The sequence below is a fragment of the Paenibacillus sp. Y951 genome (assembly GCF_056786395.1).
Window position 1 is genome coordinate 1 of the sequence record NZ_JBXCIY010000019.1, and the last position, 56501, is coordinate 56501.

General features: G+C 40.1%; 73 protein-coding genes, 1 rRNA gene and 1 other annotated feature (1 of these 75 running past the window's edge). Of the genes, 5 read left to right on the forward strand and 69 right to left on the reverse strand.

Going from position 1 to position 56501, the window contains the following annotated elements:
• The 3 genes from AC1TPB_RS20380 to AC1TPB_RS20390 all read right to left on the reverse strand — a co-directional run.
• A 16S ribosomal RNA gene (locus AC1TPB_RS20380) occupies positions 1 to 201 on the reverse strand; the annotation flags it as partial.
• Between the two features lie 302 nt (positions 202 to 503).
• Positions 504 to 725, reverse strand: coding sequence for a hypothetical protein (locus AC1TPB_RS20385; RefSeq protein WP_482064425.1), 222 nt, complete (start codon positions 723 to 725; stop codon positions 504 to 506).
• Between the two features lie 118 nt (positions 726 to 843).
• Positions 844 to 1470, reverse strand: a complete 627-nt coding sequence (locus AC1TPB_RS20390) for a stage II sporulation protein M (protein ID WP_482078223.1) — start codon at positions 1468 to 1470, stop codon at positions 844 to 846.
• A 132-nt stretch (positions 1471 to 1602) separates the two neighbouring features.
• On the opposite strand from AC1TPB_RS20390, the gene pdaB reads away from it, so the two are divergent.
• Positions 1603 to 2400: a polysaccharide deacetylase family sporulation protein PdaB gene (pdaB, locus tag AC1TPB_RS20395; protein WP_482078224.1), complete on the forward strand. Its 798-nt coding sequence runs from the start codon at positions 1603 to 1605 to the stop codon at positions 2398 to 2400.
• Positions 2401 to 2426: 26 nt separating this feature from the next.
• On the opposite strand, the gene AC1TPB_RS20400 is transcribed toward pdaB, so the two are convergent.
• Positions 2427 to 3053: a KinB-signaling pathway activation protein gene (locus AC1TPB_RS20400; RefSeq protein ID WP_482064428.1), complete on the reverse strand. Its 627-nt coding sequence runs from the start codon at positions 3051 to 3053 to the stop codon at positions 2427 to 2429.
• 341 nt (positions 3054 to 3394) lie between these two features.
• Between AC1TPB_RS20400 and gerD the strand changes: the two genes are divergently transcribed.
• Positions 3395 to 4063 carry a spore germination lipoprotein GerD gene (gene gerD / locus AC1TPB_RS20405; protein WP_482078225.1) on the forward strand — a complete coding sequence of 223 codons (669 nt, stop codon included), beginning with the start codon at positions 3395 to 3397 and terminating at the stop codon, positions 4061 to 4063.
• A 194-nt stretch (positions 4064 to 4257) separates the two neighbouring features.
• Here the strand turns inward: gerD and AC1TPB_RS20410 are convergent, their stop codons facing one another.
• From AC1TPB_RS20410 to AC1TPB_RS20425, 4 genes are all read right to left on the reverse strand, one after another.
• A complete protein-coding gene (locus AC1TPB_RS20410) occupies positions 4258 to 5346 on the reverse strand; it encodes an Mrp/NBP35 family ATP-binding protein (RefSeq protein WP_482078226.1) in 1089 nt (362 codons plus the stop codon).
• Between the two features lie 104 nt (positions 5347 to 5450).
• Positions 5451 to 6206, reverse strand: a complete 756-nt coding sequence (gene cwlD / locus AC1TPB_RS20415; protein WP_482064431.1) for an N-acetylmuramoyl-L-alanine amidase CwlD — start codon at positions 6204 to 6206, stop codon at positions 5451 to 5453.
• Positions 6207 to 6564: 358 nt separating this feature from the next.
• Entirely contained in the window at positions 6565 to 7725 is a 1161-nt protein-coding gene (gene sat, locus AC1TPB_RS20420) for a sulfate adenylyltransferase (protein ID WP_482078227.1), read from the reverse strand.
• A 232-nt stretch (positions 7726 to 7957) separates the two neighbouring features.
• Entirely contained in the window at positions 7958 to 8653 is a 696-nt protein-coding gene (locus tag AC1TPB_RS20425; protein ID WP_482064433.1) for a phosphoadenylyl-sulfate reductase, read from the reverse strand.
• 192 nt (positions 8654 to 8845) lie between these two features.
• Here AC1TPB_RS20425 and AC1TPB_RS20430 point away from each other — a divergent pair, with 192 nt between their 5' ends.
• Entirely contained in the window at positions 8846 to 9343 is a 498-nt protein-coding gene (locus AC1TPB_RS20430) for an NUDIX hydrolase (protein WP_482078228.1), read from the forward strand.
• Between the two features lie 18 nt (positions 9344 to 9361).
• On the opposite strand, the gene rpsI (AC1TPB_RS20435) is transcribed toward AC1TPB_RS20430, so the two are convergent.
• From rpsI (AC1TPB_RS20435) to AC1TPB_RS20460, 6 genes are all read right to left on the reverse strand, one after another.
• On the reverse strand, positions 9362 to 9436 hold the full coding sequence (rpsI, locus tag AC1TPB_RS20435) for a 30S ribosomal protein S9 (RefSeq protein WP_482078266.1): 75 nt from the start codon (positions 9434 to 9436) through the stop codon (positions 9362 to 9364).
• A gap of 979 nt (positions 9437 to 10415) precedes the next feature.
• Entirely contained in the window at positions 10416 to 11144 is a 729-nt protein-coding gene (locus AC1TPB_RS20440) for a Fic/DOC family protein (protein ID WP_482078229.1), read from the reverse strand.
• 3 nt (positions 11145 to 11147) lie between these two features.
• The gene (locus AC1TPB_RS20445) at positions 11148 to 11342 is read right to left on the reverse strand and encodes an antitoxin VbhA family protein (RefSeq protein WP_482078230.1); all 195 of its coding nucleotides are present in this window, start codon (positions 11340 to 11342) and stop codon (positions 11148 to 11150) included.
• A gap of 249 nt (positions 11343 to 11591) precedes the next feature.
• Positions 11592 to 11879, reverse strand: a complete 288-nt coding sequence (locus AC1TPB_RS20450) for a hypothetical protein (protein WP_482078231.1) — start codon at positions 11877 to 11879, stop codon at positions 11592 to 11594.
• Positions 11880 to 12161: 282 nt separating this feature from the next.
• Positions 12162 to 12656: a hypothetical protein gene (locus tag AC1TPB_RS20455; RefSeq protein ID WP_482078232.1), complete on the reverse strand. Its 495-nt coding sequence runs from the start codon at positions 12654 to 12656 to the stop codon at positions 12162 to 12164.
• Positions 12657 to 12706: 50 nt separating this feature from the next.
• On the reverse strand, positions 12707 to 14662 hold the full coding sequence (locus AC1TPB_RS20460) for a DEAD/DEAH box helicase (RefSeq protein ID WP_482078233.1): 1956 nt from the start codon (positions 14660 to 14662) through the stop codon (positions 12707 to 12709).
• A gap of 304 nt (positions 14663 to 14966) precedes the next feature.
• Here AC1TPB_RS20460 and AC1TPB_RS20465 point away from each other — a divergent pair, with 304 nt between their 5' ends.
• Positions 14967 to 16154 carry a site-specific integrase gene (locus tag AC1TPB_RS20465; protein ID WP_482078234.1) on the forward strand — a complete coding sequence of 396 codons (1188 nt, stop codon included), beginning with the start codon at positions 14967 to 14969 and terminating at the stop codon, positions 16152 to 16154.
• A gap of 102 nt (positions 16155 to 16256) precedes the next feature.
• Here the strand turns inward: AC1TPB_RS20465 and rpsI (AC1TPB_RS20470) are convergent, their stop codons facing one another.
• The 3 genes from rpsI (AC1TPB_RS20470) to truA all read right to left on the reverse strand — a co-directional run bounded on the left by rpsI (AC1TPB_RS20470) (position 16257) and on the right by truA (position 18287).
• Positions 16257 to 16649 carry a 30S ribosomal protein S9 gene (gene rpsI, locus AC1TPB_RS20470; protein WP_482064435.1) on the reverse strand — a complete coding sequence of 131 codons (393 nt, stop codon included), beginning with the start codon at positions 16647 to 16649 and terminating at the stop codon, positions 16257 to 16259.
• A 20-nt stretch (positions 16650 to 16669) separates the two neighbouring features.
• Positions 16670 to 17107 (reverse strand): 50S ribosomal protein L13, encoded by a 438-nt coding sequence (rplM, locus tag AC1TPB_RS20475; protein ID WP_482064436.1) that lies wholly within the window; start codon positions 17105 to 17107, stop codon positions 16670 to 16672.
• A gap of 454 nt (positions 17108 to 17561) precedes the next feature.
• A complete protein-coding gene (gene truA, locus AC1TPB_RS20480; protein ID WP_482078235.1) occupies positions 17562 to 18287 on the reverse strand; it encodes a tRNA pseudouridine(38-40) synthase TruA in 726 nt (241 codons plus the stop codon).
• A 68-nt stretch (positions 18288 to 18355) separates the two neighbouring features.
• On the opposite strand from truA, the gene AC1TPB_RS20485 reads away from it, so the two are divergent.
• Positions 18356 to 18619: a hypothetical protein gene (locus tag AC1TPB_RS20485; protein ID WP_482078236.1), complete on the forward strand. Its 264-nt coding sequence runs from the start codon at positions 18356 to 18358 to the stop codon at positions 18617 to 18619.
• On the opposite strand, the gene rplQ is transcribed toward AC1TPB_RS20485, so the two are convergent.
• From rplQ to AC1TPB_RS20745, 52 genes are all read right to left on the reverse strand, one after another.
• Positions 18585 to 18950, reverse strand: coding sequence for a 50S ribosomal protein L17 (rplQ, locus tag AC1TPB_RS20490; protein WP_258203642.1), 366 nt, complete (start codon positions 18948 to 18950; stop codon positions 18585 to 18587). The genes AC1TPB_RS20485 and rplQ overlap by 35 nt on opposite strands.
• Before the next feature lie 51 nt (positions 18951 to 19001).
• Positions 19002 to 19946 (reverse strand): DNA-directed RNA polymerase subunit alpha, encoded by a 945-nt coding sequence (locus AC1TPB_RS20495; protein WP_258203643.1) that lies wholly within the window; start codon positions 19944 to 19946, stop codon positions 19002 to 19004.
• 127 nt (positions 19947 to 20073) lie between these two features.
• Positions 20074 to 20469, reverse strand: coding sequence for a 30S ribosomal protein S11 (gene rpsK, locus AC1TPB_RS20500; protein WP_482064438.1), 396 nt, complete (start codon positions 20467 to 20469; stop codon positions 20074 to 20076).
• A 19-nt stretch (positions 20470 to 20488) separates the two neighbouring features.
• Positions 20489 to 20857 carry a 30S ribosomal protein S13 gene (rpsM, locus tag AC1TPB_RS20505; protein ID WP_482064439.1) on the reverse strand — a complete coding sequence of 123 codons (369 nt, stop codon included), beginning with the start codon at positions 20855 to 20857 and terminating at the stop codon, positions 20489 to 20491.
• Positions 20858 to 20877: 20 nt separating this feature from the next.
• Positions 20878 to 20991, reverse strand: coding sequence for a 50S ribosomal protein L36 (gene rpmJ, locus AC1TPB_RS20510; RefSeq protein WP_015253313.1), 114 nt, complete (start codon positions 20989 to 20991; stop codon positions 20878 to 20880).
• Between the two features lie 44 nt (positions 20992 to 21035).
• Positions 21036 to 21251 (reverse strand): translation initiation factor IF-1, encoded by a 216-nt coding sequence (gene infA, locus AC1TPB_RS20515; RefSeq protein WP_015847200.1) that lies wholly within the window; start codon positions 21249 to 21251, stop codon positions 21036 to 21038.
• A gap of 1 nt (position 21252) precedes the next feature.
• Positions 21253 to 21531: a hypothetical protein gene (locus AC1TPB_RS20520; protein WP_482064440.1), complete on the reverse strand. Its 279-nt coding sequence runs from the start codon at positions 21529 to 21531 to the stop codon at positions 21253 to 21255.
• Positions 21532 to 21542: 11 nt separating this feature from the next.
• Complete coding sequence (gene map / locus AC1TPB_RS20525; protein WP_482064441.1) at positions 21543 to 22301, reverse strand: type I methionyl aminopeptidase; 759 nt, start codon at positions 22299 to 22301, stop codon at positions 21543 to 21545.
• A complete protein-coding gene (locus AC1TPB_RS20530; protein WP_482064493.1) occupies positions 22301 to 22951 on the reverse strand; it encodes an adenylate kinase in 651 nt (216 codons plus the stop codon). The genes map and AC1TPB_RS20530 overlap by 1 nt, the downstream gene beginning before the upstream one ends.
• Positions 22952 to 23041: 90 nt before the next feature.
• Positions 23042 to 24337, reverse strand: coding sequence for a preprotein translocase subunit SecY (gene secY, locus AC1TPB_RS20535; protein ID WP_482078237.1), 1296 nt, complete (start codon positions 24335 to 24337; stop codon positions 23042 to 23044).
• Positions 24338 to 24778, reverse strand: coding sequence for a 50S ribosomal protein L15 (gene rplO, locus AC1TPB_RS20540; protein ID WP_482064443.1), 441 nt, complete (start codon positions 24776 to 24778; stop codon positions 24338 to 24340).
• A gap of 59 nt (positions 24779 to 24837) precedes the next feature.
• Entirely contained in the window at positions 24838 to 25017 is a 180-nt protein-coding gene (gene rpmD / locus AC1TPB_RS20545; RefSeq protein ID WP_482064444.1) for a 50S ribosomal protein L30, read from the reverse strand.
• A gap of 13 nt (positions 25018 to 25030) precedes the next feature.
• A complete protein-coding gene (rpsE, locus tag AC1TPB_RS20550) occupies positions 25031 to 25528 on the reverse strand; it encodes a 30S ribosomal protein S5 (RefSeq protein WP_482064445.1) in 498 nt (165 codons plus the stop codon).
• Positions 25529 to 25552: 24 nt separating this feature from the next.
• Positions 25553 to 25921 (reverse strand): 50S ribosomal protein L18, encoded by a 369-nt coding sequence (rplR, locus tag AC1TPB_RS20555; RefSeq protein WP_482078238.1) that lies wholly within the window; start codon positions 25919 to 25921, stop codon positions 25553 to 25555.
• A gap of 58 nt (positions 25922 to 25979) precedes the next feature.
• Positions 25980 to 26522, reverse strand: coding sequence for a 50S ribosomal protein L6 (gene rplF / locus AC1TPB_RS20560; RefSeq protein WP_482078239.1), 543 nt, complete (start codon positions 26520 to 26522; stop codon positions 25980 to 25982).
• 29 nt (positions 26523 to 26551) lie between these two features.
• Positions 26552 to 26950 (reverse strand): 30S ribosomal protein S8, encoded by a 399-nt coding sequence (gene rpsH, locus AC1TPB_RS20565; RefSeq protein ID WP_258203655.1) that lies wholly within the window; start codon positions 26948 to 26950, stop codon positions 26552 to 26554.
• A 31-nt stretch (positions 26951 to 26981) separates the two neighbouring features.
• Positions 26982 to 27167 (reverse strand): type Z 30S ribosomal protein S14, encoded by a 186-nt coding sequence (locus AC1TPB_RS20570; protein WP_258203656.1) that lies wholly within the window; start codon positions 27165 to 27167, stop codon positions 26982 to 26984.
• A 26-nt stretch (positions 27168 to 27193) separates the two neighbouring features.
• Complete coding sequence (gene rplE, locus AC1TPB_RS20575) at positions 27194 to 27736, reverse strand: 50S ribosomal protein L5 (protein WP_482078240.1); 543 nt, start codon at positions 27734 to 27736, stop codon at positions 27194 to 27196.
• 30 nt (positions 27737 to 27766) lie between these two features.
• Positions 27767 to 28120 carry a 50S ribosomal protein L24 gene (rplX, locus tag AC1TPB_RS20580; protein WP_482064449.1) on the reverse strand — a complete coding sequence of 118 codons (354 nt, stop codon included), beginning with the start codon at positions 28118 to 28120 and terminating at the stop codon, positions 27767 to 27769.
• A gap of 55 nt (positions 28121 to 28175) precedes the next feature.
• A complete protein-coding gene (gene rplN, locus AC1TPB_RS20585; protein ID WP_482078241.1) occupies positions 28176 to 28544 on the reverse strand; it encodes a 50S ribosomal protein L14 in 369 nt (122 codons plus the stop codon).
• Between the two features lie 46 nt (positions 28545 to 28590).
• Positions 28591 to 28854, reverse strand: coding sequence for a 30S ribosomal protein S17 (rpsQ, locus tag AC1TPB_RS20590; protein WP_482064451.1), 264 nt, complete (start codon positions 28852 to 28854; stop codon positions 28591 to 28593).
• A gap of 48 nt (positions 28855 to 28902) precedes the next feature.
• Positions 28903 to 29103, reverse strand: a complete 201-nt coding sequence (rpmC, locus tag AC1TPB_RS20595; RefSeq protein ID WP_482064452.1) for a 50S ribosomal protein L29 — start codon at positions 29101 to 29103, stop codon at positions 28903 to 28905.
• Positions 29093 to 29527, reverse strand: coding sequence for a 50S ribosomal protein L16 (gene rplP, locus AC1TPB_RS20600; protein ID WP_482064453.1), 435 nt, complete (start codon positions 29525 to 29527; stop codon positions 29093 to 29095). The genes rpmC and rplP overlap by 11 nt, the downstream gene beginning before the upstream one ends.
• A 2-nt stretch (positions 29528 to 29529) precedes the next feature.
• A complete protein-coding gene (rpsC, locus tag AC1TPB_RS20605; RefSeq protein WP_482064454.1) occupies positions 29530 to 30192 on the reverse strand; it encodes a 30S ribosomal protein S3 in 663 nt (220 codons plus the stop codon).
• 13 nt (positions 30193 to 30205) lie between these two features.
• A complete protein-coding gene (gene rplV, locus AC1TPB_RS20610; protein WP_482064455.1) occupies positions 30206 to 30541 on the reverse strand; it encodes a 50S ribosomal protein L22 in 336 nt (111 codons plus the stop codon).
• Between the two features lie 43 nt (positions 30542 to 30584).
• The gene (rpsS, locus tag AC1TPB_RS20615; protein ID WP_482078242.1) at positions 30585 to 30866 is read right to left on the reverse strand and encodes a 30S ribosomal protein S19; all 282 of its coding nucleotides are present in this window, start codon (positions 30864 to 30866) and stop codon (positions 30585 to 30587) included.
• A 67-nt stretch (positions 30867 to 30933) separates the two neighbouring features.
• Positions 30934 to 31764, reverse strand: a complete 831-nt coding sequence (rplB, locus tag AC1TPB_RS20620; RefSeq protein ID WP_482064457.1) for a 50S ribosomal protein L2 — start codon at positions 31762 to 31764, stop codon at positions 30934 to 30936.
• A gap of 17 nt (positions 31765 to 31781) precedes the next feature.
• Positions 31782 to 32075 (reverse strand): 50S ribosomal protein L23, encoded by a 294-nt coding sequence (gene rplW, locus AC1TPB_RS20625; protein WP_482064458.1) that lies wholly within the window; start codon positions 32073 to 32075, stop codon positions 31782 to 31784.
• Positions 32075 to 32698: a 50S ribosomal protein L4 gene (gene rplD, locus AC1TPB_RS20630; RefSeq protein WP_482078243.1), complete on the reverse strand. Its 624-nt coding sequence runs from the start codon at positions 32696 to 32698 to the stop codon at positions 32075 to 32077. The genes rplW and rplD overlap by 1 nt, the downstream gene beginning before the upstream one ends.
• A gap of 28 nt (positions 32699 to 32726) precedes the next feature.
• Entirely contained in the window at positions 32727 to 33350 is a 624-nt protein-coding gene (gene rplC / locus AC1TPB_RS20635; protein ID WP_482064460.1) for a 50S ribosomal protein L3, read from the reverse strand.
• Between the two features lie 40 nt (positions 33351 to 33390).
• Positions 33391 to 33699: a 30S ribosomal protein S10 gene (gene rpsJ, locus AC1TPB_RS20640; protein WP_028609655.1), complete on the reverse strand. Its 309-nt coding sequence runs from the start codon at positions 33697 to 33699 to the stop codon at positions 33391 to 33393.
• 396 nt (positions 33700 to 34095) lie between these two features.
• Entirely contained in the window at positions 34096 to 34890 is a 795-nt protein-coding gene (locus AC1TPB_RS20645; RefSeq protein WP_482078244.1) for an ABC transporter ATP-binding protein, read from the reverse strand.
• Positions 34891 to 35805 carry an ABC transporter permease gene (locus tag AC1TPB_RS20650; protein WP_482078245.1) on the reverse strand — a complete coding sequence of 305 codons (915 nt, stop codon included), beginning with the start codon at positions 35803 to 35805 and terminating at the stop codon, positions 34891 to 34893.
• Positions 35806 to 35896: 91 nt separating this feature from the next.
• Positions 35897 to 36892 (reverse strand): ABC transporter substrate-binding protein, encoded by a 996-nt coding sequence (locus AC1TPB_RS20655; protein ID WP_482078246.1) that lies wholly within the window; start codon positions 36890 to 36892, stop codon positions 35897 to 35899.
• Between the two features lie 207 nt (positions 36893 to 37099).
• Complete coding sequence (gene tuf, locus AC1TPB_RS20660; protein ID WP_482078247.1) at positions 37100 to 38290, reverse strand: elongation factor Tu; 1191 nt, start codon at positions 38288 to 38290, stop codon at positions 37100 to 37102.
• A 103-nt stretch (positions 38291 to 38393) separates the two neighbouring features.
• Positions 38394 to 40472: an elongation factor G gene (fusA, locus tag AC1TPB_RS20665; protein WP_482078248.1), complete on the reverse strand. Its 2079-nt coding sequence runs from the start codon at positions 40470 to 40472 to the stop codon at positions 38394 to 38396.
• A 27-nt stretch (positions 40473 to 40499) separates the two neighbouring features.
• Positions 40500 to 40970: a 30S ribosomal protein S7 gene (rpsG, locus tag AC1TPB_RS20670; RefSeq protein ID WP_482064466.1), complete on the reverse strand. Its 471-nt coding sequence runs from the start codon at positions 40968 to 40970 to the stop codon at positions 40500 to 40502.
• A gap of 67 nt (positions 40971 to 41037) precedes the next feature.
• Positions 41038 to 41457 (reverse strand): 30S ribosomal protein S12, encoded by a 420-nt coding sequence (gene rpsL, locus AC1TPB_RS20675; RefSeq protein WP_482078249.1) that lies wholly within the window; start codon positions 41455 to 41457, stop codon positions 41038 to 41040.
• Between the two features lie 282 nt (positions 41458 to 41739).
• Positions 41740 to 45372, reverse strand: a complete 3633-nt coding sequence (gene rpoC, locus AC1TPB_RS20680; protein WP_482078250.1) for a DNA-directed RNA polymerase subunit beta' — start codon at positions 45370 to 45372, stop codon at positions 41740 to 41742.
• 107 nt (positions 45373 to 45479) lie between these two features.
• A complete protein-coding gene (rpoB, locus tag AC1TPB_RS20685) occupies positions 45480 to 49121 on the reverse strand; it encodes a DNA-directed RNA polymerase subunit beta (protein ID WP_482078251.1) in 3642 nt (1213 codons plus the stop codon).
• A gap of 358 nt (positions 49122 to 49479) precedes the next feature.
• Entirely contained in the window at positions 49480 to 50082 is a 603-nt protein-coding gene (locus AC1TPB_RS20690; protein ID WP_482078267.1) for a class I SAM-dependent methyltransferase, read from the reverse strand.
• Between the two features lie 108 nt (positions 50083 to 50190).
• The gene (gene rplL / locus AC1TPB_RS20695; RefSeq protein ID WP_482078252.1) at positions 50191 to 50553 is read right to left on the reverse strand and encodes a 50S ribosomal protein L7/L12; all 363 of its coding nucleotides are present in this window, start codon (positions 50551 to 50553) and stop codon (positions 50191 to 50193) included.
• A gap of 76 nt (positions 50554 to 50629) precedes the next feature.
• The gene (gene rplJ / locus AC1TPB_RS20700; protein WP_482078253.1) at positions 50630 to 51133 is read right to left on the reverse strand and encodes a 50S ribosomal protein L10; all 504 of its coding nucleotides are present in this window, start codon (positions 51131 to 51133) and stop codon (positions 50630 to 50632) included.
• Between the two features lie 56 nt (positions 51134 to 51189).
• Positions 51190 to 51346 (reverse strand) — a sequence feature (ribosomal protein L10 leader region).
• A 23-nt stretch (positions 51347 to 51369) separates the two neighbouring features.
• Positions 51370 to 52062: a 50S ribosomal protein L1 gene (rplA, locus tag AC1TPB_RS20705; RefSeq protein WP_482078254.1), complete on the reverse strand. Its 693-nt coding sequence runs from the start codon at positions 52060 to 52062 to the stop codon at positions 51370 to 51372.
• 119 nt (positions 52063 to 52181) lie between these two features.
• Positions 52182 to 52607, reverse strand: a complete 426-nt coding sequence (gene rplK / locus AC1TPB_RS20710) for a 50S ribosomal protein L11 (RefSeq protein ID WP_482064474.1) — start codon at positions 52605 to 52607, stop codon at positions 52182 to 52184.
• 69 nt (positions 52608 to 52676) lie between these two features.
• The gene (gene nusG / locus AC1TPB_RS20715) at positions 52677 to 53210 is read right to left on the reverse strand and encodes a transcription termination/antitermination protein NusG (RefSeq protein WP_482064475.1); all 534 of its coding nucleotides are present in this window, start codon (positions 53208 to 53210) and stop codon (positions 52677 to 52679) included.
• 23 nt (positions 53211 to 53233) lie between these two features.
• A complete protein-coding gene (gene secE, locus AC1TPB_RS20720; protein WP_258203686.1) occupies positions 53234 to 53443 on the reverse strand; it encodes a preprotein translocase subunit SecE in 210 nt (69 codons plus the stop codon).
• Between the two features lie 18 nt (positions 53444 to 53461).
• Positions 53462 to 53611: a 50S ribosomal protein L33 gene (gene rpmG, locus AC1TPB_RS20725; protein WP_082967189.1), complete on the reverse strand. Its 150-nt coding sequence runs from the start codon at positions 53609 to 53611 to the stop codon at positions 53462 to 53464.
• A 357-nt stretch (positions 53612 to 53968) separates the two neighbouring features.
• A complete protein-coding gene (sigH, locus tag AC1TPB_RS20730; RefSeq protein ID WP_482064476.1) occupies positions 53969 to 54625 on the reverse strand; it encodes an RNA polymerase sporulation sigma factor SigH in 657 nt (218 codons plus the stop codon).
• 173 nt (positions 54626 to 54798) lie between these two features.
• Positions 54799 to 55332: an NYN domain-containing protein gene (locus AC1TPB_RS20735; protein ID WP_482078255.1), complete on the reverse strand. Its 534-nt coding sequence runs from the start codon at positions 55330 to 55332 to the stop codon at positions 54799 to 54801.
• 2 nt (positions 55333 to 55334) lie between these two features.
• Positions 55335 to 56090, reverse strand: coding sequence for a 23S rRNA (guanosine(2251)-2'-O)-methyltransferase RlmB (rlmB, locus tag AC1TPB_RS20740; protein ID WP_482064478.1), 756 nt, complete (start codon positions 56088 to 56090; stop codon positions 55335 to 55337).
• Between the two features lie 243 nt (positions 56091 to 56333).
• Positions 56334 to 56501 carry the final stretch of a Mini-ribonuclease 3 gene (locus AC1TPB_RS20745; protein ID WP_482078256.1) on the reverse strand. It continues 252 nt past the right edge of the window, so the window shows 168 of its 420 coding nt (coding positions 253–420); the start codon falls outside the window, past its right edge; its stop codon occupies positions 56334 to 56336.

Sequence of the window (56501 nt, forward strand, 5' to 3'; positions counted from 1 at the left end):
ATCATGCGATCAAAACGCGTATCCGGTATTAGCATCCGTTTCCGAATGTTATCCCAGGCTTATAGGCAGGTTACCCACGTGTTACTCACCCGTCCGCCGCTGAGTTTGAAAGAAGCAAGCTTCTTGCAAACTCCGCTCGACTTGCATGTATTAGGCACGCCGCCAGCGTTCGTCCTGAGCCAGGATCAAACTCTCCATTAAGGTGTTGTTTGACTTGCTCAATTTGTTTCGCTTGTTATTAACAACTTCACGGGATGAAATTGTTAATGGCAGTTCTTACTCGTTGTTCAGTTTTCAAAGATCAATGTGAAAATATCAAAGCGTTTCTCATTTACTTATGTAAGTTTGATTCGCATTTTGTTTTCTTCGTGTGTCTCGCAATCTCTCGCGGCGACAAGAAATAATATATCATAGGGGCTGACTATAATGCAACCCCTTTTTAAAACTTTTTTTATTTTTCTTTTTAATTTCTTTAGAAACCCTTATATATCAAGGGATTTCAGCTACCTTTGCGAACGGACATTAAGTACGTATTTCGATAATTGCTTAGGCGATGCTATTCTGGCATACATTCTAAAGATAATTTTATATCTGTTTGTAATTGATTTTCTTACTTCACCGTCTAATCTGGAGTCTCCAAGATCAAATAACATCTCATCTAACTCCTTACGCAATACATAATCGAATTCTTTACACTCTCTCTCGTTAAATAACATTCCAAGCATTCTGTTAGCTCCTTCTTCATTCTATACCGAAAAAACATACAAAAAAGACGATGACAATCATCGTCTTACAGTTATGCTCATATTTAACTTTTTTTATTACCTCTATGCCACCATCATTTTATAAAGTTAATAACCACAGCGTTAATGTACTTTCAATAATCGCAGCTACAAATAGAACAATCGTTATATAGACTGCCATTACACCACTTCGCTTCAACGTTTCTTTATAAGTAACTCCGATACTATCTAATTTACTATGATCCGTTATTAGCGCACCCATTGTACTAAATAATAATCGACCAAGTCTTAATCCGTATGCACCCGCTACGATCAGTGCTGGTATTTCCAATATTCCATGTGGCAATAAGCCTTTGAATATAAGATCCCACACACTAACATCCATAGTCCCGTCCAATGAAAGCTGAATAACAAATCCAAGAATCATTCCATTAACAACTAAGAAGAAGATCGGTAACAGTCCAAAGAATGCTCCAAGAAAAATAACCAATATTGATTTAATCGCATTATTGAAGAAAATTACTGCCATAAACGTTAATGTCGGATTACTACTTCCATTCATCTGATCTGCTAATTCACCTATAGCATCCATTTGCATCATAAGAAATTCTCGAAAAGCATCATTGGTCGCACCAATATACATACTTACCCCAAATAATATTGAAGCGACGATGATATGAGGGACTGTGATGCGTAAATCCTGCCATACTTGTTTTAATCGAAACATTTTTCCACCTCTTTATTAAAAACTCAGAATATCTTTCTGGTACGAGCATAGATTGTACTAATTAGGTATTAGCCAAGCCTACTTCCATTAGGTAAGACAGCCACGGCCGAATAGAGAGGAGAATTATCAATTATGAATTCATTTTTTGTATTTACAGCCAGCAAAATAAAAAAGTACTTTTTTTTAACGATCGCCCTTGTATTTGCTGTAGGTGTCATCTACTCCGAACGTGATAACATTACCGTTTTTGCTCCACAGCAGACCTTTGCCATTTACAATGTACCCACTGACAAAAATGTTGTTGCTCTTACATTCGATATTAGCTGGGGGGACAAGCGACTTGAACCTATTTTAGAAGTTCTAAAAGAAAAAGAGGTGAAGTCTGCTACATTCTTTGTTTCTTCCGTATGGAGTCAATCACACCCCGAACTTGTGAAAAAAATTCAAGATGCTGGATATGAAATAGGAAGTCATGGTCATAAGCATGATAATTACTCTACACTAACGGACGACGAAATTCGTAGTCAAATTACAACGGCTCATAGCATTATAGCAGATGTAACGGGCAAAGCACCTAATTTGATCCGCTTACCTAATGGTGATTTCGATAAACGTGTATTAAAAATTGCTAGCGAATTACAATATCAAGTCATTCAATGGGATACAGATTCTATGGACTGGCTAAGCCTTGGTACCGATAAAATTGCTGATCGTGTCATCAGTAGAGCGCATCCTGGTGATATTATATTACTTCATGCTAGCGATTCAGCTACGCAAACCCATCTCGCACTGCCCATTATTGTCGATGAACTCCGCAATAAAGGCTTTGATTTCGTATCGGTGACTGATCTCATTACACAAACAGAATCGCAAGGTGATGCTGTTACAAGCTCATCAGTTTCATCAAGCAAACTTTTAAGCGCGCAATAGATCAACTTGCGATTCATATTAAATGATTATGATACTGCTGAGCCTGGTGGAATAACTACAGGTTCGGCAGTTTCTTTTTTCGTTAATGTCGTCATTAAGTAGTTTTGATAGAAATTACATACAAACAACGGCAGCACCATAAAGATAACAGTCGTTACATTCGTTTCACCTTGCAAAGCTGGATAAGCTTCAATCGATGTTACAACATACATAAGAAACAATGTAGGAATAAATGCCGCTCGCTTCGTCTGCTTTACTTTGAAATACGCTACCACCAGTGCCATAATCATCAACACTAAAGGCATTACCCAGAAGAACCAATCATTCGTTCTATCTTGATACAATACATAACCAAGCAGAAAAGCTCCAAAAAGTGTGGTGTACCCTTGTAATGCGTTCCATAAATATTTCTGACGGAACATACTTAGCGCAATAAAGTTTAGCGTTAAATAAGCGAAAAAGCCCATTTGACTGAAAGCACCAATCATAATTCCCGCAAGAAACATCATCAATAAGTTAAAACCCGTTCCTTTGAGACCAATGATACCGATATCTTGATCTGTAAAAAGCATAATTGCTCCTTGAATCATGCAAACAACCGCTCCAATAGCCATTGTGCTCCAAAATAAGAAAAACCATTTTTTCAGTGTCACTACCGATATTCCTCCTGAACGTTAGTCAATATAACCTTTTCACTGTATTTTACCACGTATCCAGAAAAATGCTAACTAAGTGCATGATAAAAGCGTGAACTTTGTACATGCTATAATTAAAGGTTGGTTTAATAATGGACTTTGATAACGATGTGAAGCTATGTAGCTTAGTCCACATCGAAGATGAAGCGAACTTGGAAAGTACGGTTCGCATGTACCTACCTACTGACGTACATTTGCGCTTCCGCCTTTCTCAAGTAACGCCCCATCTTCTCGGTTCTGAAAGCCCATTTTTAATCCTTTATTGTAATTAATAGACATCTTACAAGGGAGTTTTCACTATGCGACATTTCATAGCCTTACTATCAACGCTGACTATATGCTCGTTTATAACGACAAGCTGCAGCTCTGGCGGTGGCGAATCCCAACAAATGAATTATAAAGATATGAAATCAATGGTCATCGATATTTTGAAAACAGAAGACGCGCAAAAGGCTTTACAAGAATCCGCCTCAGCCCAATCGGGATATACTGCGCAAAGCTCAACAATGCTTAATGTGCAGGATCAAGAAAAAATCAAAACAGCAGTCAAAGATGTCATTAGCTCTCCCGATTACGATAAAGTTATTAAATCATTAATGACTGACACCCGCTTCGCAGGTGAATTTGCTAAAGCTGTTAATGAAATGAACAAGGATCTACATGAGCAATTAGTGAAGGACCCGCAATATCAGGAAGGACTTATTGCCGCATTTGAAAGCGAAGAGATGCAAAAGGTAATTTTGAAAGTACTTAAGGGTAGTGAATACCGCAAGGAACTAATGAGTCTTATGCAAGATTCCCTGCAAAATCCGATCTTCCGCCTTGAGCTATTAGAGCTCATGAAAAAAGCGGTTGCTGAGGAATTATCTGCGGAACCAAAATCAGGAGGAGACTCTTCGGGTGGAGATTCTTCAAGCACCTCCAACTCTTCATCAGGTGATTCGAGCAAGAAGGAATCCAGTTCCTAGTCTGAGTAGATCAATCGTAGCAATCAACTATATATACGATTAAAAATTATTCAAACAAAAAATCGCTACCTTGTACAATGGGCGTCATGCCGAACCATTGCTACAGTAGCGATTTTTTGTTTATTCAATAGAATATAGATCGATTATAAATGCACGTTCAAAAAACGGACTTTCGAAGCCGAGAAGAAAAAATATTACTTAGCCTCACAATGCGTAACCACTTTTCCGGCAAGTTCATCATATAGCTGTCCAATCATCGTCTCTGCCGCATAGACACTTGGAGAGAAGTTAGGATCGAGCGGATGATTATCAGGCACTCCAAGCGGGATTTGCGCAAGCAAATCGCAATGTAGCGTTTCTGCTAGCTTACCTCCTCCACCTCTACCGAATACATACTCCTTCTCGCCTGTTAACGCTGATTCAAAGTAAGACATATTCTCAACAACGCCAATAATTTCATGCTCCGTCTTAATCGCCATTGCACCCGCTCTAGCTGCAACAAATGATGCCGTAGCATGTGGTGTTGTAACAATAATCTCTTTACTATGCGGTATCATCTGATGAACATCTAATGCGATATCTCCTGTACCTGGCGGAAGATCTAGCAGTACATAATCAAGCTCGCCCCACTCAATTTCCGAGAAGAAGTTACGTAGCATTTTCCCAAGCATCGGCCCTCTCCATACGATCGGACTATTATCTTCAACAAAAAATCCCATCGATATTACTTTCACGCCGAAACGTTCAACCGGAATGACCCGCTCATTAATCACTTCTGGACGTTCTTCTATTCCCATCATATCTGGAACGCTAAAGCCATATATATCAGCATCGATGATGCCTACTCTTTTCCCTTGTCTAGCTAATGCCGTTGCTAAATTTACCGTTACAGTAGACTTTCCAACTCCACCTTTTCCTGAAGCAATCGCAATAAATTGAACATTAGGCTGCTCTGTTAATAATGTACTCCCCATATTAGCAGCATGACCTTGAACAGGTTGCGTTGCCCCGTTGCCTGCTTCTACCGTTTTTTCAGGCGCTGATCCCGCTGGTGCAGCTCCCTCACGAAAACGGCAATATACTGCTGCAGCACCGCTTGTTTGTAGTATATCGAACAAAGCAGCTTCAATCGCAGGCTGCTGTTCTTTCACAGCTCCGATTACCGTAACGGAAACTTGATTGTTTTTGACCATAACATCTCTAAAGCTTATAGAATGTGCACCGTATTGTGTAGCGAGTACATTTTCAATGATTTCAATCGCTTGCTCTCGTAATAATGTCATGACTATTCCCACCTTTATAGTTATACGCTAACAGATTACTCTCTATAGCATAGGCGGTTTACAACAAGAAGTGAAGTACTCCGTGCAAACTTTTCTACATTCATTCAATCTTTTTTGCCTTCTGTCTCATACTGCAATATCCCTTTATAAATGGATGCCGCTACCGTGCGTTGGTACTCGGCATCTACCAGTAAGTTAGATTCTCGCGGATTAGAAAGGAAACCCACCTCAACTAATGCCGAAGGTAATTCCTTCATCGCCTTCAAAATATAGATCGTTTCTACAGTAGCCGCGGATCGCTCCGTATTTTCAAGATTATACTTCAATTGTTGTTGAATACTGATCGCTAGTTGCTCACTTTCTTTCGTCCCTGTCTTATGATAGAACGTTTGCGCCCCATACCACTTCGCTGATGGAATACTGTTCATATGTATACTAATTAGCATCTCAGGCTTAGCATCCTGCAGCATCGCTACCCGCTTCATCAAATCTTCCGTTTTACGCCGACTATACGATCTTGTCTCATCCTGCGCTAGATCATAATCCCCCTCTCTAGTCATAACAACGATAGCTCCTGCTTCTTGTAAATAATCACGCAAATATAATGCAATTGATAAATTCAAATCTTTTTCAATCGCTCCTTGCTTACTCACTGCCCCACCATCCGCTCCACCATGACCAGCATCAATGGCAATCGTCATACCTGATAAGGGCATATTCCATGTCGTCCAAGTACTACTTTCAGGAATTACTCTCGTTAGAAAAAAGATTAAAGCTACAACTAACAACGCCCCCATACCTAAGCGAAGCTTCCCTTTAGGCGTAAGCCACACAATTAGCCTTCGACGAAATATAGACATAGAAAAACCACCTCATAGCGATATTCATAGTATTGTACAAGCTACTGCTAAGTATGTACTCTATGTATATGGGACGAGGTGGTCATTTATTCTTGTATAGGTAGTTCAAAAAATGGACTTTGATAACGATGTCTTGCTAACGTAGATTATTCGACGTCGAATATGAAGCGAACTTGGAAAGTACGGTTCGCGTGTACGTAACCATGTACACTTGCGCTTCCGCCTTTCTCAAGTAGCGCTCCATCTTCTCGATTCTGAAAGCCCATTTTTTGAACCTTTATTATAAGCTTCGATCGTTGACCGCTTGTGTACTCGTACCGTACACGTTGCTGGGTCTTGCTTCGTAATAGAAGCGAACTTATGTTGTTACACTCATGCCTTCGATCAAAATTTTAGCAACTTCTGGTCTAGAAAATTCTGGTGGTGGGCATACGCCATCACGTAGCATTGCTCTTACTTTAGTTCCTGATAACGCCAAATGAACTGAACTGTCATGCGGACATGTCTTAGTCGTCGCCATATTGCCGCAACTCTTACAGAAGAAGCTATGTTCAAAGTATAGCGGCGTAATGTCTAGATCCTCTGCTGGAACAGAACGTAGTAACTCTTGCGCTTCATATGTACCGTAGTAATCGCCTACACCTGCATGATCACGACCAACGATAAAATGTGTACAGCCATAGTTTTTACGGACAATCGCATGGAAAATCGCTTCACGAGGCCCTGCATAACGCATCGCTGCCGGGAACACGCCTAAGAATACACGATTTTCCGGATAATAATTTTCAAGCAGTGCTACATAACTCTTCATACGTACATTGGCAGGAACATCATCAGACTTTGTCTCTCCGACAAGTGGATTCAAAAATAACCCGTCAACAATTTCCATTGCTGTTTTTTGAATATATTCATGCGCACGGTGAACTGGATTTCTCGTTTGGAATCCTACAACGGTTTTCCAGCCCTTATCAGCAAATATTTTTCTTGTGTCTGCTGGGTCATAATAATACTCGTCGAACTTCTCAGGTACTGGGCGATTCAATACCGTAATTTCACCGCCGACATACGTGCCACTACGTTCATACAGCTTTTGCACACCAGGATGCTCCAGATCGGCTGTCTTGAACACTTGCACCGCTTCTTGCTGTTGATCAGCTGTATAGATGCTAGCCACATCGATAATACCATAGATCACAGCATCTTCACCTACAAGTGCGGCTTGCTGACCAACAGAAATAGCAGCTGCCTCCTGCTCATTGATCGATAATGTAATTGGAATACTCCATAGCGTACCATTAGCCAAACGCATCGTAGTAACAACCGATTGATAATCCGCTTCATTCATAAAGCCTTTTAGTGGAGAGAAAGCACCTACTCCGATAAGATCCATATCTGAAATTGCCCAAGTGCTAACAGATATTCTCGGTAATTGAGCAGCAGCAGCAAGTAATTGCTCACGTTCTTCTCCTTCAATTACCCGATTAACAAGCTCTCCACCATGTGGTTTAATTTGCGTCATTATTATTTCCTCCTAAAACTTTTTGTAACTTCCTGAACTGCTTCTTAGTAACAAAAAGTGGCATCGAAAGCATTAGCTTAACTTTTCATTAGCTTCCTATATATCTTCTTCGAATGAAAAGTTACTTCAAAAGCATTAACCTAACTTTTCATTAGCTTCTTGAGTAACTTCTCTGTAATGAAAAGTTACTCAAGAAGTAGCAGTCAAAATTGTCGTACTAGTGAAAAAAAACTTATTTATGAAGACCACATTCTGTCTTTTCTTGGCCAGACCATCTACCTGCTCTAGGATCTTCACCAGGCAATACTTGACGAGTGCAATACTCGCAACCAATGCTCGGATAATAATTATCATGCAGTGGATTATAAATTACATTGTTATTACGAATGTATTCCCATACATCTTCATTCGTCCAATCAGCGATCGGATTAAATTTAACTAAACCGAATTTAGTATCATATTCAATTTTCTTTGCATTTGCACGAGTAGGAGCTTGATCACGACGAATTCCAGTAATCCAAGCCTCATACTGTGTTAAAATGCGCGTCAATGGCTCAACTTTACGAATATTGCAGCATCCCGTTGCATCCGTCTTCCAAAGCTCAGCTCCATGTTGTTCCGCTTGCTCCTCAGGAGTTATCTTCGGACTTACTTTAACAAATGGAATACCAGGATAACGTTCCGTCAAACGGTCTTTCGTCTCATAAGTTTCTTTGAAGTGAAAGTCTGTGTCCAAGTAGAAAATATCTGTCTTTGGACTTACCCTTTGTAGCATGTCAACTAGGACAACATCTTCCGCGCCAAAACTACATGCAAATGTAATATTCGGAAACGTTTCTACAGCGTATTTGATGATTTCCTCTGGAGTAGCACTTTCCAATTCAACAGCCTTCAATGCAATTAATTGTTCCTTCTCAATTAAATTCATAGTATTCCCCTCGCTTATGTTGTATTAAATTACAGCACGATATATAAAGTATAGCTTTTTCTATAATTGACTTCAATAACTATTGATAACAAATTTTAACTTTGCGCAATAAAATACTTTTATCAGTAATGAAATGAGCCGCCGAGCGCTGTTATAATGATATAAGTTGATAATAGAGAGGACTATTGAAACATGTTGAAATATACCATTTGTTTTATAAGAAGAGGCAATGAACTTTTATTATTGAATCGTGTGAAAGCCCCCAACATGGGCTTATGGAACGGCGTAGGAGGGAAAATAGAGCCCTCTGAGCAGCCTATAGATGGCATTATAAGAGAGATCTATGAAGAGACTGGATTACGTGTTGAACAGGTGCAAGTAGCAGGAATTGTAAAGTGGATTAGTGCTGAAGGTGAATCTGGAATGTATTTATACTATTGTGAACTACCCATTGACACAGTATATGCAACACCAATCGAAAAAGATGAAGGGATATTAGCCTGGAAATCCATTGATTGGGTACTCGACCAGCGCAATTATGGCGTAGTCGATAATATGAAGCACTTCTTACCACATCTACTAGCGGGAAATTTCGAATGCGAGCATAGATTCACCTATGATCAGAATGACATTGTTCAATATGAATGTCGTGAATTAACGACAAAAAAGCTCTCAAGCAGCAATGCTTGAGAGCTTTTTCCATAAATATTAACGTTTTGAGAACTGAGGCGCACGACGAGCTCCACGAAGACCGTATTTTTTACGTTGTATAAGGCTGGGTATTTACCTATTTGTATAGCTATTCATGAACATTGATAATACAGTGACTATGAATAGTTTTTATATAGAAACTTGTATAAACTTGCCTATATTTATATATTAATTACATTCAGTTTACATTTAGTAACCATAGATTACATTCAATAATTAGTGTTCGTAATCATTACAAGTTATTTAATATTTTGGCTATGTTAATCTTTAATGTTGATTTTCGACCAAAGTAAAATTGCCCTTTAGAGAGCGATTTTTAAAATATCGTTCTATTCAATTCTAATAATTTAATTCAAATAAATAAATCAAGATTTAATAATATATACGTTAATATTACAATATTCAAACAAGTAACACTTATACCTCCGATAAGGTAACCTTTAAATACTTTCTTTTTCTTTTTCAAATAAAGGATAAGTGGTAACAAATATACCCATTGATAAAAACCAACAATTAGATTGTTATAAACGAAAACACCCGAATCAATGATATTAATTAACACTAACCCATATGCAGCAAAATAAAAAACGATAACATAGATAAAGGTTAAGCAAAAACTTGTAATAAACTTTTTGTTTAACATATTTCACAACCTTTCTTGAAATCAAAAAACATTCTCACGGTTGTTTTTCATGATGGATATCAAAAGTGTATTGCAAAGTACGGGTTTTATAGCCTATGTGTACTTGGTAATTCAAAGAATAGAAGATGTACGGCGAAGAGTATTGTTTGTATCTCTATCAGAAAAGAAACAAGAAGCGACCAGCATGTTTTTCTTATTCGACGTTGTGTTCTCCTACTCCTTGCTGTCTAAATAACGGGACGATCAAGCGAGCTAACTCCATAGTATTAACGGAATGTATAGTATTTATACTGGGTTTAATAAAATTGTAACCCCGGGCATCCTATTGCGTTTTTTAAGATCATGCAACGAGTTGCTACAGAATAAGATTTTCACAGAAAAAAAATGAGCCTATTATAAATAGTAGACTCATTTTTCTTCTTCTGTTTTCGTGTAAAATGGTTTTTCTTCATAATTACTTACATCATGTTCCCCTATATATCGATATTTTTCATTTTCCTCTTTTTCTTCTTCGATAGAACTTGTTTCATTCGTTTTCTGACTTAGAGCATCTTCAATAAATTTCTGTATATATTTAGGTTCAGGAGCTTCATTCACAGCAGCCATTACTAAAGCGTCTCGTAAATAACCAGGACGATTCGAAAGTAATTCTTCGTTAAACTGTAGTCCCTGTTTATCGGAAAACAGCTTCACAAAAATAGAAACAGCGCGTGTATTTCCTTCACGATACGGATGAACACGCCAAATATCAGTCATAAATTTTGAAAATTGGACTGGTAATTGAGGATTATCTTGTGTCCAATCAATAGTAGTAGCCCACTTAAATATAGCTTTTAAATCTTTTTCAATACACGTAAAATGACTATAAATAACTGACAATCCACATAGAACTCTTTCATCCTTATAAATATCAATTGTCCGAAATTCCCCTGCCCAACTGTATAGATCCTCGAATAAGAATTTATGGATTACTTTCAGACAGGAATGATCATTAAAGTTTAAGTTATCTGTAATGGAATCAATATCTAAGATTCCTGCAATTAATAATTGCGCTTCAATTTCAATAAGTTTCTGTTCATCTTTGATGTCTGGCTTATTAATTAAAATGGACGATTGGGGATAAACGTAGGGATCCATATGTCAATTAGTAACCCTTGTGTATTCCTGTAGAATTCTTTGTTTAACTTGACGAGAGGTTAACTGACCACTTTCGTATTGTTGTAATAAATCACGAGTAAAAGCAGTTGGCTTACCACCATCAATAGCAGCCATTCCAATAGCAAATCGCATTCGTTTTTGACGTTCTGGCTTTGAAATAAATTTCTTATCTCTCATATTAATGCAATCCCCCTTTATCGCGTTCCTTTATTGTATTATAGCATATAGCCAGTGATGAAGATCGCTCAATATTATATGCTAATTATTCACTATTGGAACGCTATTAATACTCCTAATGTATATACTACTCAATACTTAACTAGAGCGGCTATCTATAAATGAAACCAGTTTCTTCTAATACCCTTCCCACAATTGAATCATTTGAACGGTTATTATGTTGAAAATAAAATATATTAACAATAACTACTATTCACTAAAATAACATGTTAGACGTAAGCCATAAGTATCCTTTAGGTAAGAATCAGTTGCCAGAATTATTTGTTTCATTGAATCTGTAATTTTCATTATCGAGACTCCCGGCTGAACAATTGAAATTTCAAATTCTGTTTCAAAACCAGATTTCACCATCTTTTTCAACATATGCAGTGTTTGTAAGTCTCCCTTCTCAAACCGAGTTTCATCATAATTTCTCTGTCTTAAATTTTCTCGTTCAATCATTCTTTGAACAATTTCTAAGACATTATCATTCCACATAATTGATTTTTCAGCTTGTCCACATACTTCATATAGGTCTGAAACACGAGCACCAGGATTATCTCCGTGTGAGTATTTACAATGATACAGATGAAATGCGATTTTTCGATGTTTTATATCAATTTTGATCGAAACGGCATCTGCAATTTCTCCCGACCCATCATCATCAAAAATAATATCTGAAGTCTGATCTACAATATTATGTATCGTAGCGTATTGAATTGAATCAGTCTTTCTTCCTCTTCCTTGAGATTCAGATTTAATATCTACTCCTAATCCATTCTAGTCGATAGCAATAAAAGAGTCTGGTGGCAATTCTATTCCACTTCTTGGTCTGATTACTGTTTTTAAATTTTCTTGGACTATAATAATAGTTCCATCGGTTTGTATAAACGATATTTCCGGTGAATATTCGTACAAATAATCAGTCATTTTAACAGAATTATTACCGTATTTGACTCTTAGATCCTCACCTTCGATTTGCCGAAAACTATATGAGCTCTCATTAATGATCTGCTCAAAGATATATTTTCTTTCATTTATCCAAAATTCAAATTGGAGGTTTCCATTAACTAAAACAGGATTCTTTAAATCTGTTTGAAAGAACGGAAATACTTTTTGTTCCTTAGAAATATACAACTGTTTTGTATAGGTACTGGAAACTTCAATTGTTTCTGGCAACAATATTTTATAAGGGACACCTTCTGGAAATGTCTTAATAACTTCAAAAGTGAGCGAATTTTCTAATATATTATTCGTATCAATAGTACCATCCAATACCTTCCTCCCTATATTCTGACACCAACCTGTCCAAAAGTTGATCCGTTCTACCCAACGCATCCAGACTTTCCTTTATATGAACAACCAATACTAATGCGCCCCCCATCTTGATATCCATAACCGAATAAATTAGATTTTGTCGAACCAGACACAACTGCCTCACTAATCCCCGACTTAATATCAGTCCCCGCAAACATTCTAAAACTAATCCTTCCGCTAGGTTGTTGCTTCAATCCCAAAGTTCCAATCAACAATCGGTTAATTCCATCTAAGCTTCTATATATTAAATCTCCCTTTATTGCTATTGCTTCGGGAAACATACTTTCCACAAGTTTATTTCCTTTTCCAGCATCAGTTTCGTTTATATGAATGATTCCATTTTCTTTATCAAAAAACAATACAAAAAAGTCATAATCATATTGCACTATATCCTTTTGATCTGACCAGACTACTTTTGTTTCAATTTCCTCAATGAAAATGTAAACAGAATCTACTTCATTTATTAATTGTGTAGTCCTGTCTGTATCCAAGACTTGTTTCCATCCTTCTACAAAAGTTATTTCTGAAGGATACCGAAACATTCGTGTACTTATTTTCATCTTTAGTTGGGATAAATCTATCTCTTTCACATGGCCTTTTTCAAACTTGCCAATGAATTCGCCGAGTTCAACTTCTTTATCGATAGCTTGATGTGAATGTATATTAAGAAGTTGATTCCAATCAGAATCTTGACGATATAACTCTTCAATAGATTCCTTCAAGTCGTCAATTACCACATTTGTAATGAGCTTGGCATTGCCTAAATTATTTCCACTCGTTCGAGCGAATCGTCCAATGAATTGAAGTGTAATCGGAAGCGATTTATATTTATCATGAATTGCCGCAATTTTCAGTGTTGGGATATCAATACCTTCACCAAACATATCAACACATACAACAATTTTTGCTTTACCATCTTTAACTTGATTCAAGTATTTGTTTCTCTGCACAACGGGAATACCAGTGTGAATTATTACGGGATTATACTCTTTATATTGAGAGTATATTTTTTCATATAATTCATCAGCGCGCTTACGGCTTTTCGCTCTCGCCAGAAGTACATGTTCGTATCCTTTTTTCAAATCTTCACCCAAATGCTGAATTGCAATTTTCGCTATCTCTTCATCAGACTTTCGCTCGTCAAATTCCTGTATTGGATAAAAGTCGATTGGCTTGAAATATCCAGCTTTTTGTGCTAGTGCCAAACCATAATTAAAAATAATTTTACCATCAACCTTTTTCCCATCATTTCTAAATGGAGTTGCAGTAAATTGTAGAATCTTCTTTCCTAAAAACTTTTCTCTTACTGTTCCCCACTCGGGAGCTCCGAGATGATGTGCTTCGTCGAAGATTACAACTTCAACTTTTTCGATTAGTTTATCCCAAACAGATGATTGCATTTTTTTAATCATACCGGCGGTTGAAATAATTATATTAGCTTCCTCAAGTGCAGCAATCATAGTAATTTCATCCTCGCCTTCTACTTTTGACTTATAAAGAAAAGTAGTTGAAAAAATAATTTCATCCGAGATCATTTCTAATTTCGGAAGTATACCGAAATGCCTCGCACCTTCAAATATTTGTTCCCTTAAGAGATTAGACGGTACAATGATTAGTGTCGAAGAAATTCTTTCAGAAATAATCGTAGCATACATTGTTTCTGATTTTCCTGTTCCAGTAGGTAAGACAATTGTTGCTGGAGAATTTGATGTCGCCCAATGTGTACGAATTGCAGATAATGCTCCGAATTGAGGTAAACGTAAACCAATCTCATCTTTATTTCGAGATACTCTCTCCTGATAGGACACTTTCCAACTATTAATAATTTCTTCTCGACTGAAGATTTTACCCTCATTGTCCGTACAGCGACTTAACCTATTCTCACGACCAATTATTGAAATTATCTTTTTATACTTTTTCAAACGATCTCTCCTTTCTATTACAAAATACACATCCAATTTCATTGACTATTTTATAACAACGCTAATGAATTTCTTTTATTCGAATCCTTTCAATTTTCATAATTTATCACTTCATCTAGTAAACTCCTGTATATTATGCCTACACATCATTATTATGTAAAAAGATCTAATACAATCAATACTTGCATTCAATTTCACTGGACTTTATACCTAGTATAACATATAAGAAAATTGAATTTTCTAAAATCTTCTACTGTTCTAAATAAAGACTTATAATTGATTTTTTCTAAATAATTATATACAATACATCTCGTCTTACTATCATAAATAAAGGAGTTTACTACTATTGGCTTCATACAAAAGGTATCAATCAAAACTAGGAGTACGCTGGCTAGTTCAAATTAGCTTAGGGAAAGATCACATGGCTGGGAAATATAAAAATACTACTAGAAGGGGATTCAAAACAAAAAAAGAAGCAGAAGCAGCTACCAGAGAAATTCTCATCAGACATTCCAATGGATTATTTTTAAGTCGACATAACATTACCTTTGGAGAAGTGTATAAAGAGTGGATCGTATCAGAAGGAAAAAGATTGAAGCCGTCCACACTGAACAGTAAAACTGCGAAGTTCAAAAAACATATCCTACCGTATTTCTCTACGTTACACATACAAAATATTAATGCAAAACACTGCCAAGATTTTATCGATCAACTTTCTTCACAAATCTATTCCTTCAAAGAATATGGAAATCAGTTGGACTTGTTATTTCGATACGCTATCAAGAAAAAAGTACTAATAGATAACCCCATAAAGTATATTATATATCCGAATAACCTCAACGATCATCTATACAAACAAGAAAACATAGATGTTCAATATTGGGAAAAAGATATGTTAAAGAACTTTTTAATTATATGTGAAGAGAAACTAAACTTTAGGGAATATGCTTTATTTAGAACATTATTATTTACTGGAATCAGAAAAGGGGAATTAGGTGCACTTCATGAAAATGACATTAATATTGATGAAAGGACCCTTACTATTAATAAGACGCTTTTTTGGGAAAACAAAAAATATATTTTGCTCAGCCCGAAAACTAAAAATTCTAGAAGAGTTATTTCTCTTGATGAAAAGACATTTGAAGTTCTTTTAAAATTAATAAAATTGAATAATGGGCTGAGAATTGAACACGGAAATCCTGAAATCGAACAATTTTTATTCCCCAGGATTACAGACTTAAAGCCAATTCGATTAGCATATCCAAATGAATTATTAGAATCTGTATGTAAAAAATTCAAGATAAAAAATATAAGCGTTCATGGGCTAAGACATACTCATGCTTCAATGTTATTTGCGGCCGGAGCTCGAATGAAAGATATCCAGATGAGACTCGGACACGCAAGAATTGCAACAACTATGGATACCTATACTCATCTTACAGAAAGAAGTGATAGCCATATAAATCATCTTCTAATTGAATATCTAGATGCAACGAATCACGAGCCCAAAAGATACGGTAGTGAATGTAATTGAAACAATTACATTCACTACTCATTTAGAGCACTCATTTTTTCATGAAAAAACCCATTTGGAGACATGCTCCAAATGGGCGTAACCCTTGATACAACAGGGATATTAACGTTTTGAGAACTGAGGCGCACGACGAGCTCCACGAAGACCGTATTTTTTACGTTCTTTCATACGAGGGTCACGTGTTAAGAAGCCTGCACGTTTCAAAGATGGACGTAGTTCAGCATCTACTTTAAGTAGAGCACGAGAGATACCATGACGGATTGCTCCCGCTTGACCAGACATACCACCACCATGAGTTAATACTAGTACATCGTATTTTTCCAATGTATCAGTTAAGTTCAATGGTTGTTTAACGATCAGCTTAAGAGTTTCCAAGCCGAAATATTCGTTGATGTCGCGTTTGTTAATAATGATTCGTCCTTCACCCGGCACAAGACGTACGCGTGCAACAGAGTGCTTACGACGACCAGTTCCATAGTATTGCACTTGAGCCATGAAACATGTCCTCCTCTTTATTACCCGCGAAGTTCGTAAACTTCAGGGTTTTGTGCTTGATGTGGATGTTCCGCACCTGCGTATACTTTAAGTTTTAATTTCATTTTGTTACCAAGACGGTTCTTAGGTAACATACCGTGTACTGCTAGTTCCATCATACGTTCTGGTTTTTTAGAAAGCATTTCACCAGCTGATGTTACTTTAAGTCCACCAGTGTAACCAGAGTGACGGTAGTATTTCTTGTCAGCCAATTTATTACCAGTTAAAACGATTTTGTCAGCATTAATAATGATAACGAAATCTCCAGTGTCAAGATGTGGCGTGAACTGAGGCTTATGTTTACCGCGAATTAGCGCTGCTGCTTCGCTGGCTAGACGTCCAAGAGTTTTTCCCTCAGCGTCAATTAGAAGCCATTTACGTTCAACTTCATTAGCCTTAGCCATATAAGTGGTACGCATCGATGTTCCTCCTTGATTCAAATACATTCTTCTTTTTTATAACAACGGAATCGTGTGATTCTTCATTCACTATTGAAAATTCAGTCGTACTTCTCAGTCGGGGCTGTGGGATAGCCACTAAGAAAGCACAAGATATATTATACTACAAGCCCATTGAATAATCAAGTGTTTTTCCTTTGGCAATCGCGATATTATCGCAATTTCCTCACTACATTAGACAGAAAGTATTTCCAGTAAAAGTTAGACTCTAGGTAAATACTATCGTGTAATAGTCATTTAATTAAAGCCAATCTATCTGAAAAGTAAGCGTCTAGTCGACTGATTGTAAGAGATTTTTCAAGAACGAAGAATAATGCGGTCCTTTTGTCAGTGGGGCTGGGTGAACACTAGTTAATATAATCTAGCATATTAGAAGTTACATATAACTAGTTAACGTTATTGTACACGTAACGAGCTAATCTGTATAGCTTACATCTTTGAGCACAAGTCCAATGGATAAAGCCGTTGGTCCTGCGAGACTTCGCTCACAGCCATCTAATATAGCTAGCATATCTTCTGGTTTACGTTTGCCATGGCCGATTTTCAGGAGAGTTCCTACAATAATTCGAACCATATTATACGTAAATCCATTTCCAGTTAGTTCTATATCAATAAATGGTCCATCTACCAATAGCTTTGCTTCATAAATGATACGAACATGATGCGGCTTAACCGATCTTGTTGACGTAAATGAAGTAAAGTCATGTGTACCAACAATATAGGATAATGCCTGTCTCATCCAGTCACTATGAAGTGGCAGAGGGACATGCAATCGATATTGTCGTCCGAATAAGTCGGGAAACTTTCCATTGTCGATGCTATATCGATATGTTTTACGCTTCGCACAATGCCTAGCATGAAAATCAAGCGGCATTTCTTTAGCTTCTAGTATAATAATATCATCTGGAAGCTTCGTGTTCATCGCAATCGCAAATCGATCAATTGGAATTTGTGATTCCGTAAGGAAATGAAAAACTTGTCCGCGAGCATGTACGCCTGCATCAGTTCGACCAGAAGCATGAATATCAATATCTTCCCTCGTTAGAATATTCAGTACTCGCTCAATCTCGCCTTGCACTGTTCTACCTTTGGGTTGATTCTGAAATCCATTATAAGCTGTTCCATCATAACTAACCTTCATACAAATATTTCGCATCTTATGTCTCATCTACTTCCTGAATCTGCTTTCCATTCTTGATCTAACTTAAAATGAAGGTTCAAAAAGCGGGCTTTCAGAACCGAGAAGATGGAGTGCTACTTGAGAAAGGCGGAAGCGCAAGTGTACGTACTTGGTACACGCGAACCGCACTTTCCAAGTTCACTTCATATTCGATGCCGAATATGCTACAGCACATACGCATCGTTATCAAAGTCCACTTTTTGAACTACCTCAACCTCGCAAAAAAAGGTGGCCTCGTAAGGTCCACCCTCTTATCTACTAGCCACGGTCAACTAATTCTAAGTAAACCATAGGTGCAGCGTCACCACGACGAGGTCCTAATTTAAGAATACGTGTGTATCCACCGTTACGCTCTGTATAACGAGGTGCTATTTCAGAGAAAAGCTTTTGAATAGCATCCTTCTCACCGTCAACAGTTTCACGACGAACATAAGCAGCTACTTGACGACGCGCATGAAGGTCGCCCTTCTTCGCTTTCGTAATTAGTTTTTCAGCGATTGAACGAACTTCTTTCGCTTTAGCCTCAGTTGTTTGGATACGCTCATATAGGAACAAGTCAGTTACAAGATCACGGAAAAGAGCTTTACGTGCACTTGCATCACGACCTAATTTTTGATATGCCATTTTGATTTCCCCTCCCTTGCTGTTTTCTTCACTCTAATGGCTAAGGTTCAACTATTCATCCATGCGCAAGCCAAGACCTAGTTCTTCAAGCTTCTCTTGAACTTCTTCTAAAGATTTACGACCAAGGTTACGTACCTTCATCATATCTTCTTCCGATTTCGTAATAAGCTCTTGAACGGTATTGATACCTGCACGTTTCAAACAGTTGTAAGAACGAACAGAAAGATCAAGCTCTTCGATAGTCATCTCCAGCACTTTCTCTTTCTTATCTTCTTCTTTCTCAACCATGATTTCCGCATCTTTAGCTTCATCCGTTAATCCAACGAACAAGTCCAAATGCTCTGTCAATATTTTAGCTCCAAGGCTTACAGCCTCTTCTGGACGAATACTACCGTCTGTCCAAACTTCAAGCGTTAGCTTGTCATAGTTTGTAACTTGACCTACGCGAGTATTCTCTACGCTATAATTAACACGAGTAATGGGCGTGTAGATTGAATCTACAGGAATGACGCCTATCGGTTGATCATCGCTCTTGTTCCGATCCGCTTGCACATAACCACGTCCGCGGTTAGCGAAAATTCTCATATGCAAACGAGCACCGGATGCCAAAGTCGCAATGTGAAGATCAGGGCTCAAAATCTCGACATCGCTATCAGCACGAATATCACCAGCTGTTACGATACCTTCACCGTCAGCATCAATTTCTAATACCTTTTCTTCATCCGAGTGGATTTTTAGCGAGAGTCCTTTCAAATTCAGGATGATTTCAGTTACATCTTCAATCACTCCTGGAACTGTAGAAAACTCATGCAGAACACCGTCGATTTGAACAGATGTTACTGCCGCGCCAGGCAAAGAAGATAATAAAATTCGACGAAGCGAATTTCCCAGCGTAGTGCCGTATCCGCGTTCTAGCGGCTCAACAACGAACTTACCATAAGTACCTCCGTCGCTTACTTCTACGGTTTCGATTTTCGGCTTTTCGATCTCAATCACTAATAGTACCCTCCTTCAAACGTCGCTCCGTTACCTAAGTCGTTATTATGTCAAACCTCGTAGTATGCCAAACCTTCACAACCATTATTCACAGATTGTTTCCATTTGATACCACCAAGTCTACAAATTATACGCGACGACGTTTTGGTGGACGGCATCCGTTATGCGGAACTGGTGTAACGTCCTTGATCAAGTTAACTTCCAAGCCAGCAGCTTGAAGCGAGCGAATAGCCGCTTCACGTCCTGCACCAGGACCTTTAACACTAACCTCAACCGTTCTCATACCATGCTCCATTGCAGCTTTAGCAGCAGATTCAGCAGCCATTTGAGCTGCGAAAGGCGTACTCTTACGAGAACCTTTGAAACCCATACCGCCAGCACTTGCCCAAGAGATCGCATTACCATGTGGATCTGTGATCGTCACAATAGTATTGTTAAATGTGGAACGGATATGTGCAACGCCAGTATCGATATTTTTCCGATCGCGACGCTTAGTACGAACGACTTTTTTTGCTTTAGCCATTATCGTTTATCCTCCCTTCTTATTTCTTCTTGTTAGCTACAGTACGACGAGGACCTTTACGTGTACGAGCATTTGTTTTAGTACGTTGACCGCGAACTGGAAGACCACGACGGTGACGAAGACCACGGTAGCAACCAATTTCAGTTAGACGTTTAATGTTTAGAGAAATTTCACGACGTAAGTCGCCTTCTACTTTAACTACTTTGTCGATTTCATCACGAATACGACCAAGCTCATCTTCTGTCAAATCGCGAACACGAGTGTCCGGACTAACACCAGTAGATGCTAGAACTTTTTTAGAAGTCGTGTTGCCGATACCAAAAATGTACGTTAAAGAGATTACAACGCGTTTATCACGCGGAATATCTACACCAGCTATACGTGCCATTGATTAGTTTCCTCCTCCTTTTATCCTTGTTTTTGTTTGTGTCTCGGATTTTCACAAATGACCATTACATTGCCCTTACGACGAATGACTTTGCATTTCTCGCAAATCGGCTTTACAGAAGGTCTTACCTTCATTGTGATTACCTCCCGAATCTTTCGTCTCATAGACTATTGCTAATCTATTTACGATAGGTGATGCGCCCTCTTGATAAATCATAAGGCGATAACTGAATAACAACTTTGTCTCCAGTTAGAATGCGAATAAAGTGCATTCTTAATTTCCCAGATACATGAGCAAGAATTTGATGCCCGTTCTCAAGCTCAACCTTAAACATAGCATTAGGCAATGGTTCGATTACCGTACCTTCAACTTCAATTACATCTTCTTTAGCCATATTAACTCTCCTTTCCATGTGCATACTTCTCTATAAAATAACGTAACTTTGCATTAGTAACTTTACCTGATTCCTGCAAGCTGATTGCGACCTCCTGACAAATGACGGGTAGCAGCTCGAGATGCAGAACGTTTTTTTTCTTTGGTTGATCGAATTTGCGTTTTCTGCCATCAGCAATTTTGACAAAGCGCTCATCGAGCACTTCAATTACGATCGCATATCGCTCTTCATCTTTACCTCTGAGTACTTTGATTAACTGTCCGATTTGTACTGGCTTCATTGTCGTTACCTCTAATTCTGCCCAGGCAATTTGGTCAATATCTCAAATCCGTCCTCCGTTACAGCTACTGTATGCTCAAAATGAGCACACCAGGAACCGTCCCGAGTTACAACTGTCCACTTATCTTCGAGTGTCCGAACGTATCGTTCACCCATAATAACCATAGGTTCAATAGCTAGCACCATACCCGGCTTTAGCCGCGGACCACGATCAGGAATACCGTAGTTTGGTATTTTTGGATCTTCATGAAGTTCCTTACCAACACCGTGTCCTACATATTCTCTAACGACGGAATATCCCGCTGCTTCGATTACCCTCTGGATGGCGTGTGATATCGTATAAAGTCTAATATCAGGCTCGATTAGTGAGATTCCCGCATAAAGCGATTGTTCACCTATCGTCAGTAATTGTTGTACTTCAGATGTAACTGTTCCGACCGGGTAGGTCCAAGCAGAATCACCATGATACCCTTCATACTGAGCGCCAATATCAAGACTAATTATATCACCCTCGTTCAACTTACGTGAACCTGGGAAACCATGCACTAGTTCGTCATTTACTGAAGCACATACGCTGGATGGGAAACCATTATAACCTTTAAATGATGGAATTGCACCTTGACTTCGAATGTACGTCTCCGCAATTGCATCGAGTTCACCCGTCGTAATTCCTGGCTCAATCGCTTGAACCATGAATTGATGAGTCATGGCAACAATTCTCCCTGCTTCTCTCATTAATTGCAGTTCCGAGTCGGATTTGCAAATGATCATTACAAGGAACCTCTTAAAGTTGAAATGATCTCAGCTGTAACAAGATTGATATCTTGTTCACCGTCAACCTCGCGCAGCGTACCTTGTTCAGCGTAGAAGTTCAACAAAGGAGCTGTTTTGGATGTATACTCATCCAGACGAGTTCCCACTTTTTCTTCTGTATCATCAGAACGTTGATACAGCTCTCCAGCGTCTTTATCGCATACGCCATCGACTTTTGGAGGGTTGAACATTACGTGATAAGTAGCTCCACAAGATTTGCAGATGCGACGTCCAGTTAGACGAGCTAATAGTAGGTTGCGATCTACACTCAAGTTAACAACATGATCAATTGTACGGCTAAGCTCTTGCAACATGCCGTCAAGTGCTTCAGCTTGTTGCAATGTACGAGGAAAGCCATCAAGCAAGAAGCCGTTTTGACAGTCAGCTTGCGCCAGTCTTTCTTTCACAATGCCGTTAGTAATCTCGTCAGGAACGAGTAACCCTTGATCGATAAATTCTTTCGCTTTCAGACCAATTGGCGTGCTTTGTTTCATCGCTAGACGAAAAGCATCCCCAGTGGAAATATGCGGAATATTAAATTCCTCAACGATTCTCTCCGCTTGCGTTCCTTTGCCGGCTCCCGGAGGACCCATAAATAGAATATTCATCATTAAGTTCCTCGCTTTTAAGCACAATAGGTCCGTTAGGGCACCGCCTAGCTTAATTGCCGGAGCGGCAACCCGTTGTCGAACCTGTTGTTATTTATTGATAAACCCTTTGTAGTGGCGTTTGATCAATTGGCTTTCAATTTGCTTCATCGTATCAAGTGCAACACCAACAACGATTAGCAATGAAGTACCACCAAGCTGCACGGAAGTCGGCAATCCTGCAAGTGATCCGAAAAGCACTGGGAAGATTGAGATAACCGCTAAGAAAGTTGCTCCTGCCAAAGTAATTCTAGTTAGAACACGAGTCAAGTAAGAAGATGTTGGTTTACCAGGACGAATACCTGGGATGTAGCCACCATTTTTCTTCATTTGATCCGCCATTTGAACTGGATTAATTTGTACGAATGTGTAGAAGAATGTGAAACCGACGATTAGAAGAACATATAATACCATCCCAAGCGGTTGGTCATAGGTCAAGTTCTCGATAGTCCAGTTAGCCCAAGCTTTTCCTGCCCAGAAGTTCGCAATTGTAACTGGGAACATAAGCAAAGAAATTGCAAAGATTACTGGAATAACGCCAGCGCCGTTCACTTTCATAGGAATATGAGTGGATTGACCACCATACATTTTACGACCTACTACCCGTTTCGCATATTGAACAGGAATTTTACGAATACCTTGCTGAATAAAGATAACTCCAACAATCATAAGTATTACTACTAATGCTATTAGAACTACATTAATATAATTCATGAAACCTGCATTAGATGCAAGTTGATCTTCATAAATTGTACGAATGTGACCTGGTAAACCAGCTACAATCGCAGCAAAGATAATAATAGAGATACCGTTACCGATACCCTTCTCTGTAATTTGCTCACCTAGCCACATTAAGAAAGCAGTACCTGCAGTCAAAATAATAGCTATAACTAAGTAATCTACAAAGTTTGCATTTTCAATGATCGTGATCCCATACATACGATTGAAACCAATCGCTGTAGCTAGACCTTGTACTAGACCTAAAATAACTGTACCGTAACGAGTGATTTGAGCAAGTTTTTTCTTGCCATCTTCACCTTGTTTTGACCACTCTGCAAATTTCGGAATAACATCCATAGACAACAACTGAACGATAATCGAAGCTGTAATATATGGTGTAATACCAATTGCAAAGATAGAGAAGTTGAACAAGGCTCCACCTGAGAACGTATTAAGAAGGCCGAACAAGTTATCACCTGAAGAACCTGCTGCTTTTAACGTCTCAGTATCCACGCCTGGTACTGGAATAAAGGCACCAATACGATAAATCAATAGTACAAATAGTGTGAACAGAATTCTTCTACGAAGATCCTGAACCTTCCATATATTGGACACGGTCGTAAACAATTAGATCACCTCGGTTTTACCGCCGGCAGCCTGGATTTTCTCCACCGCAGATTGAGAGAACTTGTTAGCTTTCACTGTAAGCCCTACGTTCAATTCACCATTACCCAAGACTTTAATTCCTGCTAGCGTATTTTTAATAACGCCTTTTTCAAGAAGAACTTCTGGAGTGATTTCTGTACCTGCGTCAAAGCTGTTCAAGTCTTGAATGTTCACAATCGCATATTCTTTACGGAACGGGTTGTTAAATCCACGTTTCGGTAAACGGCGATAAAGTGGGTTTTGACCACCCTCGAAACCAGGACGAACACCGCCGCCGGAACGAGCATTTTGACCTTTATGGCCTTTACCTGCTGTTTTACCAGTGCCTGAACCGATCCCACGCCCTTTACGCTTAGGCGTAAACGTGGAACCAGCAGCTGGTGCTAATTCATGTAATTTCATCGTTCGTGCACCTCCTTATATATTTCGTAACATTATCTCTACCTAGCTATTAGTTAAAATTAAACTTCTTCAACTTTAACCAAATGACTAACATGATGTACCATGCCGCGAATAGCTGGGCTGTCGTTAAGAACGACCGATTGACGAATTTTGCGAAGGCCGAGTGTTTGAACTGTTGCACGTTGTTTCTCGTTGCGGCCAATCAAACTGCGAACGAGGGTGATTTGCAATTTTGCCATCGATTTTCCCCCCTTAACCTAGTAGCTCTTCAACAGTTTTACCACGAAGTTTAGCAACGTCTTCAGCACGTTTTAGACGAGAAAGACCTTCTAACGTCGCGTTCACCATATTCATGGAGTTTGAAGAACCAAGTGATTTAGTTAAAATATTACCAACGCCAGCTAGTTCAAGTACTGCACGTACTGGACCACCAGCGATAACTCCAGTACCTTCAGATGCCGGTTTCAAAAGAACTTTACCAGCTCCGAAACGACCTTCAATTAGGTGAGGAATTGTTGTTCCTACAAGTGGTACAAGGATCAGGTTTTTCTTAGCATCTTCAATACCTTTGCGAATTGCATCAGGTACTTCGCCTGCTTTACCGATCCCTGCGCCAACGTAGCCTTTTCCGTCGCCTACTACTACAAGCGCACTAAAGCTGAAACGGCGTCCGCCCTTTACAACTTTGGAAACGCGGTTAATTTGAACTACTTTTTCAGATAGTTCTAACGTATTAGGATCTACACGCAAGTCGTTTACCTCCTTATTGATTGATTAGAATTTCAAGCCTGCTTCACGAGCTGCTGTAGCTAGTGCTTGAACTCTTCCGTGATATAAGTAACCGCCACGGTCAAATACTACTTCTTGAACACCTTTATCTAGAGCACGTTTTGCAATCAAATCGCCAACTTTAGTTGCAGATTCAACATTACCACCGTTGCCGATAGCAGCTGTTAACTCTTTATCTTTTGTAGAAGCAGACACGATTGTCACACCTGCTACATCATCGATTAGTTGAGCATAAATGTGTTTAGAAGAACGGAACACAGACAAACGAGGACGAGCTGCTGTTCCATTGATTTTTTTACGAACGCGGAAACGTCTTTTCAGACGAGCCTTGTTTTTATCAGCTTTTGTAATCATGCATGTACCCTCCTTTCCTTTGCCTTAAGACGCAAGTATAAGCGAGCTATAAAGCTGCTTATTTCTTCTTACCGGCTTTACCTTCTTTACGGATGATACGCTCACCTTCGTACTTAATACCTTTACCTTTATACGGCTCAGGTAAACGTACAGAACGGATTTGTGCGGCGATTTGCCCTACACGCTCTTTATCAATACCGTTTACAGTAATTTTAGTTGTACCAACAACCTCGAAATCAATACCTGCTTCAGGAGTGATTTCAACTGGGTGAGAGTAACCAACGTTTAATGTAAGTTTTTCACCGTTTTTAATTACACGGTAGCCGACACCGACAAGTTCAAGATTTTTCTTGAAACCTTCAGTAACGCCGTTAACCATGTTTGCAACAACAGAACGAGTTGTTCCGTGTAGCGAACGATGTAGTTTGTTATCGGAAGGACGTTCAATCACGATTTCAGTTTCAGTAATATTTACGATCATATCACTATGAAGCTCGCGAGTAAGCGTTCCTTTAGGTCCTTTAACTGTAATAACTGAGTTATCAAAAGTAACAGCAACACCTGCTGGTACTGGAATGGCTTTACGACCAATACGGGACATTGTTACACCTCCTGCCTTCGTTACTTATATTACCATACGTAGCAGACTACTTCGCCGCCAGCTTTCGCTTGACGAGCTTCTTTGTCTGTCATTACACCTTTAGACGTTGAAATAATTGCAATTCCAAGTCCACCAAGTACGCGTGGGATTTCAGTAGATTTTGTGTAAACACGTAGACCTGGCTTAGAAATACGTTTAAGACCAGTAATTACGCGTTCTTGGCTTTGACCGTATTTCAAGAAAATACGAATCATACCTTGTTTATTATCCTCGATGTATTCTGCATCGCGGATAAATCCTTCACGCTTCAGTATTTCAGCGATATCTTTCTTCACTTTTGAAGCGGGCATTTCTACAGTTTCGTGACGAACCACGTTCGCATTACGAATGCGTGTCAACATATCTGCAATCGGATCAGACATAACCATTAGTGTGAACCTCCTTCCCGAACTAGGCTGATTACCAGCTTGCTTTTTTAACGCCAGGAATCTGGCCCATATGTGCTAACTCGCGGAAACAAATCCGGCAAATTTTGAATTTTTGTAAAACTGAGTGCGGACGACCACAACGTTCACAACGTGTATAAGCACGTACTTTGAACTTGGGAGCGCGTTGTTGTTTCACTTTCATCGAAGTTTTTGCCACTGGGTATTACACCTCCTAGTAGTGGATTACTTCGCGAATGGCATACCCATTTGGGCTAGCAATTCACGAGATTCTTCGTCTGTATTAGCTGTTGTAACGATAACGACATCCATACCACGTGTTTTATCAACTTTATCATACTCAATCTCCGGGAAGATAAGTTGTTCTTTCAAACCAAGCGTGTAGTTACCACGACCGTCGAAAGCTTTAGTTGATACACCTTGGAAGTCACGTACACGCGGCAACGAGATACTGAACAATTTATCAAGGAAATGGTACATACGCTCACCACGTAGTGTAACTTTAACCCCGATTGGCATGTCTTCACGAAGTTTAAATCCAGCGATGGATTTCTTAGCGCGTGTTACAACCGGTTTTTGACCGGAAATAATTTGTAGCTCTTCAAGAGCAACATCAAGAATTTTGGAGTTGGAAACTGCTTCACCAACACCGATATTAATTACGACCTTCTCAACTTTCGGTACTTGCATTACTGAAGTATAGTTGAACTTCTGCATTAATGCAGGAGTGATTTCATTAAGAAAGCGACTTTTCAGTCTTGCTGTCATTAGTCATGGACCTCCTTTCCTACATAACGATTAGTCAATCACTGCTCCGGATTTTTTAGCAATCCGAACCTTTTTACCGTTATCAAGCACTTTATATCCGATACGCGTCACTTGTCCGCTCTTAGGATCTACATGCATAACATTGGAAACGTGAATTGCTGCTTCTTGCTCAATAATTCCACCTTGTGGATTAGACTGTGATGGACGAGCATGTTTTTTTACAATACTGACACCTTCAACAAGAACACGATTTTGACGAGGATAAGCTGCAATTACGCGACCTTTTTTACCTTTGTCTTTTCCAGAAATAACGATGACAATGTCATCCTTTTTCACATGTAGCTTATTGTTGTGTGATTCCAATAACTTTTTCACTTTTGGCATTTATTACACCTCCTGCGCTTTTCGCTTTCAGGGTTATATAAACTAAAGCATTAAATTAGATAACTTCTGGAGCTAGAGAAACGATCTTCATGAAATCTTTGTCACGAAGTTCGCGAGCAACTGGTCCAAAGATACGAGTACCACGTGGGCTCTTGTCATCTTTAACTACCACTGCAGCATTTTCATCAAATGCAATGTATGAACCATCTTTACGACGTACAGAACGCTTCGTACGAACGATAACAGCTCTAACTACATCACCTTTTTTGACAACGCCGCCTGGTGTTGCTTGTTTAACAGAACAGACGATTAAATCGCCAATTGCAGCAACGCGGCGTCCAGTACCACCAAGTACACGAATACACATAACTTCTTTTGCACCAGAGTTGTCAGCAACTCTAAGTCGCGTAAACGGTTGAATCATTTCAACGTCCTCCTTTCAAGAAAAGTGCTTTTCTTACACACGTTCATTAAAGAATGACAGCTGCTTCAACAATTTCGACCAGTCTGAAGCGCTTGTCTTTAGATAGTGGACGAGTCTCCATGATTCTTACAACATCGCCGATTTTAGCAGTGTTGGTATCATCATGTGCTTTAAATTTGTTCGTAGATTTAATACGTTTATGGTACAAGTTGTGTGTCTTGTATGTTTCAACAGCAACAACAATTGTTTTGTCCATTTTGTCACTTACCACTTTGCCGATTTTAATTTTACGGGCATTGCGATCGCTCATAGTTGGCCTCCTTCCTGACAGTGATTATGATGCCACTGTGCAAGTTAATTAGCTGCTTATTCCAAGTTCTCTTTGACGAAGAACTGTTTTTGCGCGAGCAATTTCTTTACGCACGTCACGAATACGAGTCGGGTTATCCAGTTGACCTGTTGCCAATTGGAAACGAAGGTTGAACAGCTCTTCTTTGAAACCAGCGACTTGTTGCTCGATTTCAGTAGATGTTAGGTTGCGAAATTCACTAGCCTTCATTTGCTTCACCACCCACTTCTTCTCGTTTCACGAACTTAGTTTTAACTGGCAACTTGTGAGCTGCAAGACGCATAGCTTCACGAGCCACTTCTTCTGGAACACCAGCAAGCTCAAACATAATTTTACCTGGCTTAACTACTGCTACCCATTTCTCAACGTTACCTTTACCACTACCCATACGAACCTCAAGAGGCTTTTGCGTAATAGGCTTATCCGGGAAAATTTTGATCCAGACTTTACCACCACGTTTGATGTAGCGAGTCATAGCGATACGAGCTGCTTCAATCTGGCGGTTAGTGATCCATGATGGTTCAACTGCTTGAAGACCGTATTCACCAAAAGCTATTGTAGTACCGCCTTTAGCACGACCCTTCATGTGACCACGTTGTTGTTTACGATGTTTGACGCGTTTAGGTACCAACATGATTAGTTGCCTCCTTCCTGTGGAGCTTTCTTCTTAGTCGGAAGGACTTCACCACGATAGATCCATACTTTAACACCTAGACGACCATAAGTCGTAGCTGCTTCAGCTGTACCATAATCGATATCAGCACGAAGAGTATGAAGTGGAACCGTGCCTTCGCTATATCCTTCTGAACGAGCAATCTCAGCGCCGCCTAGACGACCAGAAACTGCAGTTTTAATTCCTTTTGCACCCGAACGCATAGAACGTTGGATAGCTTGTTTTAGAGCACGACGGAATGATACACGACGCTCTAATTGTTGAGCAATACTTTCAGCAACAAGGATAGCGTCTAGATCAGCATACTTGATTTCTGAAATATTGATATGAACCTTTTTACCTTTTGCGATTTTACCTAGTTGAACACGAAGATTGTCTACTTCTGTTCCGCCTTTACCGATAACCATACCTGGTTTAGCGGTGTGAATCGTTACGTTTACGCGATTAGCGGCACGTTCGATTTCAAAACGAGAAACAGCTGCATCTTTCAGCTTGCCTTTAAGGTATTCGCGAATTTTAACGTCTTCTAGTAGAAGATCGCCGAAGTCTTTTTCTGCGTACCATCTGGATTCCCAATCACGGATGATCCCGACACGCATACCATTAGGATTTACCTTTTGACCCACTCGTTATCCCTCCTTATTTTTCAGATACGACCAAAGTGATGTGGCTGGTTCTCTTATTAATTCTACTTGCACGACCCATTGCACGTGGGCGGAAACGTTTCATCGTTGGTCCTTGGTTCGCAAATACTTGCGATACAACCAAATTGTTAACATCAAGCTGATTATTATGCTCAGCGTTAGCAATTGCAGAGTTCAGCAACTTCTCCAAAATTGGGGAAGCAGCTTTAGGCGTGTGACGCAGAATTGCGATTGCTTCGCCAACTTGCTTGCCACGGATTAAATCCGCAACCAATTGAGCTTTACGAGGAGCAATACGTATATTACGTGCGTGTGCTATAGCTTCTGCCATGTAGGAACCTCCTCTCATTCATTAGAAAGTGATCAAGGGCAAATTAACGTCTGCCCGTTTTTTTGTCATCAGACGCATGACCTTTGTACATACGTGTTGGTGCGAATTCGCCTAGTTTGTGACCAACCATGTCTTCTGTCACATAAACCGGCACATGTTTACGACCATCATATACCCCGAAAGTATGTCCGATGAATTGTGGGAAAATTGTAGAGCGACGAGACCAAGTTTTAACAATAGTCTTTTTCTCTGCTTCATTCAAAACTTCAACTTTTTTCAAAAGGTGACCATCAACAAATGGACCTTTTTTCAAACTGCGACCCATATGAGTTCCTCCCTTCACGTAAGAGCTTCAGCATAACCGTAATTATGCGACTTGTATCAAGCAATTATTACTTCGTGCGACCACGAACGATATATTGGCTTGATGCTTTATTCTTCTTGCGTGTTTTGTAACCAAGTGTCGGTTTACCCCAAGGAGATAATGGAGATTTACGACCGATAGGAGAACGACCTTCACCACCACCGTGAGGGTGATCATTAGGGTTCATTACCGATCCACGAACTGAAGGACGATTACCTAACCAACGAGAACGACCAGCTTTACCAATTTTGATAAGCTCGTGATCACCGTTACCTACAGCACCGATAGTAGCACGGCAAGTGTTAAGAATGTGACGAACTTCGCCAGAGTTAAGACGAACTGTTACATAGTTACCTTCTTTACCAAGCAATTGAGCTTCTGTACCAGCAGCACGAACTAGTTGTCCGCCTTTACCAGGTCTTAACTCAATATTGTGGATAACTGTACCCACTGGAATGTTTGCAAGTGGTAATGAGTTACCGATTTTAATATCAGAACCAAGACCAGATTGAACTTGATCACCAACTTTAAGACCTTTAGGTGCGATGATGTAAGCTTTCGCTCCATCAACATAATGGATCAATGCAATGTTTGAAGTACGGTTTGGATCGTACTCAATCGTTGCAACTTTACCAATAATACCATCTTTAACACGTTTGAAGTCAATAATACGGTATTTACGTTTGTGTCCACCACCATGGTGACGGATTGTAATTTTACCTTGATTGTTACGACCAGCTTTTTTGAAAAGCGGCGCAAGCAATGATTTCTCCGGAGTACTTGTCGTAATTTCTTCGAATGTAGAAACGGACATGTTACGACGAGCAGGAGAGGTCGGTTTGTACTTTTTAATTGGCACTTGTGTTCCCTCCTTTTCTATACAGACGTTTCAAAGAACTCAAGTTCTTTGCTATCTTGGCTTAATTGAACAATAGCTTTTTTCCAATTTGGTCTGTAACCACTGTATTTACCATAACGTTTCGGTTTACCCGCAACGCGCATAGTGTTAACACTAGTAACTTTTACATTGAAAATTTGTTCAATAGCAAGTTTAATTTCGGTTTTGTTAGCGCGTAAGTCAACTTCAAAAACATAACGTTTTACAGCCATGTAATCGCTAGTACGTTCGGTAATAACCGGGCGCTTAATGATATCGCGAGGATTCTTCATTATGCAAACACCTCCTGTACTTTCTCTACCGCTTCTTTAGTGATGATCAATTTGTCATAGACAAGAACATCACGAACATTGATGCCATCAGCAGCGACGAATTTAACTCCAGGGATGTTACGAGCAGATAATGCTACGTTATCCTCGTAGTTAGCAGTAACAACCAAAGCTTTACGTTCTACTTTAAGGTTGTTAAGAATGTTTGCGAACTCTTTCGTTTTTGGAGCTGCAAATGCAAGCTGATCCAATACGATAATATTCTCTGCAATTACTTTAGAAGAAAGAGCAGATTTGATCGCAAGACGACGAACTTTTTTAGGAAGTTTGAAGCCATATGAGCGAGGTGTAGGACCGAATACAGTACCACCACCAACCCACTGTGGAGAGCGGATACTACCTTGACGAGCACGTCCTGTACCCTTTTGTTTCCAAGGTTTACGTCCGCCACCGCGTACTTCAGAGCGTCCTTTAGTTTTGTGCGTTCCTTGACGTTCTGCAGCTTGTTGCAGAACAACAGCACTATGCATAACATGAGTATGAGGTTGGATACCGAACACGCTATCAGCAAGTTCTAGTTCGCCAACTTCTGCACCACTCACGTTGAATACTGTTACTTTAGGCATTTCTTGTTCCTCCTTTCTTCAACAACGATTAGTGTTTAACCGTTTGTTTAATATTTACAAATCCATTTTTAGGACCTGGGATAGAACCTTTGATAAGAAGTACGTTACGCTCAGCGTCTACACGAATAACTTCTAATCTTTGAATAGTAACTGTTTCTGTACCCATATGTCCTGGTAGGCGTTTACCTTTCGGCACGCGGTTCGCTTGGATAGAACCCATTGAACCTGGACCACGGTGATAACGAGAACCATGTGACATTGGACCAGTACTTTGACCCCAACGTTTGATTACACCCGCGAATCCTTTACCTTTAGAAATACCTGTTACGTCAACAAATTCGCCTTGTGCGAATAAGTCAGCTGACACGGTTTGGCCAACTTCATACTCTCCAAGATTAATTCCACGAATTTCGCGAACGTAGCGCTTAGGAGTTGTATTAGCTTTTTTAGCGTGACCAGCTTCTGGTTTAGTGGATCTGCTTTCTTTTTTGTCAGCAAAACCAAGTTGAACAGCTTCATAGCCATCGTTTTCCAAGTCTTTCTTCTGTAAGACTACGCAAGGACCAGCTTCAATTACTGTTACTGGAATTACGTTACCTTCAGGAGTAAATACTTGAGTCATACCAAGTTTTTTACCTAAGATACCTTTCATGTTGACACCTCATTCCTCTCTATACTTACATTAATTCAACTTACAGTTTGATTTCGATATCTACACCGGATGGTAGATCCAGACGCATCAATGCATCAACAGTCTGCGGCGTAGGATTCACGATATCGATCAAGCGCTTATGAGTGCGTTGTTCGAATTGCTCGCGAGAATCCTTGTACTTATGCACAGCACGTAGAACAGTGATGATTTGCTTTTCCGTTGGTAACGGAATCGGACCGGATACACCTGCACCGGAACGTTTTGCAGTTTCAACAATTTTCTCTGCGGACTGGTCAAGAATTCTATGATCGTATGCTTTCAAACGAATACGAATCTTTTGCTTTGCCATTTTAAGTCCCTCCTTCTATCGCCCAATTTTATTATCGGACATACTCCGTAAGAAAACCCTACACATACCCCATGGCAAAGGGGCCTGGTGTGTCGGCAACCTCTCACATCAACGCAACGTCAGACCAACAGTCAATATTATACACGAGTAGGCATATGATTGCAACTAATTTTATACATAGTAAAACTATTCTTTTTGTCGACGTTATATTCCCGTTTTCATCACTTTTTACATTATATATTTATTTTCACCAAATGTCATGTTCCAAATAAAAACAACGGCATTTTTCGCCGTTGTTTCACGTAGCTCTTCTATTATAATAGTTACACTATATTCGATGCCGATTAAACTGCCTGCAGCACTTCATTATCAAAGCGTGTTTTTTGAACTTCCTCGTTACCCTAATATTACTCGATCATCAGCCATAGCTTTACCACTAATCTGTTCAAACTCTTTAAGCAAGCCAGCAACCGTTAACTCCTTCTTACGCTCTGGATCAACCTGCAAAATAATTCGCCCTTTATCCATCATAATAAGACGATTTCCAAGTTTAATTGCTTGCTCCATATTGTGCGTGACCATAATCGTAGTTAGATTAAGATCTTTTACGATTTTTTCGGTTAAGTTCGTAATGAGTTCAGCACGAGCTGGATCAAGTGCAGCGGTATGTTCATCAAGTAGCAATATTTGTGGACGAGTAAAGGTTGCCATTAATAAACTTAGCGCTTGACGCTCCCCACCAGATAACATGCCAACTTTAGCACCCATACGATTCTCAAGACCAATACCAAGCTTAGAAAGTTCATCCTTGAATATAACCTTCGTCTTACTCGTCACGCCGAAGGAGAAACCTCTCCGTTGACCGCGCTTGTAAGCTAAGGCTAAGTTTTCTTCGATAGACATATGCGGTGCAGTGCCTGCCATAGGGTCTTGGAAGACACGCCCAATCCACCGGCTTCGACTATGCTCCGGTAGATTACTAACATTTGTACCATCAATTTCTATCGTTCCGATGTCGGGCTTAAGCACCCCTGATACTATGTTCATTAACGTTGACTTACCTGCTCCATTACTTCCAATAATCGTTATAAAATCACCAGTATTTAAATGTAAATCTGCTTTTAATAGTGCTATTTTTTCATCTATTGTACCGGGATTAAACAATTTGGACACGTCGTTAATATGTAACATTTAGCGCATCTCCCCTTTCGAGGCTAATTCTACTTGTTGAATCACTTGCTCCGCTCGCTTGCGAGATATTTTCTTTTCTTGCATGCTATTTTTAATAGTAGGAATAATTAGCGCAAACACGATAATAAGTGCTGTAATTAGCTTCATGTCTTGGGCATCCATCCCTGGAATTCTTAATGCCAATGCATAAATGATACGATATATGATAGCTCCGAGTACAACGGCAATCGTTGCACGGAATATCGTTTTCCTGCCAAAAATAGCTTCACCGATAATGACGGAGGCTAGACCGATAACGATCATACCTACACCCATATTAATGTTTGTTTGATTCGTTGAAAATGCGATTAATCCCCCCGAAGTTGCAACTAATGCATTGGACAATGAGACGCCAAGAATTGTCGTCATATGTGTATTAGCCCCGAAGCTTTTGATCATTCGTTGATTATCACCTGTTGCACGTAAGCTTAGACCAATATTTGTTTTGAAGAATACGTCTAACAGTAATTTTACTCCTACAGCCATAAGTAGACCAATCAACCATACTGGTGCACCATCAAATATATTAGCAGTATCTCTCAGAGAAAGATTGGGCTTACCCATAATTCGTAGATTAATGGAATAGAGCGCGATCATCATAATAATACCTGAAAGTAAACCATTAATTTTACCTTTAGTATGTAATAATCCTGTCATTAATCCAGCAAGTGCCCCTCCGCAAAAAGCGAATAGTAAAGAGATAATTGGTGGGTATCCATTAAGAGTCATAATAGAAGCAATCGCCGCTCCTGTAGTAAAACTTCCATCCACTGTAAGATCCGGAAAATCTAAAACTCGATAAGTGATATACACCCCAAGTGCCATTAAAGCATAAAGCAAACCACTTTCAACTGCTCCTACTAATGAATAAATCATTACTTTCCTCCTTACTCTCTAACGTATGGAGGGGATCAGTTCCCTGATCCCCTCTTCTGTATTGTATATTTATGCATTCGTTTATATTTTACTATTCAATGATATTATTTTCAGGGTGTTTAACATAAGCTTTCATAGCATCAGTTACTTCAATGCCCATTTCAGCTGCTGCTTTTGTATTAATAATAAAATCAAGATTTTGAGGTTTTGAGACTGTCATCTCACCTGGATTTTTACCATTTTTCAAAATATCTACAATCATCTGTCCAACTTCATAGCCATGATCATAATATTTGAAACCTACTGTTGCAAAAGCACCTGCTTCAACGGTATCACGATCAGAAGAAAAGAAAGGAATATCATTGTCGTAAGCAATTTGAATAATCGTATCCACTGCTTCTACAACAGTATTATCTAATGTGATATAGATAGCATCGACATTTCCAACTAACGATTGTGTCGCAATTTGAATATCTGACGAATTCACAACTGGCGCTGTAATTAATTCAATACCATGAGTAGCCAAACGAATCTTAGCAGTTTCAGCCATAATAATTGAGTTTGGTTCACCATTATTCATAACAATCCCTATTTTTTTAACATTCGGAAACTCTTTCGCAATAAAATCCATAAGTGATTCGATAGCTTCAGGACTTGAATCTGAAGCACCTGTAACATTTCCACCTGGTGCTTCCAACCTAGGTACAATCTTATCAGCAATTGGATCGGTAACTGCTGCAAATACTACTGGAGTTTCCGTAATTTCATCAATTAGAGCTAATGCACTTGGAGTAGCAATACCCACAGCTACATCTGGTTTACCTTGTTTAATCTTTTGTGATATAGGTTGAAGGTTATTATTTTCATTTTGAGCATTTTGGTAGTCAATGACTAAATTTTCACCCTCTTTAATTCCTGCATCAGCTAAAGCAGCGATAATACCATCATGAACTGCATTAAGAGATGGATGTACAGCTAATTGAGATATAGCTACTTTGTATGAACCTGAATCTTTTCCACCAGAACAAGCTGCTAATACCAAAACCATAAGCGATAAAGCAATACCTGACCATAATTTCTTCTTCAATGAAATGACCCCTCTCAAATTGCAAAAATTTTATGAATGCTTGTATATTCTTTTCACCATATTAAATGTATGAAGGTAATACGTCAATACTTCTAAGCTATAAAGGGGTGTCGTAGCAAAATATAAAAGATAATGCACCCTACAAACACAAAAAAAGCCCCCATTTGCATGGGAGCTTCTTTATAAGCAGCTTATGCTGCAGAAATATTAAGCTTGGATAGATGCAACCGCACCAGCACCAACTGTACGACCACCTTCACGGATTGAGAAGCGAGTACCTTCTTCAACCGCGATTGGAGAGATCAATTCAACAGTTACTTCGATGTTGTCTCCAGGCATAACCATTTCAGAACCTTCAGGAAGGTTTACGATACCAGTTACGTCAGTTGTACGGAAGTAGAACTGTGGACGGTAACCAGTGAAGAATGGCTTATGACGGCCACCCTCTTCTTTAGTTAGAACGTAGATTTGAGCTGTGAAGTTAGTATGTTGCTTAACAGAACCTGGTTTAGCAAGTACTTGACCGCGCTCGATATCTTTACGATCTACACCACGAAGTAGTGCACCAACGTTGTCTCCTGCTTGAGCATAGTCAAGCAATTTACGGAACATTTCAACGCCTGTTACTACAGACTTGCGAACTTCTTCTTGAAGACCAACGATTTCGATCTCGTCACCAATTTTGATTTCTCCACGCTCAACACGGCCAGTAGCAACAGTACCACGACCAGTGATTGTGAATACATCCTCAACAGGCATAAGGAAAGGCTTGTCAGTAGCACGTTCTGGAGTTGGGATATAAGTATCGACTTGATCAAACAATTCGATAATTTTATCAGCCCATGGACCGTTTGGATCTTGTAAAGCTTCACGAGCAGAACCACGGATGATTGGAGTATCATCACCAGGGAAGTCGTATTCGCTAAGAAGGTCACGAACTTCCATTTCTACTAGTTCAAGAAGCTCTTCATCTTCAACCATATCACATTTGTTCAAGAATACTACGATGTAAGGAACACCTACTTGACGAGAAAGAAGGATGTGCTCACGAGTTTGTGGCATTGGACCATCAGCAGCAGAAACTACAAGAATACCGCCGTCCATTTGTGCAGCACCAGTGATCATGTTTTTAACATAATCCGCGTGACCTGGGCAGTCAACGTGTGCATAGTGACGAGCAGGTGTTTCATACTCTACGTGAGAAGTAGAGATTGTGATACCGCGCTCGCGCTCTTCTGGAGCCTTGTCGATTTGATCATAGTCCATTGCTGCTCCACCATAACGAGTAGATAGAACTTTAGTGATTGCCGCTGTTAATGTTGTTTTACCATGATCGACGTGACCAATTGTACCGATATTAACGTGCGGTTTATTACGTTCAAATTTTGCCTTTGCCATTGAACTTAATCCTCCTCAATATAACTTTATATTTTATGTGTAAGCCGATATTAGATTATTTTATATCTAATTTCGGCTAAAATCAAACTTTACAATTGTGAAATTACTCACCTTTGTTTTTTGCAATAATCGCTTCAGCGATAGTCTTCGGAACTTCTTCATAATGAGAAAGCTCCATTGAGAATACGCCACGACCTTGAGTACCAGAACGTAGAGTTGTTGAGTAACCAAACATCTCGGACAAAGGTACCTTAGAACGAATGATTTGTGCACCACTACGAACATCAGAACCTTCAATACGTCCACGACGAGAGCTGATCATACCCATAACATCACCGAAGTATTCTTCAGGAACTGTTACTTCTACTTTCATGATTGGCTCAAGAATAATCGGCATACATTTTTCTTTAGCAGCTTTAAGTGCCAAAGAACCTGCAATTTTGAACGCCATCTCAGAGGAATCGACATCATGGTAAGAACCGTCTACGACAGTTGCTTTAATATCAACTAGTGGGTAACCAGCGACAACACCATTTTTCATTGATTCTTCAATACCAGCTTGGATTGGAGCGATATATTCACGAGGAATAGAACCACCCACAACTTTGCTTTCGAAGACAAAGCCCGAACCAGCTTCAAGCGGTTCGAATTCAACCCAACAATGACCGAATTGACCTTTACCACCTGATTGACGAACAAATTTACCTTCAACTTTCGCGCTAGCTTTGAAAGTTTCACGGTATGCTACTTGAGGAGCACCAACTGTTGTCTCAACTTTGAATTCACGACGCATACGATCAACTAGTACTTCAAGGTGAAGCTCACCCATACCAGCGATAATCGTTTGATTCGTTTCTTCGTCAGTGTAAGCACGGAACGTTGGATCTTCTTCAGCAAGCTTAGAGATTGCAATACCAAGTTTATCTTGGTCAGCTTTCGTCTTAGGCTCGATAGCGATTTGAATAACTGGATCAGGGAAATTCATGGATTCAAGGATAATTGGTGCCTTTTCATCACATAATGTATCACCAGTCGTAGTATCTTTCAAGCCTACTGCAGCTGCGATATCACCAGAGAATACTTCTTGAATCTCTTGACGACTGTTCGCATGCATTTGTAGAATACGACCAACACGCTCACGTTTGCCTTTTGTAGAGTTCAACACGTAAGAACCTGATGCAAGAACACCAGAATATACGCGGAAGAACGTCAAACGACCAACGTAAGGATCCGTCATAATTTTGAAAGCAAGTGCGGAGAATGGCTCAGAGTCGTCAGAATGACGAACATCTTCAGTACCATCTTCCAATGTTCCTTTAATGGATTCAATGTCAGTTGGCGCAGGTAGGTAATCTATTACTGCGTCAAGAACCGATTGAACACCTTTGTTACGGTAAGAAGAACCTGCTACTACAGGATAGATCTTAGTTTCACAAACGCCTTTACGAAGTGCAGCTTTGATTTCTGGAATTGAAATTTCTTCGCCTTCCAAATACTTCATCATCAACTCTTCGTCAAGCTCTGAAACTTTTTCTACTAATTCTGCACGTAGCTCTTCAACTTGATCCGCATATTCTGCAGGAACTTCACCAACAATTGGATCTTTACCAAGATCATCAACATAAGTATAAGACTTACGTTCGATAATATCGATAACACCGATGAAGTCATTCTCAGCACCCATAGGTACTTGAATAGCTACAGCATTAGCATTTAGACGTTCACGCATGTCCTTAATTACGTTTAAGTAATCAGCACCGATGATGTCCATTTTGTTAATGTAAGCGATACGAGGAACCCCGTATTTATCCGCTTGACGCCAAACAGTTTCGGATTGTGGCTCAACGCCTTCTTTGGCACTGAATACGCCTACAGCCCCGTCCAATACACGAAGGGAACGTTCGACTTCAACTGTAAAGTCTACGTGACCCGGTGTATCAATGATATTAACACGGTGATCTTTCCAAGCAGCTGTTGTTGCAGCAGAAGTGATTGTGATACCACGCTCTTGCTCTTGCTCCATCCAGTCCATTGTAGCAGATCCTTCATGAGTCTCACCAATTTTGTGAGTACGGCCAGTGAAGTATAAGATACGCTCAGTCGTTGTTGTTTTACCCGCATCAATATGTGCCATGATACCGATATTACGTGTATTTTCCAAGGAGAACTCTCTTTTTGCCATTGAATTTTCCTACTTTCGTTGTTTATCCTACCAACGGTAGTGTGCGAATGCTTTATTAGCTTCCGCCATCTTGTGTGTATCTTCGCGTTTCTTCACAGCTGCACCAGTGTTGTTCGATGCATCCATGATTTCAGCAGCCAAACGTTCTTCCATCGTTTTCTCACCGCGGTTACGGGAGTAGTTAACCAACCAACGTAATGCTAGAGCAGTACGACGTTCAGGTTTAACTTCGATAGGCACTTGATAGTTAGTTCCACCTACACGGCGTGCTTTAACCTCAAGTACAGGCATGATGTTCTTCATTGCTGCTTCAAAAACTTCCATTGGATCATTTCCAGAACGTTCTTGTACCAATTTGAATGCATCATAAAGAATCGTTGCAGCCGTGCCTCTTTTACCGTCCAACATGATACGATTAATTAGACGAGTTACCAATTTCGAATTATACATCGGATCTGGTAGTACATCGCGTTTTGTTACAGGACCTTTGCGTGGCATTAGAAGTCCCCCTTTCTTCAATAAATAATTTGTGTTGGTCTAACATTACTCCGAGTTGGAGTTGCCATTATTTTTTAACTTTAGGACGTTTAGCACCGTATTTAGAACGAGCTTGCATACGGTTGTTTACACCTGCAGTATCAAGTGCACCACGAACGATGTGATAACGAACCCCTGCTAAGTCTTTTACTTTACCACCACGGATAAGTACCACGCTATGCTCTTGAAGGTTATGTCCGATACCTGGAATGTACGCTGTAACCTCTAAACGGTTAGTTAGACGTACACGCGCATATTTACGAAGCGCGGAGTTTGGCTTCCTTGGAGTCATAGTACCTACACGAGTACATACACCACGTTTTTGTGGAGATCTACTTTCAGTAATCTCACGTTTAAGAGCGTTAAACCCTCTTTGTAGTGCTGGTGATTTTGATTTATAAACTTTAGCTTGGCGTCCTTTACGAACTAGCTGGTTAATTGTTGGCATGTTGCCACCCCCTTCCCATAATTATGTCATTTATATTGGTAGACATCTCACCTAAATTCAAGCCCACAGATCCAGGCGGTTCATAATGAAGTTGCATATACCCATACCCGACCATTAGGCGCACTCCGATATATTATCATTAAATAGTAGGTTATGTCAAGCACTGGGTCATTACACTATCAATTATTTTTGTTAACTATGGTCATCTTATCTTATATAAAAAAGCGATAAATTCTCAGTCACGAAAATATGACGAGAATTTATCGCTTTATGTCATAGCAATTAAGCTTTTTCTACAGTTACTGCTTCACTTTTTCCATTTGAAAGAACTGCTGTTTCCGCATTCTCTTCCATTCCTTTGAAGCGAATATTACGGTAACGCTGCATACCTGTACCGGCAGGGATTAGCTTACCGATAATAACATTCTCTTTAAGACCAAGTAATTGGTCCACTTTACCTTTAATTGCTGCATCAGTAAGAACACGCGTTGTTTCTTGGAATGACGCTGCAGACAAGAAGGAATCCGTTTCAAGAGATGCTTTCGTAATACCAAGTAATACAGGTTTAGCAATAGCTGGATCTTTACCTGTAAGAATGGCATCAAGGTTAGCCGCTTCATATTCATGCATATCGACGAATGAACCAGGTAATAGCTTAGTGTCACCCGCAATAACGATACGGATTTTACGTAGCATTTGCTTAATCATAACCTCGATATGTTTATCATTGATTTCTACACCTTGGTTACGATATACGCGTTGTACTTCTTGTAAAATATAGTTTTGCACGCCACGAATACCTTTAATACGCAACATATCTTTAGGATCGATAGAACCATCAGTAAGTTCATCCCCTGCTTCAACATGCTGACCTTCTGTTACGCGAATACGAGATCCGTAGGTAACAGGGTATTCTTTGGATTCTGCTTCACCTTGAATTTCAATAACACGACGATCTTTTGTTTCGTGAATTTTCTTCACAACACCATCAAGCTCGGAAATAAGTGCTTGACCTTTAGGATTACGTGCTTCGAATAACTCTTGGATACGTGGAAGACCTTGTGTAATATCATCTCCGGCTACACCGCCTGTATGGAACGTACGCATCGTCAACTGTGTTCCTGGCTCACCGATAGATTGAGCTGCGATAATACCAACCGCTTCACCAATCTCAACATGCTTACCAGTCGCAAGGTTACGACCATAACATACTTTACATACGCCGTGACGAGCACGACAGCTTAGTACAGAACGAATTTGAAGTTTTTCAACACCAGCTTCAACGATTGCTTCAGCTTTATCTGCATCGATTAACTCATTACGATTAACTAGAACTTCACCTGTTTGCGGATGACGAACAGTTTCGAATGAATAACGACCTTCAATACGGTCAAATAGGTCTTCAATAACCTCTTTACCGTCTTGAATTTTGCTAACGATAAAGCCTTTATCTGTACCACAATCTTCTTCACGTACGATAACGTCTTGTGCAACGTCAACTAGACGACGAGTTAGGTAACCTGAATCGGCTGTACGTAACGCTGTATCGGCAAGACCTTTACGCGCTCCGTGAGTAGAGATAAAGTACTCAAGGACAGTAAGACCTTCACGGAAGTTAGATTTGATTGGTAACTCGATAATACGACCAGATGGATTGGCCATTAGACCACGCATACCACCTAGTTGTGTAATTTGAGATTTATTACCACGGGCTTTAGAGTCAACCATAAGCATGATGTTATTATAGCGATCCATAGATTTCATTAGGACTTCTGTAATTTCATCCTTACATTTACTCCAAATTCTAATGATACGGTCATAACGCTCTTCATTCGTAATAAGACCACGACGATATTGGTTCATAACTGTTGCTACTTTATCTTCAGAAAGCTTCATAATGCCAGCTTTTTCTACTGGAATAATGATATCTGACACGCCGATAGTAATACCAGCTTTAGTAGAGTAAGTGAAACCAAGCTCTTTGATCAAATCAAGAATAACAGACGTTTTCGTTGTATGATATTTACGGAAACATTCCGCGATAATTGTTCCAAGGTAGTCTTTGCCTACCGCAGGAGCTATCGGGAAATCATTCATAATTTTTTGAAGGTCAGCACCTTTTTCATAGACGAAATAGTTATCAGGGATACCATTAATCAAGTTAGCTTTAGTCGCTTCATTGATATAAGGGAATTCCGATGGGAATATTTCATTGAAAATAACTTTACCTACTGTTGTACAAAGAAGTGCTGCGTTTTGTTTTTCTGTAAAGCTTGTTTTGTTCAAAGCTTTAGCAGGAATAACAATACGAGCATGAAGAGCTGCGGCACCACGTTGATAAGAAGATACAACTTCATTCACCGTAGCATAGATACCGCCACTACCTTTAGCTTCATTGTTATCCATTGTAAGGTAATAAGAACCTAGAACCATATCTTGAGATGGAGTAACGACTGGCTTACCATCTTTCGGGTTCAAGATATTACCAGAAGCAAGCATAAGCATACGCGCTTCAGCTTGAGCTTCAGCAGACAATGGAACGTGAACCGCCATTTGGTCACCATCAAAGTCAGCGTTATAAGCTGTACATACTAATGGATGCAATTTAATTGCACGACCTTCAACAAGAATCGGTTCAAAAGCTTGAATACCAAGTCTATGCAATGTTGGAGCACGGTTTAACAGAACTGGATGCTCTCTAATTACTTCTTCAAGTACATCCCATACTTCTGCACTTACGCGTTCAACTTTACGCTTAGCACTCTTAATGTTATGTGCTAGACCTTTGTTAACAAGTTCTTTCATAACGAAAGGCTTGAACAATTCTAGCGCCATCTCTTTTGGTAGACCACATTGGTACATTTTCAATTCAGGACCTACAACGATAACCGAACGACCAGAATAGTCAACACGTTTACCTAGTAAGTTCTGACGGAAACGACCTTGTTTACCTTTAAGCATATGAGATAGTGATTTCAATGGACGGTTACCAGGACCCGTTACAGGGCGGCCACGACGACCATTATCGATCAACGCATCAACAGCTTCTTGAAGCATACGTTTCTCATTTTGCACAATAATATCAGGAGCACCAAGATCAAGAAGACGTTTCAGACGGTTATTACGGTTAATAACACGACGATATAGATCATTCAAGTCAGATGTAGCAAAACGACCACCATCTAATTGAACCATCGGACGAAGTTCCGGAGGAATAACAGGAAGTACATCCATAACCATCCACTCAGGCATATTACCGGAATTACGGAATGCTTCAATAACTTCAAGACGTTTGATCGCACGATTACGACGTTGGCCTTGAGCAGTACGCAATTCTTCCTTCAACGATTCCAGATCACGCTCAATGTCGATATCTTGTAGTAATTTTTTCACAGCTTCTGCACCCATGCCCGCATGGAAACCATAACCGTATTTTTCACGGTAGCTACGATATTCCTTCTCGGACAATAGTTGTTTTTTCTCCAATGGAGTTTCACCAGGATCAGTTACAACATATGATGCAAAATAGATAATCTCTTCAAGCGAACGAGGAGACATATCAAGCGCAAGACCCATACGACTTGGAATACCTTTAAAGTACCAAATATGAGTGACAGGCGCTGCTAATTCAATGTGTGCCATACGTTCACGACGTACTTTCGCACGAGTGACTTCAACGCCACAGCGATCACAAACTACGCCTTTATAACGTACACGCTTGTATTTACCGCAATGACATTCCCAGTCCTTTGTTGGTCCGAAAATCTTTTCACAGAAAAGACCTTCTTTCTCCGGTTTCAACGTTCTATAATTGATGGTTTCCGGCTTTTTAACCTCTCCGCGGGACCATGAGCGAATCTTGTCTGGCGATGCCAAACCAATTTTCATATACTCGAAGTTGTTCACGTCCAACAAGGAGCAACCCTCCTTCGTCATGTATGACTATGTCTTATTAAGCACCAAACTTCAATCAGTGAGAATACTCTCTACACTGACTGAAGCTTAGGTTGTGCTTTGTGAAATTATGCTAAATCAACATTTTCTTCGTCTTCTTCAGCAGGTTGTTCCTCTTGCAATGCTACTTTACTAGAAGCTACAGGAGCCGTCTCGAATGCTTCAACTTCGACATCTTCAAGGTTAAGCTTTTCGCTTGTACCATCGTCGTCGTCATCCATCTCTTTCATTTCGATCTCTTCTTCGTTTTCCGATAGGATCTTAACGTCCATACCTAAGCTTTGAAGTTCCTTAATTAATACTTTGAATGACTCTGGAACACCTGGTTCTGGAACATTTTCACCTTTAACAATCGATTCGTATGTTTTCACACGACCAACCACGTCATCGGATTTAACCGTAAGAATTTCCTGCAGTGTATATGCAGCACCGTATGCTTCCAGTGCCCATACTTCCATCTCACCAAAACGCTGTCCACCAAATTGAGCTTTACCTCCAAGTGGCTGTTGTGTAACAAGTGAGTAAGGACCAGTAGAACGAGCATGGATTTTATCTTCAACCATATGTGCCAGTTTGATCATATACATGACGCCAACTGTAACTTCACGTTCAAACTCATCACCAGTACGTCCATCATAAAGAATAGTTTTACCACTACGGTTCATACCAGCTTCTTCCATAGCGTCAAACACATCTTCTTCATTCGCTCCATCGAATACTGGAGTTGCAGCATGAATACCAAGCAATTTACAAGCCATACCTAAGTGAACCTCAAGCGCTTGACCGATGTTCATACGTGACGGTACACCTAGCGGGTTAAGAACAACCTCTACTGGCGTGCCATCTGGTAAGAACGGCATATCTTCTTCTGCCATAATACGTGCGATGACACCTTTGTTACCGTGACGTCCCGCCATTTTATCGCCTTCAGAGATTTTACGTTTTTGCGCAATGTACACACGTACTAGATGATTAACTCCCGGTGGAAGCTCATCGCCATTTTCACGAGTAAATACTTTGACATCAACAACGATACCAGTCGTACCATGCGGTACACGTAGAGAAGTATCACGAACTTCACGAGCTTTCTCACCAAAGATCGCATGTAGCAGACGTTCTTCAGCAGTAAGTTCCGTCACACCTTTAGGCGTAACTTTACCAACTAGAATGTCACCAGAATTGATCTCAGCACCAATACGGATAATACCGCGCTCATCAAGATTGCGAAGTGCATCTTCACCAACGTTAGGAATATCGCGAGTAATTTCCTCTGGTCCAAGCTTCGTATCACGTGCTTCAGATTCATACTCTTCAATATGAATAGATGTAAACACATCTTCTTTAACTAGTTTTTCACTAAGTAGAATAGCATCCTCATAGTTATAACCTTCCCAAGTCATAAACGCGACAACCACGTTACGACCTAGAGCCAATTCACCCTTCTCAGTAGAAGGACCATCCGCAAGAATATCACCTTTTTTGACGATATCACCTTTACGAATTAGTGGACGTTGGTTAATACAAGTACCTTGGTTAGAACGCATAAATTTATGAATCTTATGTCTAACTAGATCACCTTGTACTTCCTTACCGTCTACGATTTCTACACGACGAAGCAGAATCTCATTCGCTGTTGCACGTTCAATAACACCATCGAATTGGGCTACAACACATACACCGGAATCTTTCGCTGCCTTATGCTCCATACCCGTACCAACAAGTGGTGATCTCGGGATAAGCAAAGGTACAGCTTGACGTTGCATGTTCGATCCCATTAGCGCACGGTTGGAGTCATCGTTCTCTAGGAATGGAATCAACGCTGTTGCAACGGAAACGACTTGCTTAGGCGATACGTCCATATAGTCAACACGGCTACTTGGCATCGTTAAGATGTTATCCGCTTGTTTATTGAAACGTACAATCGTTTCTTTATCAGCAAATCTACTATCATCAGTAAGCGGTGCATTCGCTTGTGCAACAATATAGTTATATTCCTCATCGGCAGTCATGTAAGTGATACGCTCAGTTACAATGCCTGTTTCTGGGTCAACCCAACGATATGGCGCTTCAATGAAACCATATTCATTGATCCGTGCATATGTTGATAAGGAGTTGATCAAACCGATGTTCGGTCCCTCTGGCGTTTCAATCGGACACATACGACCATAGTGAGAGTTATGAACGTCACGCACTTCAAAGCCTGCGCGTTCACGCGTCAAACCACCGGGTCCTAGTGCAGATAGACGACGCTTATGCGTCAATTCCGCTAGTGGGTTTGTTTGGTCCATAAATTGAGACAATTGAGAAGATCCAAAGAACTCCTTAATCGATGCAATAACAGGACGAATATTAATTAACGCTTGAGGCGTAATCGCATTCGCGTCCTGAATCGACATTCTCTCACGAACAACACGTTCCATACGAGAAAGACCGATACGGAATTGGTTTTGTAGCAATTCACCAACTGAACGCAAACGACGGTTACCTAGATGGTCAATATCGTCTACATCGCCTACCCCTTGTAATAAGTTAAGGAAGTAGTTGATAGAAGAGATAATATCTGCTGGCGTAACATGCTTCACAGATTTATCAATAATACCGTTAGCGATAATTTTAATAATTTTGCTTTCATCATTAGGAGCATACACACTAATCGTTTGAAGTGGAATATCATGAGATTCTAACACACCGTTACCAACGGAATATGTTTTGAAGCCGATATCTGATTCAAGACGATCAAGAATTTGGTCAAGCAAACGACGGTCAATCACTTGTCCCTTTTCAGCAACAATTTCACCAGTCGAAGCATCAATCAAATCTTCTGCAAGGCGTTGATTGAATAGACGATTCTTAATGTGAAGCTTCTTATTAATCTTGTAGCGACCAACATTAGCTAAATCATAGCGTTTCGGATCGAAGAAACGAGCAACAAGCAAGCTTCTAGCGTTATCCAATGTTGGTGGTTCACCTGGACGAAGACGCTCGTAGATTTCAATCAGAGCTTTCTCTGTTGAATCTGTGCTATCTTTATCGAGTGTGTTACTGATGTATTCATCGTGACCAAGAAGATCAAGAATTTCCGCATCCGTACCAAAACCAAGCGCACGAAGAAGTACTGTTACTGGGATTTTACGAGTACGGTCAATACGAACGTAGACGATATCCTTAGCATCAGTTTCAAGTTCAAGCCAAGCACCACGGTTAGGAATTACAGTAGCCGTGAATACCCTTTTACCATTTTTATCAACTTTAGCGCTGAAATACACACTCGGGGATCGAACCAATTGGCTAACGATAACGCGTTCCGCCCCGTTAATAATAAACGTGCCGGTTTCCGTCATTAGTGGGAAATCACCCATAAAGACTTCTTGTTCCTTAACCTCGCCTGTCTCCTTGTTAATTAAACGCACTTTCACACGTAAAGGAGCTGCAAATGTAACATCCCGTTCTTTCGATTCATCGACTGAATATTTCGGTTCACCCAAGCTGTAATCAATAAATTCAAGCGATAGATTGCCCGTAAAGTCCGAAATCGGAGAGATATCCTGGAATAACTCAATCAAGTCATTGTCCAAAAATTTCCCGTACGATTTTTGTTGGATTTCAATCAGGTTCGGGACTTCCAGCACCTCTTTGATTCGACTGTAGCTCCTACGAGTACGTCGACCATACTGAACAAGTTGTCCTGCCAACTTAACCTCACCCCTCATGTCTGTCTAACAGCAACGAAATTTTCACAGCTGTTGCGATAACTACAACTTAGCACTGTAGGTATCATAAAAATAAAGAAAAGCCCTTATCGAATACGTTCGAAAAAAGAGCATGTTTCTGGCAGTTAACCATCCGTTACGCGATAACGAAGGTCATATCAAGTAATTTTGCCCAAATTCTTACTGTTTACACCAAAAATACCAAATTATTTAATTTACGCGTATAATTCGGCACTTGACACTTTAGTTAACTAAAGAGATTATAAGCAATTTTATGCTGACATTCCATAATACTAACATACTAGAAATGTCAAGTCAAATGTTTTCGTGTCTTTTCAGTATAATTTTCATAAAAATGTTATTTAGCTTTTATTGCCCTGAAAATGCGGTATCCTTTATCCTTGGTCACTTCTTCAACTTCTCCAAATAATTGCTCTAATTTTTCATATGCTGAAGGAGCACCTTGTTTCTTCTGAATAACAATCCACATACTTCCACCAGCATTAAGTAGGTCATAACCTTCTTCAAAAACTCGGTGTACAACTACTTTACCTGCACGAATAGGCGGATTACTTATAATACAATCGAAGTGTTGATCTTTCACCGCTTCATAGAGATCACTTTGTAACACCGTTACATTATTCACTCCATTTTGTTTTGCATTAGCTTTGCTAAGTTGTACCGCTCGCTCATTAATGTCAATCATCGTAATATGACCTTCCGGCGCGAGTTTAGCTGCAGTAATTCCAATCGGGCCATAGCCACAACCTACATCTAATACGGTAGCATTCTCAGCAAATTGCATCACTTCTATTAACACTTGACTACCGTAGTCAACACCAGATTTTGAAAATACTCCCGCGTCAGTAGCCAGCTTAATCTTAAATCCTCTTAAATCGCATTCATGTTGTTGCTTAGAACTTGCTACTGTTGGTTGCTTTGAATAATAATGATTGGACAACCAGTTCACCAACCTTCAATCGTTCATATAAGAAGCCCCTTGAAACCTAGGCTTCAAGGGGCTCTGTTATACTCGCCATTAGTTAGCAAGTAGGATTGCAAAAGTTAATTACTTAACTTCTACAGATGCGCCAGCTTCTTCAAGCTTAGCTTTAACAGCGTCTGCATCTTCTTGGCTAACGCCTTCTTTAACTGCTTTAGGAGCGCCATCAACAAGTTCTTTAGCTTCTTTCAAGCCAAGACCAGTGATTTCACGAACAGCTTTGATTACGTTGATTTTAGAAGGACCAGCGTTGTTAAGGATAACATCGAATTCAGTTTGAACAGCAGCAGCAGCATCAGCGCCACCAGCAACTGCTGCAACTGGAGCTGCAGCAGTAACGCCGAATTCTTCTTCGATAGCTTTAACAAGATCGTTTAATTCTAGAACAGTCATACCTTTAATTGATTCTAAGATTTGTTCGTTAGACATGATATTACCTCCGGTAATTTTATTATTTTTTTTGGTTTGCGATGCATATTGCATCAATTGAATCTATGAAACAAAATTAAGCTTGTGCTTCTTGTTTCTCTCCAACAGCTTTAACTGCAAGCGCGAAGTTGCGAACTGGTGCTTGTAGTACGCTGAGTAGCATAGAAAGAAGACCTTCGCGAGAAGGAAGTTCTGCAAGAGCTTTAACTTGATCTCCATCAACAACTTTACCTTCAACTAGACCGCCTTTAAGTTTCAAAGCGTCATTTTTCTTAGCGAAATCGTTAAGAATCTTAGCTGGAGCAATAGCATCTTCTGCGCTGAATGCTACTGCTGTAGGTCCAGAAAGAATATCTTTAAGCGCTGAGTAATCAGTACCATCAGTCGCACGACGAACGATTGAGTTTTTCAAGACGTGAAATTCAACACCAGCTTCGCGAAGCTGTTTACGAAGTTCAGTTACTTGAGCAACGTTCAATCCGCGATAATCAGCAATGATCGTACTTGGGCTGGAAGCAAGCTTCGCAGCTACTACGTCAACTGCCTCTTGTTTCTTTTGGATAATATTAGCGTTAGCCAAACTGTACACCTCCCGTTATTGGTTTACATCCCGTGTAATTTAGAGAGATCCTATCCTCGATGCATGAGAAAGGCCCTCGCAGATTAAGCAAGGGCCATGATTCCGTCCGCTATTCAATATTCTTGAATGCTATAAACGCTTTATCATAACACCTCGGTAGGATATTTAAGCCACTTGGGCACCTACTGTCTACGGTATGCATATTCAAATTTAGTTCTTTGTTTCTTATCTATCAATTAGCGGTAGTTAGCGCTATTAACGCGAGCACCTGGACCCATTGTAGAGGAAACAGAGATATTTTTCAAGTAAACTCCTTTAGCAGAAGCTGGTTTTGCACGAAGAAGTGCATCTAGCAATGCTTGCAAGTTTTCATTCAATTTTTCTGCATCGAATGATACTTTACCGATAGGAGCATGGATTTGACCTGCCTTATCAAGACGGTATTCAATTTTACCCGCTTTGATTTCTTGAACAGCTTTAGCAACATCAAATGTTACTGTACCTGCTTTAGGATTCGGCATAAGGCCTTTACCACCAAGGATACGACCAAGTTTACCAACTTCAGCCATCATGTCTGGAGTTGCTACGCAAACATCGAAATCGAACCAACCTTGTTGGATTTTGTTAATTATATCTGTGTCGCCAACATAGTCAGCGCCAGCAGCTTCTGCTTCTTTAATTTTTTCGCCTTTAGCGAAAACTAGAACTTTTTTAGTTTTACCAGTACCGTGTGGTAGTACTACTACACCACGAACAGCTTGGTCCTGCTTACGAGGGTCTACACCCAGACGTACAGCAACTTCGACAGATTCGTCAAACTTAGCTGTTGCAGTTTTCTTCACAAGATCAATTGCTTCTTGTGGCTCATAGCTAGCTTCGCTATCAATTAGCTTAGCAGCTTCAACATATTTTTTACCGTGTTTAGCCATTGTAAATTCCTCCTAGTGTGGTTTTAGCGGAGTAACATTCAAGATGTACTCCTCCCACCTGTGAAGCAAAGCTTCACAAAGCGAGATGTCGTCCGACATCAGCGTTACAACTTCATCGACTAGTCGACGATTGTAATACCCATAGAACGAGCAGTACCTTCAACCATAAGCATTGCTGATTCTACAGTAGCAGCGTTAAGGTCAGGCATTTTAGTTTCAGCGATTTCGCGAACTTTATCACGTTTAACCGTTGCAACTTTTTTCTTATTCGGCTCACCAGATCCTTTTTCGATTCCAGCCGCTACACGAAGCAATACTGCTGCCGGTGGCGTTTTAGTTTCGAATGTAAAGGAGCGATCCTCGAATACTGTAATAACAACTGGAATAATCAATCCAGCTTGGTCTGCTGTACGAGCGTTAAACTCCTTACAGAATGCCATGATGTTCACACCCGCTTGTCCTAGAGCAGGACCAATTGGTGGCGCCGGATTAGCTTTACCAGCAGGAACTTGAAGCTTGACCAATTTAATGACTTTCTTTGCCATGATGTACACCTCCTTGACTAGATATACAGATGCTCTCGCGAACATCCGTTTGAGAACCCATCTAATAAATTAGATTTTTTCCACCTGAGTATAATCCAACTCAACCGGGGTTTCTCTACCAAACATGTTGACGTGTACCTTGAGCTTCGCTTTGTCGAGCAGAATTTCTTCCACCGATCCGACAAAATCTGCAAAAGGACCTACTTTGACGCGAACAGTTTCTTTTAGCTCGAACTCAATCTTCTGCTTCGGCTCATCCATTCCCATGTGCTTAAGAATTTGTTCCACTTCTTCAGGCAACAATGCGGTAGGTTTCGAACCTGAACCCGTAGACCCTACAAAACCCGTAACTCCAGGTGTATTACGAACGACATACCATGAATCATCAGTTTGAACCATCTCGACTAGAACGTATCCAGGATAAACCTTGCGTTGGACGATTTTTTTCTTGCCGTCCTTCTCCACGATCTCTTCTTCCATTGGCACAAGAACACGGAAAATCTTATCTTCCATATTCATTGATTCAACGCGACGTTCCAAATTAGCTTTCACTTTGTTCTCATAACCGGAATACGTATGCACGACGTACCATCTTTTTTCCATCACAAATCCACCTTTGGGCCTTCTCAGACAATTAGATTTACGAGAGCTGAAATCCCGATGTCTAGAAGCCAGAAGTAAATCGTCACAGCCACAACCGTCACCAAAACAACGATAGAATAGCTAGTTAATTCCTTGCGATTAGGCCATCGAACTTTCTTCAACTCTGCCCAACTGTCAGCAAAAAAACTAAACGTCGTACTAAAGCTCTGTTTCACTTTTGCTAAAAATGTCACGGTCACACCTCCCATTGACTATCTCGTCTCGCGATGAGGAGTCTGCTCGTTACAAAACTTGCAAAACTTCTTCAACTCGATGCGGTCGGGGTGATTGCGTTTGTTCTTAGTTGTCGCATAGTTTCTCTGTTTGCAGTTTGTGCATGCCAGCGTGATAATAACCCGCATTGAATAACACCTCCCGAACTGCTTAAAAATAAGAAGCAAAAAGCTCAATTTCTATGCCCTGTGTCGATTTCGCCATAACGAAAAAACCTTTTCCAAGGCCTACCTTAACATTTTAGCATAAGGCATCCGTCATGTCAATGCAAAACAACTCTCTCGGGCGTGCAATATACTTTTTTTTCAAAGTTGTTTCGCTATACTTTACTTCTAGCTTTATCAACTCTCGTCCATCTAGTATATTCCAATTACTGCACTTATTAAACCAACGGACTGTCTTTGGTATCTGAAAGTTTCAGACACCAAAGACAGTCCGTTATTCCTTAATTTATAGATACTACGTATGATTCAATATGATAGCTGTCATAGTTGGTCCGATGTGTCGCGTAATTCTAAATACTTTTCAAGTTTACGTTTCACCCGCTGCAAAGCATTATCAATCGATTTTACATGACGCTTCAAATCAACAGCAATTTCTTGATATGAACGACCATCTAGATAAAGCATAAGTACTTTGCGTTCTAAATCACTAAGTATTTCTGCCATCTTATCTTCAAGCCCTGAAAATTCTTCTTGATTAATAATTAACGCTTCCGGGTCCGACACTCTAGTACCGCATATGACATCTAATAGCGTACGGTCGGAATCTTCATCGTATATCGGTTTGTCCAAAGAAACATAGGAATTAAGAGGAATATGCTTTTGGCGAGTAGCAGTTTTGATTGCGGTAATAATCTGACGTGTAATACAAAGTTCTGCGAACGCTTTAAAGCTAGACAACTTGTCTCCCTTATAGTCACGAATCGCTTTGTATAACCCGATCATACCTTCTTGAACAATATCCTCTCGGTCGGCACCTATTAAAAAGTATGACCTAGCCTTCGCTCTCACGAAGTTTTTATACTTATTGATCAAGTATTCCAAAGCTAGACTTTCACCATTACGGACAGCTTCGATATTTTCTTCATCCGTATTATTATCATATTCGAGCGTACTCCATTCTTTGAGGTCGATACTCATACCCCATCCCTCCGGCCTGCAAGGCGTACACCGCAAGTATTATGTGTCCAAAACATAGAGTCAGTATACATGAAAATAGGCTTTTCAGTCAACCGAGATGGGCCTATTTCCTGTATATTCTATAACATAAATTGAATTTAATGGTTAATTTTCGACAAGATGCAATATTATGCTCATTCTGGCTTGTTACCGCGTCTTATTTTTTCAAGTTTTAACCATACTTCATCGTTCACTCGATTATCTATAGAATGACGCCGCTTCGCTGCAGGTTCAGTAATCGTCTGCTTAATTTCTACGTTGTTTTGCTTAATCTCGATTAGCAATTCACGAGCTGACATCCTCAGTGCACCTTGTCCAAAAATTACATGCTGCTCCGTCATATCAGATGTAGCAACATACACATTACGTCTGCGACTTGTCCATTCCTTGCAAATCCGTTCGATGCATTCATCCGCTGTTTCTTTTTCTTTCGTATAGACGACGGTTAATCTGTGCTGGCTGTATTTTGCTCCAATACCTGGCATTAAATGGGCGTCGAATATGACATATACCTGCAAGCCAGTAAACCCTTGATAATCAGCCAACATATGTAGAAGTTCATCACGAGCCTCTTCCAAGCTAATATTTTTCAAGCGAGTCAGCTCAGGCCATGCTCCGATCATATTGTAGCCATCAACAAGTAGCACATCATTACGTCTATGTAACATAGCTATAAGCCTCTACGTTGTCTTAGCACCTCATACATTAGCACACCTGCTGCGACTGATGCGTTTAACGAATTCAATCGACCAGCCATCGGCAGCTTCACTAGGAAATCACATTTCTCTTTGATCAAACGACCCAATCCATTACTTTCATTACCGATGACAAGCGCAAGCGGCATATCGAATTTATTAGCATATACATCAGCAGCTGCACCTACATCTGCACCCGCAATCCATACGCCCGCTTCTTTCATCACTTCAATCGTTTGTGCCAAATTCGTTACGCGTGCAACCGGTATATGCTCTGCAGCACCTGCTGATATTTTCAAAACAGTAGCTGTTAAGCCTGCTGAACGACGCTTCGGAATAATAACACCGTGCACTCCTGTACATTCCGCAGTTCTAATGATGGAGCCCAAGTTATGCGGATCTTCAATTTCATCAAGAATAATAAAGAGTGGAACTTCACCCTTTTGCGCTGGAATTGCGAGCAAATCTTCTAGCTCGATATAATCAACCGCCGCTGCCTGTGCGACAACACCTTGATGGGTTACTCCAGGGACAAGTTGATCTAGTTTGCGCTTATCCACAAACTGAATGATGATCCCATTTTTTTTCGCTTCTCCAAGAATGGAGCTCGTAACGCTTTTTTGAGCCCCTTCCGCAATCCATATCTTATTAATTTCACGACCTGAGCGCAATGCTTCCAGTACAGGATGCTTTCCAGCAATCAAGCCTTCTGTATTATGAGTCTCTGACATGTTGTTCACCCTTTCGTACTACTTCGATGTTGAGTAATCTTCCTGTGTTACTTCGTTTTTAAATCCGCTTTAGAACTACCCCTAAAATGAAGGTTCAAAAAGTGGGCTTTCAGAATCGAGAAGATGGAGTTAATTTTAGGAAGGAGGACGCTCCAGTGTACGTAGTTGGTACACGAGTCCCGGACTTCCCAAATTCACTTCATATTCGACGTCGACTAAGCTGCGTTAGCCTAATCATCGTTATCAAAGTCCACTTTTTGAACTACCCTCTATGCCGATTTCTAGTAATTGTCCTAGCCGCTCGACATGTCCTTCAAAATACAAATAACCAACTAACGCTTCCAATGCTGTAGCATGGCGATAATCTAACATATCGGCATTTTTCGGAGGATTGCCTGACTTACTGTTACG

Coding starts and splice junctions, on each gene's coding strand:
- AC1TPB_RS20645 (WP_482078244.1), bottom strand. CDS start 34,890: ATGTTACATATTAACGACGTGTCCAAATTGTTTAATCCCGGTACAATA.
- AC1TPB_RS20410 (WP_482078226.1), bottom strand. CDS start 5,346: ATGACATTATTACGAGAGCAAGCGATTGAAATCATTGAAAATGTACTC.
- AC1TPB_RS20520 (WP_482064440.1), bottom strand. CDS start 21,531: ATGAAGCCAGTACAAATCGGACAGTTAATCAAAGTACTCAGAGGTAAA.
- rplL (WP_482078252.1), bottom strand. CDS start 50,553: ATGTCTAACGAACAAATCTTAGAATCAATTAAAGGTATGACTGTTCTA.
- AC1TPB_RS20445 (WP_482078230.1), bottom strand. CDS start 11,342: ATGAGAGATAAGAAATTTATTTCAAAGCCAGAACGTCAAAAACGAATG.
- rpsS (WP_482078242.1), bottom strand. CDS start 30,866: ATGGGTCGCAGTTTGAAAAAAGGTCCATTTGTTGATGGTCACCTTTTG.
- nusG (WP_482064475.1), bottom strand. CDS start 53,210: ATGGAAAAAAGATGGTACGTCGTGCATACGTATTCCGGTTATGAGAAC.
- rpoB (WP_482078251.1), bottom strand. CDS start 49,121: ATGAGGGGTGAGGTTAAGTTGGCAGGACAACTTGTTCAGTATGGTCGA.
- rplD (WP_482078243.1), bottom strand. CDS start 32,698: ATGCCTAAAGTAACAGTATTCAACGTGAGTGGTGCAGAAGTTGGCGAA.
- pdaB (WP_482078224.1), top strand. CDS start 1,603: ATGAATTCATTTTTTGTATTTACAGCCAGCAAAATAAAAAAGTACTTT.
- rpsH (WP_258203655.1), bottom strand. CDS start 26,950: ATGGTTATGTCTGATCCGATTGCAGATATGTTGACACGCATTCGTAAT.
- rpsK (WP_482064438.1), bottom strand. CDS start 20,469: ATGGCTAAAGCAAAAAAAGTCGTTCGTACTAAGCGTCGCGATCGGAAA.
- truA (WP_482078235.1), bottom strand. CDS start 18,287: ATGAAGGTTAGTTATGATGGAACAGCTTATAATGGATTTCAGAATCAA.
- rpsG (WP_482064466.1), bottom strand. CDS start 40,970: ATGCCACGCAAAGGTCCTGTAACAAAACGCGATGTACTACCAGATCCG.
- AC1TPB_RS20530 (WP_482064493.1), bottom strand. CDS start 22,951: ATGAATATTCTATTTATGGGTCCTCCGGGAGCCGGCAAAGGAACGCAA.
- rplP (WP_482064453.1), bottom strand. CDS start 29,527: ATGTTGGTACCTAAACGCGTCAAACATCGTAAACAACAACGTGGTCAC.
- AC1TPB_RS20460 (WP_482078233.1), bottom strand. CDS start 14,662: ATGAAATTGGATGTGTATTTTGTAATAGAAAGGAGAGATCGTTTGAAA.
- rplC (WP_482064460.1), bottom strand. CDS start 33,350: ATGAAAGGTATCTTAGGTAAAAAACTTGGTATGACTCAAGTATTTACT.
- rpmD (WP_482064444.1), bottom strand. CDS start 25,017: ATGGCAAAATTGCAAATCACCCTCGTTCGCAGTTTGATTGGCCGCAAC.
- map (WP_482064441.1), bottom strand. CDS start 22,301: ATGATCATTTGCAAATCCGACTCGGAACTGCAATTAATGAGAGAAGCA.
- AC1TPB_RS20485 (WP_482078236.1), top strand. CDS start 18,356: ATGAAGGTTCAAAAAGCGGGCTTTCAGAACCGAGAAGATGGAGTGCTA.
- fusA (WP_482078248.1), bottom strand. CDS start 40,472: ATGGCAAAAAGAGAGTTCTCCTTGGAAAATACACGTAATATCGGTATC.
- AC1TPB_RS20735 (WP_482078255.1), bottom strand. CDS start 55,332: ATGTTACATAGACGTAATGATGTGCTACTTGTTGATGGCTACAATATG.
- tuf (WP_482078247.1), bottom strand. CDS start 38,290: ATGGCAAAGGCAAAATTTGAACGTAATAAACCGCACGTTAATATCGGT.
- rplM (WP_482064436.1), bottom strand. CDS start 17,107: ATGCGTACCACTTATATGGCTAAGGCTAATGAAGTTGAACGTAAATGG.
- rpsM (WP_482064439.1), bottom strand. CDS start 20,857: ATGGCACGTATAGCTGGTGTAGATATTCCGCGTGATAAACGCGTTGTA.
- rplW (WP_482064458.1), bottom strand. CDS start 32,075: ATGAAGAATCCTCGCGATATCATTAAGCGCCCGGTTATTACCGAACGT.
- infA (WP_015847200.1), bottom strand. CDS start 21,251: ATGGCTAAAGAAGATGTAATTGAAGTTGAAGGTACGGTAATCGAACCA.
- rpsI (WP_482064435.1), bottom strand. CDS start 16,649: ATGGCTCAAGTGCAATACTATGGAACTGGTCGTCGTAAGCACTCTGTT.
- rplV (WP_482064455.1), bottom strand. CDS start 30,541: ATGGCAGAAGCTATAGCACACGCACGTAATATACGTATTGCTCCTCGT.
- sigH (WP_482064476.1), bottom strand. CDS start 54,625: ATGAGTATCGACCTCAAAGAATGGAGTACGCTCGAATATGATAATAAT.
- rpmJ (WP_015253313.1), bottom strand. CDS start 20,991: ATGAAGGTAAGACCTTCTGTAAAGCCGATTTGCGAGAAATGCAAAGTC.
- rplX (WP_482064449.1), bottom strand. CDS start 28,120: ATGCCAAAAGTGAAAAAGTTATTGGAATCACACAACAATAAGCTACAT.
- rplA (WP_482078254.1), bottom strand. CDS start 52,062: ATGGCTAAACACGGTAAAAAATATGTTGAAGCTGCTAAGCTAATTGAT.
- sat (WP_482078227.1), bottom strand. CDS start 7,725: ATGACGCAAATTAAACCACATGGTGGAGAGCTTGTTAATCGGGTAATT.
- gerD (WP_482078225.1), top strand. CDS start 3,395: ATGCGACATTTCATAGCCTTACTATCAACGCTGACTATATGCTCGTTT.
- AC1TPB_RS20425 (WP_482064433.1), bottom strand. CDS start 8,653: ATGAATTTAATTGAGAAGGAACAATTAATTGCATTGAAGGCTGTTGAA.
- AC1TPB_RS20390 (WP_482078223.1), bottom strand. CDS start 1,470: ATGTTTCGATTAAAACAAGTATGGCAGGATTTACGCATCACAGTCCCT.
- AC1TPB_RS20440 (WP_482078229.1), bottom strand. CDS start 11,144: ATGGATCCCTACGTTTATCCCCAATCGTCCATTTTAATTAATAAGCCA.
- rplK (WP_482064474.1), bottom strand. CDS start 52,607: ATGGCAAAGAAAGTCATTAAATTGGTCAAGCTTCAAGTTCCTGCTGGT.
- rpmG (WP_082967189.1), bottom strand. CDS start 53,611: ATGCGGGTTATTATCACGCTGGCATGCACAAACTGCAAACAGAGAAAC.
- AC1TPB_RS20385 (WP_482064425.1), bottom strand. CDS start 725: ATGCTTGGAATGTTATTTAACGAGAGAGAGTGTAAAGAATTCGATTAT.
- rplO (WP_482064443.1), bottom strand. CDS start 24,778: ATGAAATTACATGAATTAGCACCAGCTGCTGGTTCCACGTTTACGCCT.
- rplN (WP_482078241.1), bottom strand. CDS start 28,544: ATGATTCAACCGTTTACGCGACTTAGAGTTGCTGACAACTCTGGTGCA.
- rplQ (WP_258203642.1), bottom strand. CDS start 18,950: ATGGCATATCAAAAATTAGGTCGTGATGCAAGTGCACGTAAAGCTCTT.
- AC1TPB_RS20430 (WP_482078228.1), top strand. CDS start 8,846: ATGTTGAAATATACCATTTGTTTTATAAGAAGAGGCAATGAACTTTTA.
- rplF (WP_482078239.1), bottom strand. CDS start 26,522: ATGTCCCGTATTGGTCGTAAAGCCATTCCAGTACCAGCAGGTGTTGCT.
- rpsQ (WP_482064451.1), bottom strand. CDS start 28,854: ATGAGCGATCGCAATGCCCGTAAAATTAAAATCGGCAAAGTGGTAAGT.
- rplE (WP_482078240.1), bottom strand. CDS start 27,736: ATGACAGCAAGACTGAAAAGTCGCTTTCTTAATGAAATCACTCCTGCA.
- rpmC (WP_482064452.1), bottom strand. CDS start 29,103: ATGAAGGCTAGTGAATTTCGCAACCTAACATCTACTGAAATCGAGCAA.
- AC1TPB_RS20650 (WP_482078245.1), bottom strand. CDS start 35,805: ATGATTTATTCATTAGTAGGAGCAGTTGAAAGTGGTTTGCTTTATGCT.
- AC1TPB_RS20450 (WP_482078231.1), bottom strand. CDS start 11,879: ATGTGGAATGATAATGTCTTAGAAATTGTTCAAAGAATGATTGAACGA.
- rpsL (WP_482078249.1), bottom strand. CDS start 41,457: ATGCCAACAATTAACCAGCTAGTTCGTAAAGGACGCCAAGCTAAAGTT.
- cwlD (WP_482064431.1), bottom strand. CDS start 6,206: ATGTCTATATTTCGTCGAAGGCTAATTGTGTGGCTTACGCCTAAAGGG.
- rplR (WP_482078238.1), bottom strand. CDS start 25,921: ATGATTACAAAAGCTGATAAAAACAAGGCTCGTCTGAAAAGACGTTTC.
- rlmB (WP_482064478.1), bottom strand. CDS start 56,090: ATGTCAGAGACTCATAATACAGAAGGCTTGATTGCTGGAAAGCATCCT.
- rpsJ (WP_028609655.1), bottom strand. CDS start 33,699: ATGGCAAAGCAAAAGATTCGTATTCGTTTGAAAGCATACGATCATAGA.